Source organism: Agrobacterium sp. 10MFCol1.1 (assembly GCF_000381165.1).
Classification (GTDB): domain Bacteria; phylum Pseudomonadota; class Alphaproteobacteria; order Rhizobiales; family Rhizobiaceae; genus Agrobacterium; species Agrobacterium tumefaciens.
The window spans coordinates 56,682-114,352 of sequence record NZ_KB906082.1 but is presented as its reverse complement, the minus strand read 5'-3'; the positions used below and the strand labels follow the sequence as shown (position 1 = coordinate 114,352).

50 protein-coding genes (2 of these 50 cut by a window edge) are annotated in these 57,671 nt (G+C 58.3%); 19 read left to right on the top strand and 31 right to left on the bottom strand.

The window, feature by feature from the left end; translation table 11 throughout:
• Together F617_RS0122955 and F617_RS0122950 are read right to left on the bottom strand one after the other, a co-directional pair.
• A protein-coding gene (locus F617_RS0122955) for an NAD(P)-dependent alcohol dehydrogenase (protein WP_019566879.1) crosses the window boundary here: on the bottom strand, positions 1-581 show its 5' portion. 457 nt of this gene lie to the left of the window's left edge; only the first 581 of its 1,038 coding nucleotides appear in the window; it begins with the start codon at positions 579-581; its stop codon lies beyond the left edge, outside the window.
• Positions 582-876: 295 nt separating this feature from the next.
• On the bottom strand, positions 877-1,467 hold the full coding sequence (locus F617_RS0122950; protein WP_003518207.1) for a TetR/AcrR family transcriptional regulator: 591 nt from the start codon (positions 1,465-1,467) through the stop codon (positions 877-879).
• 121 nt (positions 1,468-1,588) lie between these two features.
• On the opposite strand from F617_RS0122950, the gene F617_RS0122945 reads away from it, so the two are divergent.
• Positions 1,589-2,815 (top strand): MFS transporter, encoded by a 1,227-nt coding sequence (locus F617_RS0122945; RefSeq protein WP_019566877.1) that lies wholly within the window; start codon positions 1,589-1,591, stop codon positions 2,813-2,815.
• A gap of 82 nt (positions 2,816-2,897) precedes the next feature.
• Here the strand turns inward: F617_RS0122945 and F617_RS0122940 are convergent, their stop codons facing one another.
• Genes F617_RS0122940 through F617_RS0122915 form a run of 6 tightly spaced genes read right to left on the bottom strand, consistent with a single transcriptional unit; the run spans position 2,898 to position 8,953 of the window.
• Positions 2,898-3,740 (bottom strand): amidohydrolase, encoded by an 843-nt coding sequence (locus F617_RS0122940; RefSeq protein WP_026331029.1) that lies wholly within the window; start codon positions 3,738-3,740, stop codon positions 2,898-2,900.
• A 25-nt stretch (positions 3,741-3,765) separates the two neighbouring features.
• Positions 3,766-4,755 (bottom strand): aldo/keto reductase, encoded by a 990-nt coding sequence (locus tag F617_RS0122935; RefSeq protein ID WP_019566875.1) that lies wholly within the window; start codon positions 4,753-4,755, stop codon positions 3,766-3,768.
• Positions 4,752-5,945 carry a mannonate dehydratase gene (gene uxuA / locus F617_RS0122930; protein WP_019566874.1) on the bottom strand — a complete coding sequence of 398 codons (1,194 nt, stop codon included), beginning with the start codon at positions 5,943-5,945 and terminating at the stop codon, positions 4,752-4,754. The genes F617_RS0122935 and uxuA overlap by 4 nt, the downstream gene beginning before the upstream one ends.
• Before the next feature lie 3 nt (positions 5,946-5,948).
• On the bottom strand, positions 5,949-7,421 hold the full coding sequence (locus tag F617_RS0122925; RefSeq protein WP_026331028.1) for a mannitol dehydrogenase family protein: 1,473 nt from the start codon (positions 7,419-7,421) through the stop codon (positions 5,949-5,951).
• Between the two features lie 19 nt (positions 7,422-7,440).
• Positions 7,441-8,181 carry an SDR family NAD(P)-dependent oxidoreductase gene (locus F617_RS0122920; RefSeq protein WP_003518213.1) on the bottom strand — a complete coding sequence of 247 codons (741 nt, stop codon included), beginning with the start codon at positions 8,179-8,181 and terminating at the stop codon, positions 7,441-7,443.
• A gap of 22 nt (positions 8,182-8,203) precedes the next feature.
• Entirely contained in the window at positions 8,204-8,953 is a 750-nt protein-coding gene (locus F617_RS0122915) for a GntR family transcriptional regulator (protein ID WP_019566872.1), read from the bottom strand.
• 151 nt (positions 8,954-9,104) lie between these two features.
• Here F617_RS0122915 and F617_RS0122910 point away from each other — a divergent pair, with 151 nt between their 5' ends.
• From F617_RS0122910 to F617_RS0122895, 4 genes are all read left to right on the top strand, one after another.
• Positions 9,105-10,145, top strand: a complete 1,041-nt coding sequence (locus F617_RS0122910) for a sugar ABC transporter substrate-binding protein (RefSeq protein ID WP_019566871.1) — start codon at positions 9,105-9,107, stop codon at positions 10,143-10,145.
• 139 nt (positions 10,146-10,284) lie between these two features.
• On the top strand, positions 10,285-11,325 hold the full coding sequence (locus tag F617_RS0122905; protein ID WP_019566870.1) for an ABC transporter permease: 1,041 nt from the start codon (positions 10,285-10,287) through the stop codon (positions 11,323-11,325).
• A 10-nt stretch (positions 11,326-11,335) separates the two neighbouring features.
• On the top strand, positions 11,336-12,313 hold the full coding sequence (locus F617_RS0122900; protein WP_019566869.1) for an ABC transporter permease: 978 nt from the start codon (positions 11,336-11,338) through the stop codon (positions 12,311-12,313).
• A 4-nt stretch (positions 12,314-12,317) separates the two neighbouring features.
• A complete protein-coding gene (locus tag F617_RS0122895; RefSeq protein WP_019566868.1) occupies positions 12,318-13,859 on the top strand; it encodes a sugar ABC transporter ATP-binding protein in 1,542 nt (513 codons plus the stop codon).
• Positions 13,860-13,914: 55 nt separating this feature from the next.
• On the opposite strand, the gene F617_RS0122890 is transcribed toward F617_RS0122895, so the two are convergent.
• Complete coding sequence (locus tag F617_RS0122890; RefSeq protein WP_019566867.1) at positions 13,915-14,901, bottom strand: GlxA family transcriptional regulator; 987 nt, start codon at positions 14,899-14,901, stop codon at positions 13,915-13,917.
• 140 nt (positions 14,902-15,041) lie between these two features.
• On the opposite strand from F617_RS0122890, the gene F617_RS0122885 reads away from it, so the two are divergent.
• The 6 genes from F617_RS0122885 to F617_RS0122860 all read left to right on the top strand — a co-directional run bounded on the left by F617_RS0122885 (position 15,042) and on the right by F617_RS0122860 (position 21,866).
• Complete coding sequence (locus tag F617_RS0122885) at positions 15,042-16,292, top strand: sarcosine oxidase subunit beta family protein (RefSeq protein WP_019566866.1); 1,251 nt, start codon at positions 15,042-15,044, stop codon at positions 16,290-16,292.
• 10 nt (positions 16,293-16,302) lie between these two features.
• Entirely contained in the window at positions 16,303-16,593 is a 291-nt protein-coding gene (locus tag F617_RS0122880) for a sarcosine oxidase subunit delta (RefSeq protein WP_003518230.1), read from the top strand.
• The gene (locus F617_RS0122875; RefSeq protein ID WP_019566865.1) at positions 16,590-19,514 is read left to right on the top strand and encodes a sarcosine oxidase subunit alpha family protein; all 2,925 of its coding nucleotides are present in this window, start codon (positions 16,590-16,592) and stop codon (positions 19,512-19,514) included. Before F617_RS0122880 ends, F617_RS0122875 begins: the two co-directional genes overlap by 4 nt.
• The gene (locus tag F617_RS0122870) at positions 19,507-20,082 is read left to right on the top strand and encodes a sarcosine oxidase subunit gamma (protein ID WP_019566864.1); all 576 of its coding nucleotides are present in this window, start codon (positions 19,507-19,509) and stop codon (positions 20,080-20,082) included. Before F617_RS0122875 ends, F617_RS0122870 begins: the two co-directional genes overlap by 8 nt.
• Positions 20,083-20,318: 236 nt before the next feature.
• Positions 20,319-21,143 (top strand): hypothetical protein, encoded by an 825-nt coding sequence (locus F617_RS0122865; RefSeq protein ID WP_034502503.1) that lies wholly within the window; start codon positions 20,319-20,321, stop codon positions 21,141-21,143.
• A gap of 204 nt (positions 21,144-21,347) precedes the next feature.
• Complete coding sequence (locus F617_RS0122860; protein WP_019566862.1) at positions 21,348-21,866, top strand: hypothetical protein; 519 nt, start codon at positions 21,348-21,350, stop codon at positions 21,864-21,866.
• A 166-nt stretch (positions 21,867-22,032) separates the two neighbouring features.
• On the opposite strand, the gene nadE is transcribed toward F617_RS0122860, so the two are convergent.
• The 9 genes from nadE to F617_RS0122815 form a co-directional block, all read right to left on the bottom strand.
• The gene (gene nadE, locus F617_RS0122855) at positions 22,033-23,031 is read right to left on the bottom strand and encodes an NAD(+) synthase (protein ID WP_019566861.1); all 999 of its coding nucleotides are present in this window, start codon (positions 23,029-23,031) and stop codon (positions 22,033-22,035) included.
• Positions 23,028-24,560, bottom strand: a complete 1,533-nt coding sequence (locus tag F617_RS0122850; protein ID WP_019566860.1) for a class I adenylate-forming enzyme family protein — start codon at positions 24,558-24,560, stop codon at positions 23,028-23,030. Before F617_RS0122850 ends, nadE begins: the two co-directional genes overlap by 4 nt.
• Before the next feature lie 18 nt (positions 24,561-24,578).
• Positions 24,579-24,842 (bottom strand): acyl carrier protein, encoded by a 264-nt coding sequence (locus F617_RS0122845; RefSeq protein ID WP_003518245.1) that lies wholly within the window; start codon positions 24,840-24,842, stop codon positions 24,579-24,581.
• The gene (asnB, locus tag F617_RS0122840) at positions 24,839-26,791 is read right to left on the bottom strand and encodes an asparagine synthase (glutamine-hydrolyzing) (RefSeq protein WP_019566859.1); all 1,953 of its coding nucleotides are present in this window, start codon (positions 26,789-26,791) and stop codon (positions 24,839-24,841) included. Before asnB ends, F617_RS0122845 begins: the two co-directional genes overlap by 4 nt.
• Positions 26,791-27,726, bottom strand: coding sequence for a hypothetical protein (locus F617_RS0122835; RefSeq protein WP_233284966.1), 936 nt, complete (start codon positions 27,724-27,726; stop codon positions 26,791-26,793). The genes asnB and F617_RS0122835 overlap by 1 nt, the downstream gene beginning before the upstream one ends.
• A 434-nt stretch (positions 27,727-28,160) precedes the next feature.
• Positions 28,161-30,950: a bifunctional aconitate hydratase 2/2-methylisocitrate dehydratase gene (locus tag F617_RS0122830; protein ID WP_019566858.1), complete on the bottom strand. Its 2,790-nt coding sequence runs from the start codon at positions 30,948-30,950 to the stop codon at positions 28,161-28,163.
• A 333-nt stretch (positions 30,951-31,283) separates the two neighbouring features.
• The gene (locus tag F617_RS0122825; protein WP_003518253.1) at positions 31,284-31,841 is read right to left on the bottom strand and encodes a fasciclin domain-containing protein; all 558 of its coding nucleotides are present in this window, start codon (positions 31,839-31,841) and stop codon (positions 31,284-31,286) included.
• Between the two features lie 262 nt (positions 31,842-32,103).
• Positions 32,104-33,360: a Zn-dependent hydrolase gene (locus F617_RS0122820; RefSeq protein ID WP_026331027.1), complete on the bottom strand. Its 1,257-nt coding sequence runs from the start codon at positions 33,358-33,360 to the stop codon at positions 32,104-32,106.
• 19 nt (positions 33,361-33,379) lie between these two features.
• The gene (locus F617_RS0122815; protein ID WP_019566856.1) at positions 33,380-34,222 is read right to left on the bottom strand and encodes a BtpA/SgcQ family protein; all 843 of its coding nucleotides are present in this window, start codon (positions 34,220-34,222) and stop codon (positions 33,380-33,382) included.
• A 24-nt stretch (positions 34,223-34,246) separates the two neighbouring features.
• On the opposite strand from F617_RS0122815, the gene F617_RS0122810 reads away from it, so the two are divergent.
• Entirely contained in the window at positions 34,247-35,143 is an 897-nt protein-coding gene (locus tag F617_RS0122810; RefSeq protein ID WP_019566855.1) for a ribokinase, read from the top strand.
• A gap of 31 nt (positions 35,144-35,174) precedes the next feature.
• Here F617_RS0122810 and F617_RS0122805 read toward each other — a convergent pair whose 3' ends face one another.
• From F617_RS0122805 to F617_RS0122780, 6 genes are read right to left on the bottom strand one after another with little or no spacing between them, the layout of a single operon-like run.
• The gene (locus tag F617_RS0122805; protein WP_026331026.1) at positions 35,175-35,945 is read right to left on the bottom strand and encodes a glutamine amidotransferase; all 771 of its coding nucleotides are present in this window, start codon (positions 35,943-35,945) and stop codon (positions 35,175-35,177) included.
• Positions 35,946-35,970: 25 nt separating this feature from the next.
• A complete protein-coding gene (locus F617_RS0122800) occupies positions 35,971-37,038 on the bottom strand; it encodes a phosphotriesterase (protein WP_019566853.1) in 1,068 nt (355 codons plus the stop codon).
• 4 nt (positions 37,039-37,042) lie between these two features.
• A complete protein-coding gene (locus F617_RS0122795; RefSeq protein WP_003518264.1) occupies positions 37,043-38,047 on the bottom strand; it encodes an ABC transporter permease in 1,005 nt (334 codons plus the stop codon).
• The gene (locus tag F617_RS0122790; protein WP_013762213.1) at positions 38,044-38,853 is read right to left on the bottom strand and encodes an ATP-binding cassette domain-containing protein; all 810 of its coding nucleotides are present in this window, start codon (positions 38,851-38,853) and stop codon (positions 38,044-38,046) included. Before F617_RS0122790 ends, F617_RS0122795 begins: the two co-directional genes overlap by 4 nt.
• The gene (locus F617_RS0122785) at positions 38,850-39,803 is read right to left on the bottom strand and encodes a substrate-binding domain-containing protein (protein ID WP_019566852.1); all 954 of its coding nucleotides are present in this window, start codon (positions 39,801-39,803) and stop codon (positions 38,850-38,852) included. The genes F617_RS0122790 and F617_RS0122785 overlap by 4 nt, the downstream gene beginning before the upstream one ends.
• A gap of 35 nt (positions 39,804-39,838) precedes the next feature.
• Entirely contained in the window at positions 39,839-40,864 is a 1,026-nt protein-coding gene (locus F617_RS0122780; RefSeq protein WP_013762211.1) for a LacI family DNA-binding transcriptional regulator, read from the bottom strand.
• A gap of 527 nt (positions 40,865-41,391) precedes the next feature.
• Between F617_RS0122780 and F617_RS0122770 the strand changes: the two genes are divergently transcribed.
• Positions 41,392-41,679 (top strand): hypothetical protein, encoded by a 288-nt coding sequence (locus tag F617_RS0122770; protein ID WP_019566850.1) that lies wholly within the window; start codon positions 41,392-41,394, stop codon positions 41,677-41,679.
• 111 nt (positions 41,680-41,790) lie between these two features.
• Here F617_RS0122770 and F617_RS0122765 read toward each other — a convergent pair whose 3' ends face one another.
• From F617_RS0122765 to F617_RS0122745, 5 genes are all read right to left on the bottom strand, one after another.
• A complete protein-coding gene (locus F617_RS0122765) occupies positions 41,791-42,060 on the bottom strand; it encodes a DUF1488 domain-containing protein (protein WP_013762208.1) in 270 nt (89 codons plus the stop codon).
• Complete coding sequence (locus F617_RS28930) at positions 42,057-42,350, bottom strand: hypothetical protein (RefSeq protein ID WP_025595135.1); 294 nt, start codon at positions 42,348-42,350, stop codon at positions 42,057-42,059. Before F617_RS28930 ends, F617_RS0122765 begins: the two co-directional genes overlap by 4 nt.
• Positions 42,351-42,956: 606 nt before the next feature.
• Positions 42,957-44,909 carry a bifunctional diguanylate cyclase/phosphodiesterase gene (locus F617_RS0122755; RefSeq protein ID WP_019566848.1) on the bottom strand — a complete coding sequence of 651 codons (1,953 nt, stop codon included), beginning with the start codon at positions 44,907-44,909 and terminating at the stop codon, positions 42,957-42,959.
• 159 nt (positions 44,910-45,068) lie between these two features.
• Complete coding sequence (locus F617_RS0122750) at positions 45,069-45,749, bottom strand: DUF2161 domain-containing phosphodiesterase (protein WP_019566847.1); 681 nt, start codon at positions 45,747-45,749, stop codon at positions 45,069-45,071.
• A gap of 307 nt (positions 45,750-46,056) precedes the next feature.
• A complete protein-coding gene (locus tag F617_RS0122745; protein ID WP_019566846.1) occupies positions 46,057-48,000 on the bottom strand; it encodes a methyl-accepting chemotaxis protein in 1,944 nt (647 codons plus the stop codon).
• A gap of 516 nt (positions 48,001-48,516) precedes the next feature.
• Here F617_RS0122745 and F617_RS0122740 point away from each other — a divergent pair.
• From F617_RS0122740 to F617_RS0122725, 4 genes are read left to right on the top strand one after another with little or no spacing between them, the layout of a single operon-like run.
• Positions 48,517-50,112 carry a peptide ABC transporter substrate-binding protein gene (locus F617_RS0122740; protein ID WP_019566845.1) on the top strand — a complete coding sequence of 532 codons (1,596 nt, stop codon included), beginning with the start codon at positions 48,517-48,519 and terminating at the stop codon, positions 50,110-50,112.
• 53 nt (positions 50,113-50,165) lie between these two features.
• On the top strand, positions 50,166-51,089 hold the full coding sequence (gene oppB / locus F617_RS0122735) for an oligopeptide ABC transporter permease OppB (RefSeq protein WP_019566844.1): 924 nt from the start codon (positions 50,166-50,168) through the stop codon (positions 51,087-51,089).
• Positions 51,082-52,212: an ABC transporter permease gene (locus tag F617_RS0122730; protein ID WP_003518322.1), complete on the top strand. Its 1,131-nt coding sequence runs from the start codon at positions 51,082-51,084 to the stop codon at positions 52,210-52,212. Before oppB ends, F617_RS0122730 begins: the two co-directional genes overlap by 8 nt.
• Before the next feature lies 1 nt (position 52,213).
• Entirely contained in the window at positions 52,214-53,824 is a 1,611-nt protein-coding gene (locus tag F617_RS0122725) for an ABC transporter ATP-binding protein (protein WP_019566843.1), read from the top strand.
• A 172-nt stretch (positions 53,825-53,996) separates the two neighbouring features.
• Here the strand turns inward: F617_RS0122725 and F617_RS0122720 are convergent, their stop codons facing one another.
• Positions 53,997-54,833, bottom strand: coding sequence for a helix-turn-helix domain-containing protein (locus F617_RS0122720; RefSeq protein WP_019566842.1), 837 nt, complete (start codon positions 54,831-54,833; stop codon positions 53,997-53,999).
• 135 nt (positions 54,834-54,968) lie between these two features.
• Between F617_RS0122720 and F617_RS0122715 the strand changes: the two genes are divergently transcribed.
• The gene (locus tag F617_RS0122715) at positions 54,969-56,012 is read left to right on the top strand and encodes a fatty acid desaturase (protein ID WP_019566841.1); all 1,044 of its coding nucleotides are present in this window, start codon (positions 54,969-54,971) and stop codon (positions 56,010-56,012) included.
• 20 nt (positions 56,013-56,032) lie between these two features.
• Entirely contained in the window at positions 56,033-56,779 is a 747-nt protein-coding gene (locus F617_RS0122710; protein ID WP_019566840.1) for a phosphate/phosphite/phosphonate ABC transporter substrate-binding protein, read from the top strand.
• 23 nt (positions 56,780-56,802) lie between these two features.
• On the opposite strand, the gene hutH is transcribed toward F617_RS0122710, so the two are convergent.
• A protein-coding gene (hutH, locus tag F617_RS0122705) for a histidine ammonia-lyase (protein ID WP_019566839.1) crosses the window boundary here: on the bottom strand, positions 56,803-57,671 show its 3' portion. The gene runs 622 nt beyond the window's last position; only the last 869 of its 1,491 coding nucleotides appear in the window; the start codon falls outside the window, past its right edge; it ends in the stop codon at positions 56,803-56,805.

Below are 57,671 nucleotides of genomic sequence, written 5' to 3'. Positions count from 1 at the left end.
ATCACCTTTGCGCAACCGCCGGCTAGCGCCGCCAGCGCAACCATCATGCCGATCGGACCGGCGCCCGTCACGATGGCAACATCGCCGGGCTGAATACGCGCCCTGAGCGCTGCCTGCATCCCGATGGCGAAGGGTTCCACCATGGCGCCTTCGGCAAAGGAAACGTTGTCGGGCAACTTGTATGTAAAGGCGGCGGGATGAATGACTTCCGGTGTCAGGCAACCGTGAACGGGTGGCGTTGCCCAGAAGCTGACCGCCGGATCAACATTGTAAATGCCAAGTTTGGAGGCGCGCGAGGTTGGATCGGGAATGCCCGGCTCCATGCAGACGCGATCACCCGGCTTCAGATGCGCAACCTCGGCACCGGTCTCGATTACCGTTCCGGAAGCTTCATGGCCCAGCACCATCGGCGCATGCACAACGAAATGGCCGATTTTGCCATGGGTATAATAATGGACGTCCGAGCCGCAAATCCCGACGGTATGGGTACGGATGCGCACATCCTTGGGTCCGAGCTTGCCGGGAATGTCGAACTCCCTGAGCGAGAGCTTTCCTTTTTCTTCCAGCACCAGTGCTTTCATCTCATCCTCCGTAGTTTGCGAAAGGCCTTACAGCGAATTCAAACAGCGTGATGCGATGCAATTTCGACAAAAGTAAACAGAAATCAGCCGGATCGGCTGGTTTTTCTTCAAGGAGGAAAAACTGTATCGATGAGCCCGCAATTTCTTATCATCCCTGGCGCGTTAACGAGTCTACGGGGGAGAGAGACAGCACGATTCGCTCAGCGCGCTTCGGGGAATATCGCCGGCTCAGGGTTACTCACTCAGCCGGAACGAGATTGACCCTGATGTGTACGCAGAACCGGCGACAAGCGGATCAGCGTGTGATCCTCAGCCCTTCCAGAAAGGTGCGGAAACTGTCGACGGCGCGTTTCGAGGTCGTTTCGGGGTCGTCGGAATTCGCGATCCACTGGGCTGCACTGCTGCTCGCCGCATTGATGAAACGCGCACAGGCCTCCGGATCAATGTCGACGATCGTCCCTTCCTGCTTCAGCGCATCGAGACTTCGCGCAACGGCCGAGATACAACCATTGGCATTTGGCCAACGTGAAGGGTCGCCGAGAACGGCTGGCCCATCACGGAACATGATCCGCTGGATTTCCGGCTCCAGAGCCATGAGAATGTAACCGACATTTTCCTCGACAAAACCCTCCCAACGCGTCGCGGCCCTAGACGAGATGTCACAGAGCCTTTTCGTCATCTCGGCGTCGATCTCACCCACAACCGCCAGCAGCAGGCCTTTCTTGTCGCCAAAATGGTGATAGAGCGCGCCGCGGGTCAGCCCTGCTTCGGCAGTGAAGTCGTCCATCGAAGCTTCGGCATAGCCGATGCTGCCAAATGCCTTGCGGCCAGCGACCAGAAGCTTCGCCCGCGTCTCGGCAATCATTTCACTGCGAGGTTTGCGCATTTTTTCTCCGAATTCTACATACGTCGCGTATACTAGTTGACATACGCGACGTATGCAATTATTTCATTTGCATACGCCACGTATGTTTGTGGTGGGTACTCCCTAAACAAGGTGCATCCCGATGTCTAATCCATATAGAGAAATTTTCCGGGCTCCGGGCGCCAAAGGCTTTTCCGCCGCAGGCTTCTTTGCCCGTCTTCCGATTGCGATGGCACCGATCGGCATCGTAGCCATGCTTTCCCAGACCCATGGCGAATATTGGCTTGCCGGTGCGGTCTCGGCAACCTTCGCGCTGACCAATGCCGCCGTTGCGCCGCAGATTTCGCGATTGGTGGACCGCAAGGGCCAGAGCAGCGTCCTTGTCCCGGCCACCATCATATCGGTCATCGCCTTTGCTATCCTGATTATCGCGACCAACCAGAGATGGCCTGCCTGGACGCTCTTTCTTTCGGCCTTCCTCGCCGCGGCCATGCCGAGCATTCCCGCGATGATGCGCGCCCGCTGGACGGAAATCTTCCGTGACCGGCCTGAGCTGAACACTGCTTTTGCATTTGAATCCGCCGCCGACGAACTTGTCTACATCGCCGGCGCCTCGCTCTCCGTCGGTCTCGCGGTCTCACTCTTTCCGGAAGCAGGTATGATGATCAGCACCGCCTCGCTGGCACTCGGTACCTTTGCCTTCCTGTTGCAACGATCGACCGAACCCAAGGTACGCGCGGTTGAAAGTGGCAGCAGGCAACATTCGGCTATCCGGCTGCGTTCGGTCCAGATCATCACGGTCGCCCTGATCTTCGTAGGCTCCACTTTCGCCACAGCCGAGGTAAGTGCCGTTGCCATCACCAAAGAACTCGGTCAACCGGAAGCCGCCAGCCTCGTCATCGGCGTCTATGCCATCGGTTCGTTTGTCGTCGGCCTGCTTCTGGGCGCGATCAACCCCAAAATGCCGCTGCAACGGCAATTGCTGATCGCCGTCAGCGTCCTTGCGCTCACCGCGCTGCCGCTCCTCTTTGCAAGCACGACAGTTTCCCTGCTTGCCTTCGCCGTATTCCTCAGCGGCGTTGCAATCTCTCCCATCTTCATCACCGCATTTGGCCTGATCGAGCGCCGCGTCCCGGAATCGATGCTGACGGAAGGCGTGACCTGGGTGATGACCGGCATCGGTATCGGCATGGCGCTCGGCGCCTTCATTTCCGGCTGGGTGATCGATAATTTCGGCCCGAGCAACGGCTTCTGGGTATCGATTGTCGCCACCCTGTCGACAGTCACCATTATCAGCCTCGGTCAGCGCAGCCTTTCTGGTAAGACCAACCGCTCTGCGACGACAGCCGCAGCGCAGCCAGCCGAGTAAAGCACAGACGTATGAAGCGCGCCGGCGCGCTTCTTGGCATAGCCGGCCGACGCAATGCACAATCGGCATGAAAAGCTGCACGCTATGTCGCCAAATAAAACAGTCTGGCATTGCGGTGGCCGATCGATGCCTGCTCGTCGGGCGAGAGCGTCGAAAGAAGCTCACTCGTCATACCGATCCATTCCGGTAGACCCGAGCCGAGATCGACCACCGGCCAGTCGCCGCCCCAGACCATTCTCTCAGGTCCGAACAGGTTGATCACGGTTTCCACATAGGGTGTCACGCTTTCCAGCGTCGCGCATCCCGGTGCACAATAGGCGGTGATGCCGGAGAGTTTGACGAAGAGATTGGGCAGCGTCGCCAAGTCGGCCATACGCCCACTCCACTCCCGAAAATCGTTTCCGGCAATGTCCGGCGTGCCGCAATGGTCGAGCATGAAGCGCACATCGGGGCAGGCCCCGACAAGTTCGGCGGCAATGGCAAGCTGCCGGGAATGAAAACACAGATCGACCGGCCATCCGGCCTTTCCAATCGTGCGCACGTTTCGTCGGTAATTTTCCTCGCGGCTGAGGTCGTCGGGCATAACGTGGAGAATGCGCCGGAAACCGACCACGTTGAGGTGGCGGCACTCCTCCAGCCAGGCTTCGAAACCATTATCCGTTTCCGGTCGGCAACTGGCGATCTGGCCGAACATCGGCAAGGCACCCTCGCCGATCATGCTGGCGATGAGGCGAGCCTCGGCCTGATAGTCGCCGTCATCCACCCCGCTTTCCATGAAGATCGTGCCGACTACGCCACATCCCTCGACAAGCGCTGTGTAATCAGCCCGGGTGAAGCTTCCCGCAAGGCTGGGCTCCCCTCGTGTCCAGGCATAACCGAGCTTGCCTCGCAAGATCAGATGCTGGTGAGTATCGATCAGATCCATGGCGTCCTCCTCCATGTCGTTGCGGTCAATTTTCGAGGGCGAGCGCGTCGAAACCCGCCCAGGCGGCGTCCGGCACGGCCGTTTCGAAAATAGACAGGTTGCGCAAAAGGCTGTCCGGTTTTGCGGTGCCGATCAGGACACTTGCGACATCGGCATTTTGCAGCGGAAAATGCAGGGCAGCGGCCGCAAGTGCAACCCCGTGCCCGGCAGCGTGGACCTCCATGGCACGCACCCGCTCCATGACATCTGCTGCTGCTTCACTATAGTTGAAAGTCGCACCCGGCCTTGCACCCGTCGCAAGAATGCCAGAGTTGAAGACGCCGCCGATGACGAGCGAGGTGCCGGTTTCCGCACACCGCCCCAGCAGCTTTGCTGCAGCCGACCGGTCGAGCAGCGTATAACGACCCGCCAGAAGAATGCAGTCGATCTCGTCTATCTCCATGAGGTTCAGACAAGCCGGAACCTCATTCACGCCAAGACCGAACGCGCCGATCCGGCCTGTCGCCTTCAACTCGTGCAGGGCCTCGATGCCGCTTTCGGTGAATATCCTGAAATGATGGCGATAGGCCTCTTCCCCAAGCGTGGTATCCTCCAGATCGTGGACATAGAGAATATCCACTGAACCGAGACCAAGCCGGGCGAGGCTTTGCTCATGCGAGCGCATGATGCCATCATAGCTGTAGTCGTATTCCACCACGAAAGGCAGTGCATCGACAAAACCGTAATCCGGTGTCACGCCCGCTTCAGCCGGTTTCAGGATCCGCCCGACCTTGGTGGACAGCACGAATTCGTCGCGTGGTTTCCCCTGAAGAAAATCCCCGAGGCGGCGTTCGGAAAGGCCCTGCCCGTAATAGGGTGCGGTATCGAAATAGCGGATGCCGGCGTCCCAGGCGGCTTGCAGCGTCTCCATCGCATCTTCGCGGCTGACGCTGCGATAGAGATTACCGATACCGGCCGCGCCGAAGGAAAGCTCGCTCAGCGACAGCGCCGTGCGACCAAGTTTGCGGGTTTTCATGCGGTACCCTCCTCGCGGCGAAGCTGGCGCTCAATGGTGCGGATGACGCCGCGGAGTTCGCCGAGCCCCTTCATGCGGCCAATGTAGGAATATCCGGGATTGGTCTTTTTGGTGATGTCATCACCCAGCAGATGGCCGTGGTCAGGCCGCATTGGAATATTGGTGCGGCGGCCAGCCTTGGCGGCGGCCCGCTCCTCGCGCAACAATGCCTCGATGACTCCAATCATGTCCGTTCCGCCATCCAGATGATCGTCCTCAAAGAAGGAACCATCCGCTTCAACGGTCACATTCCGAAGATGGGCGAAATTGATGCGAGACGCGAACTCCCGTGCCATCGCCACAAGATCATTGTCGCTGCGGGCGCCGTATGAGCCGGTACAAAGGGTGATGCCATTGTTCGGGCTTTCAACGGCCGAGAGGATGGCGCGAATATCTGCAGGTGTCGAGACAACGCGCGGCAGGCCGAACAGGGAGAACGGTGGATCATCAGGGTGGATGCCGAGATGCACGCCCACCTCTTCCGCCACCGGCACGACCTCTCTCAGAAAGGCCAGAAGATTGCCCTGCATGGTCGCGCTGTCGATGCCATCGAACGAAGCAATCAGAGCGGCGATGGATTCGCGCGTCTGCACCAGGGCGCCGCCCGGCAGGCCGGCGATGATGTTACGCTCGAGAAGCGACTGGTCATCTTCGCTCATTTGCGCAAAACGCTTTTCGGCTCGCGCCACGAGCGCAGGATCGTAATTTTCAGCAGCACGAACACGCTTCAGGATGAAGACGTCATAGGCGACGAAATCCGCCATTTCGAAGCGCAGCGCCAATCCGGTATTGCGTGCCTGCCAGCGCAGGTTCGTGCGTGTCCAGTCCACCACCGGCATGAAATTGTAGCAGACGACGGGAACGCCCGCGTGACCGAGACGGGAGAGTGTATCTTTCCAGCGCGCAATCGCCTTCGGCGCATCGGCATCGCCGCGCTTGATGGACTGTTCCATCGGAATGGATTCGCAGACACTCCATTCCAGGCCGGCTGCCTCGATCATCGCCTTGCGTTTGGCGATCTCTTCGACCGGCCACGCCGTGCCGTCGGGGATCTGGTGCAGCGCCGTTACAACGCCGCTGGCGCCGGTCTGCCGCACATGCTGCAAGGTGATGGGGTCCGATTCACCGAACCAGCGCCAGGTTTCCTTCATATTCTACTCCTCCGAAAAATGCCGTTCGATGGCGCCGAGCGCGCCGTATTGGACGATGTCGCGATAGGCCGCCCGAAGCGCCGTTACGAATGCCTCATCCGCCTGCCATTCAGGCCCGAAGACGCGACGGAATGTTAAAAACCGGTCGATGACCGCGTCCTGCTCCTCGCCGTTGCCGGTGGGTGCACTCCATTCGGAAAATGCCGGATCGGCCATGACAATTGCCTCTCCCCGCTCGTTCAGCGCTGCGCAGGACCGTATCCACATCGCAACCGCAAAAAGAGCGGCCTTATTCGGCGCGCCTGCGGCACGTAGCTCCGCAAGCGGCGCGAGAATGCGTTGCGGCACTTTCTGTGAAGCGTCAGAGGCGATCTGGGCGGCGCGATGACGAAGGGCGGGGTTGGCGAAACGCTGGCGCAGACCGGCAACATAGTCTGGTCCGCTGACGGCCGGGCTCAATGTCGAACCAACCTCCCGCCAGTAACGGTCGACGTAACCGCGTACACGCGCATCGGCATAGATATCGGCGATCGTCTCAAGCCCGCTGCATTGGCCGATTGCGGCCATGGCGGTGTGAGCGCCGTTCAGCATCCTGAGCTTCATATGCTCATACGGCTCGACCTCATCAACGATTTCGGCACCTGACAGCTCGATGCCGGGGCGACCGTGCGGAAAGCGATCCTCGATTACCCAGCGGAAGTAGGGTTCCGCAATTACCGGCCAGGCATCCTCGCAGCCGAGACGCGCCGTCACACGCTCGCGGTCAGTTGCGGTGGTGGCGGGCACGATGCGGTCCACCATGACGCAGGGGCAGGAGAGATTTTCCGCGATGAAGGCAGCGAGATCATTATCGGTGAGACCAGCCATCTCCACCAGAAGACGGTGCAGGATGCGACCGTTGGACGGAAGATTGTCGCAGGAGAGCAAAGTCAGCGGCACAGCCCCGGCGGCCCGCCGGCGTCTTGTCGCTTCCAGCAGAAAACCGAGCGCGGAGCGCGGCTTTTGCGGATGCGCCAGATCATGAACGACATCGGGATGGTCACGAAGAAGCGTGCCCGCCGACAAATCGGCGAGGTAACCCTTTTCCGTGACCGTCAACGTGACGATTCTGACCCGCGGATCGGTCATGGCTTGCAGCAGCCGCTCCGGATCCTCAGGAGCGACGATGGTCTCGAGGATTGAACCGACAATCCGCAGCGTTTCGTTTTCACCGTCACGCAGGCAGAATGTATAGAGATTGTCCTGCGGCGCGATGGCATCGCGAGTATCGGGGCTGCGCAGCGAGGCAGCGACAATGCCCCAGCCGGTTTCGCCACGCGCCAGGCAATCGTCGATGAAGACCGCCTGATGGGCGCGGTGAAAAGCGCCAACGCCGAGATGCACGATACCCGGTGTCACCGCTTTGCGGTCATAGGCGGGCAAAAGGACGTCGTTTGGCAGATGCGGCAACGCAAGGGACGAGAGGCGTTCTGTCATGGTCATTTATCTCCGTATCTCAGCCGAATTGCAGGCCGCCATTCATGTCAACGACAGTGCCGGTCATGAAGCCGGACAGCGGCGAGGCGAGGAAACCTACGGTATGGGCCACCTCCTCCGGCTGGCAGAACCGCCCGACCGGAATGGCTGCAAGCTGGCGCTGGCGGTCTTCCTCTGACAGTTGCTCCATGATCATCGGCGAAACCACATAGGCCGGCGCGACTGCATTGGCGGTGACGCCGAAAGGGGCAAGTTCGCGAGCGGACGAGTAAGTGAGGCCCACCAGCGCCGATTTCGAGACCGAATAGGCCGTGCCCGCCGTCAGGCCACCGGACTTCCAGGCATAGGACGAGATGTTGATCAGCCGCCCCCAGCGGTTTTCCTTCATGGCGGGAACGACGGCCTGCGTCAGCAGCAGGGCGGCATCGAGATTGACGGCCATCAGCCTGTGCCAGTCATCAAGCGTGGTCGCTCCCAGCTTGTGCGGCGACAGCACACCGGCATTGTTGACGAGAATGTCTATGACCTCGAAACGGTTGGCGACATCTTTCATGACGGCCTGCAGCGCAGTCGCATCGCCGAGATCGACGGCGACGGGATCACAAGCACCGCCAAACCCCTCCGCAAGCGCCGCAACAGCTTCGATGTCGCGATCGAAGGCGATTACCCTCGCCCCTTGCGCGACCAGCGCCGCAACCACGGCACGGCCGATGCCGCCACAAGCGCCTGTCACGAGCGCCGTCTTGTGTTTCAGTTCCATTCTGTCTCCTCCACGTCCACTATCAAATGGACAAATGCTTCCGCTCTTCTTCAGGCAACTGTTCGTAGATCACGAAAACCATATCCAGATGCGTCACCAGCGCCTTTTCCGCACCTTCGGCATCGCCACGATCGAGAGCATCCACGACTGCCAGATGCTCTTCGATGACGGCGGGCAATCGTTCCGGCTTTGCCCAATAACGATGGAACCGCGACAGGGTCACCTTGGCGGCAAGGATCGCCTGCCAGACACCTTCGCGACCGGAAAACGTGCCGAGCAGGCGATGAAACGCCTCGTCGGCATGGAAGAAGCCGGATGCGTCGTTGGCGGCAATCACTCTTTCCTGCTCGGCGATGACGTCGCGCATCGTACGGCTCATTTCTTTCGTCCACTTCGGCGCGACTTCGCGCAGCAAAGCCACTTCGAGTGAACGGCGGATAAAATGGCTGTCCTGAATTTCGCCAAGCCTGATCGGCGCAACAAAGCTGCCGAGTTGCGGATAGACGTCCACAAGACCCTCTTCCGACAGGCGCTGGATCGCGGCACGCACCGGGGTGCGCGACACCGAAAACTGACGGCAGATCGAGTTTTCACTGATCGGCGCACCGGGCGCTAGGCGGACCTCGACGATCGCCTGACGCAACGCCGCATGAACCTGATCGGCAACCGAGCCATAACGATTGACCACAAGCTCCACGCTTTCGATTCCGGAGCCGGGGGCCTCTTGATGAGAGCCGCGCCCAGTGAAACCGGCAGTGGTGTTTTTCGTCATGAACGCTCCCCTTCAAAAGGCGGTCGTGAAAATCTCATTGCTACTTGGATACAAGTATACTAGTGTCCATGGTGCTTACGCAAGTCGGCTGTTGGGAGAAAGAGCGATTAAGGGAGGTTCCAGTCGCTTTTTTTAAGGAGCAGGCCGTTTCATGGAGGAGAAAAACATGACGTATTTCATGCGCAGCCTCGTCGCTGCCGCAATCATCGGCGCGGGAGCGTGCGGTGTCGCGCAGGCGGCGGACGCCAGCAAGATCGCCCTCGTTCCGGGCGGTCCGCACCCTTATTTCGCCGCCTGGGAACAGGCCGGCAAGGACGCGGCCAAGGACTTCGGCCTGGCTGGCGCCGACTATAAGGTGCCGCAAAAGTGGGAACTGGCACAGCAGAACCAGCTTCTCGAAAGCCTTCTGAGCCAGGGTTATAACGGCTTCCTGATTTTCCCAGGCGATCCCGTCGGCGCGGTCTCGACAGCAGAGGAACTGACCGGCAACGGCGCGAATGTGATTGCTGGCGCCGGATGCTTCAAGGACCCCTCGCCCGCCGCCTTCTGCCTTGGTACCGACACCGGTAATTCCGCTTATCTCGGCACCAAGGAGCTGATCAAGGCGATGGGAGCGGGCAAAAAACGCATCGCTCATTTCACCGGCTTCCTTGTTGACCCCAACACCCAGCTTCGTATCGATGCCGTAAAAAAGGCAGCTGACGAAGCCGGCGCCGAGGTCGTTCAGGTCATCGCCGATATCGACGCGCCGGAACCGGCGGAAGAAAAGATCAGCGCCTACCTGGCCGCCCACGCTTCCGAAGTGGACGGTATCGTGACCACAGCCTGGGTTCCTGCTGTCGTTGCCTCCAACGCACTGCGCAAGATCGGCGACAAGCGTATCCACATGGTCGGCATCGACCACGACGAAGTCGTGCTGAAAGCGATCAAGGACGGTTTCGTCGACGGCACGATGCTTCAGAACCCCTATGGCCAGGGTTATATCGGCGCGTTTGCACTGAGCAAACTTCAGGCCGGCTGCAAGGTGAAAGAAGATGCGCCGTTCAAATCCAATGCGCTGACGACCAAGTTCATCGATTCCGGCACCGCCTATGTCGATGCCGCCAAGGTGGACAACTACATCGATGCCATGCGCGCCGAGACTAAAAAGCTGCTCACCAACTTCGATACGACCTATCTGAGCTGCAACTAATCATGCCTTGAGCAATTGCCGGGCGGCAAACGACCGCGCCCGGCAATCTGCCCCGCCAGAAAATATTCTTTCAGGCGGCAGCGCAATGACCAGGCGACCCGCGCAGGCGCTTCGGGCGAACCAATACCGGGACAGTTTCATGACCGTGAACGATACTTTGCTCACAAAGGGCTCGCAGGAGGGCGACAGACGAATGGGGTCCAGCCTTTCGCAAGGCCGCTTTTTTCTGACCAATGAATTTGGCCTCATTCTGCTGATCGTCGTCTTCGCCGTCATTTTTGGCGTCGCGGCCAGCGGCTTCCTTTCGCCTTTCAATCTGTTCACGCTTGGTCGCAGTGCCGCGATCAACATCATGATCGGCCTGTCGATGATGGCGGTGATCGTGACTGGCGGCCTCAATCTTGCCGTTGGAGCGATCGGCGTCTCGGCGGCCATGGCCTGTGGTTATCTGATCGAGGTGCTTGGCGTGCCGTGGCCGCTCGCCCTCATTGGCGGTCTCGCCACCGGCGCGGCGCTCGGTTTCGTCAATGGCTGGACCGTCATCCGCACGGGGCTGCACAGCTTCATCATCACGCTTGCCACCATGAGCATCTTTTTCGGCGTGATGATCTTCCTGACGCGCGCCGAGGCCTACCGTGGCCTACCGCCGATCTTCGCCGCCTTCGGAAAAATGAAGCTCGCGACCTATTTCTCGCCGCTGCTTCTCGTCACGCTCGCAACGGCGCTTGCCCTGTCCTTTCTCTACCGACGCACCGTTCTTGGCCGCGAAATGCTGGCGGCAGGCGCACGCCCGGAAGCGGCGGAACTTTCCGGCATTCGGGTCGACCGTATCTTCATTGCCTGTCACATGCTGTCGGGCCTGCTTGCAGCACTCGCCGCCCTGATGCTGGTGACGCGCACGGGCGCCGCCATTCCTTCCATGGCAGGCCAGCTTGGGCAGGACTGGCTTCTGCCAGCATTTCTCGGCCCGGTTCTCGGTGGCACGCTTTTGCAGGGCGGCAAGGTTTCGGTGCTCGGCACCTGTCTTGGCGCACTTTTGGTCACCATGCTCACCAGCGGCCTGCTGCTGCTTCAGCTCGGTGAATTCTGGGTCCAGACATTTCTCGGCCTGCTGCTGTTGCTAGCGGTTTTGATGGACAAGGCGCGGCGAAGCTATCTCGCCCGACGTAACCTGGCTTGAGGACTGGACGATGAAGACCGACAACACCCTTCTACGCCTTGCCAGAACCGACTGGTTCGGCCCTCTATTGGTCACGGTGCTGGCAATCGCGCTTATCCGCAGCTTCAGCCCCAACTTCCTCTCTTCCTTCAACATCCAGATTTTGCTTCTTGCAATCGCGGTCAATGCGCTCATCGCCTTTTCCCAGATGATCATCATTGCCATTGGCCAGATGAACCTGTCCGTGGGCGCAATCGGCGGACTGGCGGCAATATCCTTTGCGGGACTGATGCAGGTCTGGGGGCTTCCGGCACCGGTGGCCGCCATTGCTGCGGTACTGATCGGTGTTGTCTGCGGCATGCTCAACGGTCTGCTGATCGCCATCACAGGCATTTCCGCCTTCGTCATCACACTGGCGACCCTGTCGATCTACAAGGGTATCAACCTCGGCATCACCCGGGCGGAGCCGTTCTACGGCGTGCCGGAATCGGTGAAAGCCTTCGGCTCGGCACTGCTCGTTGGCCCGGTTCCGTGGCTCGCCGCACCCACCATCATCATTGCATTCGCGCTGTGGTTCATGCTGCGCCGCCAGCCGATAGGCCGCTTCATCCTTGCCATTGGCGGCAACAGCCATGCGGCAGAGCTTTCCGGCATTTCGATCCGCACGACAATGATTGTGGCGCACGGCATTTCCGGCCTCCTGGCGTCGGTCGCCGGCATTCTGCTCGTATCCCGCCTGCAGATCGGCCAGCCGTCCATTGGCGATGACTGGCTCATCCTGTCCTTTGCCGCACCCGTTATCGGCGGTGCCGTACTGGCTGGCGGGCATGTCAGCGTGGGGGCGACCCTGCTCGGCGTCGTCATCGTTGCCATCATCACGCAGGCACTCGTGCTGTTCTCCATCGATCCGTTCCTCGTGCAGGTGGTGCTTGGCGCAATGATCCTCGCCGCCGTCGGCATCAACCGCCTGCGCGAAACGCATCTCGGCAAAAAGACAGGAAAGGCCTGACATCATGGACAAGCAACCTGTTTTTCAGGCGCGCAACATCGAAAAAGTGTTTCCCGGCGTTCGGGCGCTCAAGGGCGTCAATCTTTCGCTGGAGCCGGGATCGATCCACGCGTTGCTAGGTGAGAACGGCGCCGGCAAATCGACGTTGATCAAGGTCATTACCGGCGTCCACCATCAGAGCAGTGGCCAAATCCTTGTCGATGGGCAGGAAGTACGCTTCGGCAACCCGCGCGAGGCCATTGCCCGCGGCATCGGTGTCGTCCATCAGGAACGCAACCTCATCCCGCGCTTCTCGATTGCCGAGAATATCCACATGGAAAAGCTTGGGGCGCACTATCTCAAACCCATCGACTACGCCGCGCTGAACCGCGACGCACGCCGCTGGCTGCAGGCTCTCAATCTGGAAGTCGATCCGGCGATGCCGGTATCCGAGCTTTCCGTTGCGCAAATGCAGCTCGTGGAAATTGCGAAGGCGCTTTCCCTGCAAAGCCGGGTTCTTTTGCTCGACGAACCCACGACATCGCTGACCCCGAGCGAAACGGACAACCTCTTCCGCATTCTGCGCCGCCTGCGCGATGATGGCGCAAGCCTGGTCTTCGTCAGCCACAAGTTGGAGGAGGTTCTCGACATTTGCGACCGGGTGACGGTGCTGAGGGATGGCGAAAACGCCTGCGAAAGCCGGTCGATGGAAGGTCTCGGACGCCAGGACCTGGTGCGCCTGATGATTGGCCGTGCCGAAGGCGGCGGTGGCTGGCGCAAACGCGCGGTCGAGCACAATCCGCTGGTGCTTGAACTCAAAGGTGTTTCTACCGCAATCGGCCATCGCGATGTCAGTCTTTCCGTGCGCAAGGGTGAAATCGTCGGCCTTTACGGGCTGGTGGGCGCTGGGCGCACCGAATTGGCAAAATCGATCATGGGTAAATTCGCCGTCACGGAGGGCGAAGTCCGGATCGAAGATCGCCCGGCCCGCATCCGCTCCGTTGCCGAAGCCATCCACGAATACGGCGTCGGTTACGTCAGCGAGGACCGCAAGGGTGACGGCCTCATTCTCCAGCATTCCGTTCTCGCCAATGCGGGCGTTCCCATCTGGCGCAAGCTCTCAAACGCATTCGGCGTGCTTTCCGACAGCCGCATCCGTGCGGCGGTCACCCCTTTCCTGCAGAAACTTGAGGTGAAGACGCCGAGCCTGAGCCAGACCGTGGGTAATCTTTCCGGCGGCAACCAGCAGAAGATCAGCGTCGCCAAGTGGCTTGCCGCCGACGTGAAGCTGCTGATTGTAGACGAACCTTCTGTTGGCATCGACATCAAGACCAAGGCCTATCTGCACGATCTGCTGCGCGAGCTTGCAGACGGCGGCACCGCCATTCTCGTCATCACCAGTGACATGCCGGAGATGGTGGCACTGGCCGACCGCATTGTTGTCATGGACCGCTATCGGGTTAAAGGCGTGGTCGAAAACAATGGCGTCTATGCCGATATGAGCGAGGGTATCATGGGCTTGATCCATGATGCGGAGCGCGAAACGGCCCTTTCACGTCAGGCATGACGCACGGCCTTGCCGAAGTGTCATCGCAAAAACCGCACGCTGTTCCGGTAGGGCGTCAGGTACCATCGGACGGCTGCTCGAAATCTCTCCCGGCACGACGCCTTCTGCTGGGCGGGACGCCGTATTTCTGGGTGTAGCAACGGGTGAAATGGGCAGCGGTCGAGAACCCCGTCAGCAAGGCCACGTCAACGATCGAAAGCGAGGTCTGCTGCAGCAGCTCATCCGCCTTTGCCAGCCGAAGACCACGGTAAAAAGACATCATGGACTGGTCGAAATGGCTGGAAAACAGACGGTGGAGCTGGCGAATACTGCTGCCGCACAATTGGCCCAGCTGCTCCGGCGACAGGGGATCCGCAACATGGGTCGTCATGAGTTCAATTGCAGCTTCGAGTACCGGGTGGTGGACGTTGAAACGTTGGCCGGCGCGGCCCAACTGAGGCTCATCGGCCGTTCTCAAACGCGGATGTATGAACCATTCGCTGACATCGCGCGCGAAGGCAGAACCATGGTCTTTCGCAATAAAAGCCCCCATCATGTCAATGGCGGCAACGCCGCCCGCGCAAGTGTAGCGATCGCGATCGATGACGTAGAGCGCACGCTCGATCAGGAGATCGCTGGCATATTCACTAAGCGGATCGATGTGGGTCCAGTGAACGGTAAAACGTCTGCCCGTCATCAGACCGGATTTAGCAAGGATCGCCGCGCCGCCGGAAATGCCTCCGAGCTTGACACCCCGCTGGTTGAGCGCGCGCAGGTTGCGCACAAGTGCCGGATCTTCATAGAGCATGGGATTTCCGCCCGCGACGATGAAGACCAGATCCAGCTTCTCAGACAAAGCCCGCGAAACGGGCGCGGTATCGAAACCTCCGCCTGACGTGGATGCGCCAAACCCGCCATTCGCCGAGTAAAATCGGCAATGGTAGAGCGTTTTGCCGGCAAGGTGATTGGCCGCGCGCAGCGGCTCAACCGCCGCAGCCAACGACATCAGCGCATAACCCTCAATGAGTATGAACCCGATCGACATCGACCCTTCGGCGTGCATGACCTGCTCCAAGACAATCCCCAGGGCAAGCTTAGCCGACTTGGCCAAAATGGACAATAATGCGTCCGTCACGGATAAAAAAATCGTCCGGTATCGCGCTATAAACTTGGACAACCGCCCTGTTTTCGAGGAACACAGATTTGCGCTATTCGGCTCTCCAGGTTTTCAAACAGGCCCTGACCGGCCACAAGGGCTGGCGCCCACTGTGGCGGAACCCCGATCCGCAACCTCATTACGATTTCATCATTGTTGGCGGTGGCGGTCATGGACTTGCAACGGCCTATTATCTAGCCAAGACCTTCTCCAAGTCGCGGATCGCCGTTCTGGAAAAAGGCTGGCTGGGATCAGGAAACATCGGGCGCAACACCACGATCATCCGCTCAAACTATCTGCTGCCCGGAAACGAGCCATTCTATGAGTTTTCGATGAAACTCTGGGAAGGGCTTGAACAGGAATTCAATTTCAATGCGATGGTAAGCCAGCGCGGCATTGTGAACCTGTTCCACACCGACGCGCAGCGCGATGCCTACCGCCGTCGCGGCAACGCCATGCTGCTGGCCGGTGCGGACGCGCAACTGCTGGCGCAAGACGATCTCCGCGCTATGATCCCGTTTCTCAATTTCGAAAATGCACGCTTTCCGATCAAGGGCGGCCTTTACCAGCGCCGCGCTGGAACTGCCCGCCACGATGGCGTTGCCTGGGGTTACGCGCGTGGCGCCGATCTGGCAGGGGTCGATCTTATCCAGAACTGCGAAGTCCAGGGATTTCGCATCGAGGATGGAACGATCAAGGGCGTGGAAACCAGCCGTGGCTACATCGGTGCCGGAAAGGTCGGCGTCGCCGTGGCGGGATCGACCGGCCGCGTCATGGCCATGGCGGGCATGCGTCTGCCTATTGAAAGCCATGTGCTGCAAGCCTTCGTTTCGGAAGGGCTGAAGCCGACCATACCGGGCGTCATAACCTTCGGAGCAGGCCATTTCTACGTCAGCCAGTCCGACAAGGGTGGCCTGGTCTTCGGTGGCGATATCGACGGCTATAATTCCTATGCCCAGCGCGGCAATCTGCCCGTCATCGAAGATGTCGCCGAGGGCGGCATGGCGCTGATGCCGATGATCGGCCGGGCGCGCCTGCTGCGCATATGGGGTGGCATCATGGACATGTCGATGGACGGTTCACCGATCATCGACCACACGCCTGTGAAGGGCCTCTATCTCAATGCCGGCTGGTGTTACGGCGGCTTCAAGGCGACGCCGGCCAGCGGCTATGCATTCGCGCACCTGCTGGCCACGGATACCCCGCATGATACGGCCAAGGCCTACCGGCTCGACCGGTTCGAAAAGGGCTATGTCATCGACGAAAAGGGCGCCGGTGCCCAACCGAACCTTCACTGAGGCTTGAACAATGCTGATCCCTCACCCACTGCTCGGGCCGCGCGACGCTCAGGAATTCACCTATCTCGGCGATGCCGCCCTGTTGCGTCGACCGGACGGAATGGCCGAGAGCGCTGCGAAAGACTTCAACGATTATGTCTATCTGCGTGACAATCCCGCCGGCCTGCATCGGGAACTGTGGTTTCACGAACAGGGTGATCGCAGCTGGCTCGTGGTCACGCGAAACACCGTCACCCATGAAATCCTCGGAGCGGAACTCGCAAACGAGGTGGCGCTCCGTCAGAAGGCAGATGAAGCATGAGACTGAAGGACGGCTTAATCGACCGCAGCAAGGTGCTGCATTTCACCTTCGATGGAAAGAATTATCAGGGGCATCCCGGCGACACGCTCGCCTCGGCACTTCTGGCAAACGATGTCCGCCTGATGGGGCGCAGCTTCAAATATCATCGCCCCAGAGGCGTGATCTCTGCCGGCTCAGAAGAGCCGAATGCGCTGGTCGAATTGCGCACGGGATCGCGGCTGGAGCCGAATACCCGCGCCACGACGGTCGAACTGTTCGACGGGTTGGAGGCGAAAAGCCAGAACCGCTGGCCGTCCCTGTCTTTCGATGCCCTTGCGATCAATGATCTGTTTGCCGATTTCCTGACCGCAGGCTTTTACTACAAAACGTTCATGTGGCCGAAGGCGTTCTGGGAAAAGCTCTATGAGCCCGCCATTCGCAAGGCTGCGGGACTTGGAAGCCTGTCGATGAAACCGGACCCCGACAGTTACGACAAGGGGTTCCTTCACTGCGATCTGCTGGTCATCGGCGCCGGAGCGGCCGGTCTGGCTGCTGCCCTGACCGCGGCGCGTGCCGGTGCCAAGGTTATTCTGGCGGACGAGGACAATCGCCTCGGAGGTCGCCTGCTTGCAGAGAGCCACCTGCTCGACGGCGCCCCTGCAACCGACTGGATCGGAACGCTAGAGGCGGAGTTTTCAACCCTGCCGAACCTGCGCGTCATGCGCCGCACCACGGTTTTCGGCTCATTCGACCATGGCATATTCGGTGCGGTCGAGCGGGTTTCCGACCATCTTGCCGCACCTAAGGGCGTACGCCAGTCCCTCTGGCGCATCACTGCAAAGCGCACGGTGCTTGCCGCCGGGGCGACAGAGAGGCATATCCCGTTTAAAAATAACGACCGGCCGGGGATCATGCTTGCCGGTTCGCTGCGTGCCTATGCCAATCGCTGGGCAGTCAGTCCGGCAGGCAGGGTCGCAATCTTCACCAATAACGATGACGGCCATCGGACCGCTGTCGACCTGGCTGCGAAAGGTGTCGAGATCGCCGCAGTCATCGATCCGCGCCCGGATGCGCGGGCGCTTGCGGAATACCGCCTGATTGCGGGGGCGACAGTTACCGGCAGCAAAGGCAGGCTGGGGTTGGTTTCCATCGATGTCCGCAAGGATGGCTATGACGAAACCATCGATTGCGGTGCGCTTGGTATCTCCGGGGGCTGGAACCCCAATGTTCATCTTACATCGCACCAGCGCGGTCGCCCGTTATGGGATGACGGGCTACAGGCATTCCTGCCCGGTGACGTACCCTCGCATATGCTCGTTTCAGGGGCCGCGGCCGGCAAAGGCAGCACGGGGGCGGCGCTGATCTCCGGTGCATCCGCTGCCATAACGGCTCTGGAGCAAATGGGGATCGCCGCATCCAGGCCAGCCCTGCCGGAGGCCGAGGATACGCAAATCGGCATCAAGCCCCTGTGGCATGTGCCGGGGAAAGGGCGCGCCTGGGTCGATTTTCAGAACGACGTCACGGTCAAGGACATCAAGCTCGCCCATCAGGAAAACATGCGGCCCATCGAGCATCTCAAGCGCTGGACAACGCTTGGTATGGCAACTGACCAGGGCAAGACATCGAATGCCACCGCATTGGCAATCATGTCCGAACTGACGGGCAAATCGATACCGGATACGGGTACGACGATTTTTCGCCCTCCCTATACGCCGGTTTCGATGGCGGTACTCGGTGGCGGCGACACCGGCGCACATTTCCGTCCGCGCCGCCTGACACCCAGCCATGCCTGGGCTGAAGCGCATGGCGCCGTTTTCGTCGAAGTCGGTCAATGGATGCGTGCCCAATATTTCCCTCAAGCCGGGGAGACCCATTGGCGGCAATCCGTCGACCGCGAGGTTCTGGCCACCCGAAAGGGCGTCGGCATCTGCGATGTGACGACGCTTGGCAAGGTGGATGTTCAGGGCGCCGATGCGGCTGAATTTCTCGACCGTCTCTACTGCAATGCAATGAAGAGCCTCAAGGTCGGCATGGTCCGTTACGGCCTGATGCTGCGGGAAGACGGCCACGCCTATGATGACGGCACCTGTGCCCGTCTGCGTGAGGATCATTATATCGTCACCACGACCACGGCCCAGGCCGGCCCGGTCTATCGTCACATGGAATTCGCCCGCCAATGCCTGTGGCCGGAATTGGATGTGCAATTGATCTCGGCAACGGATGCCTGGGCACAGCTCGCAGTCGCCGGTCCGAACGCCCGCCGCCTTATCGAACGCATTGTCGATGGTTTCGACCTTTCCAACGCAGCCTTTCCCTTCATGGCCTGCGCCGAACTGACGGTTTGCGCGGGATTGCGAGCACGGCTGTTCCGGATCTCGTTTTCAGGGGAACTTGCTTACGAGATTGCAGTCCCCGCCCGTTACGGTAATGCCCTGATGTCCCGGCTGATGGAGATCGGTGCGGATCTTGGAGCCACCGCCTACGGGACGGAAGCGCTTGGTGTCATGCGTATCGAAAAAGGCCATGCTGCCGGAAACGAGTTGAACGGCCAGACGACGGCGCAGATGCTGGGCATGGGCAGGATGGTTTCGGCCAAGAAAGACGCGATTGGTACCGTCATGACTCGCCGCGAAGGGCTTGTCGGCGAAAGCCGGGTGCTCGTCGGCCTGCAGCCGCTTGCGGCAACGGACCCTGTGGTGTCAGGTTCACATCTGTTTACCCGCGGCGCCAGCCAGAATACCGAGACCGATCAAGGCTGGATCACATCCGCCTGCTATTCGCCCAACCTCGGTTTCAGCATCGGTCTTGGTTTCCTTGCCGATGGTGCAAACCGTATCGGAGAGATCGTCGTCGCGGCCAACCCCTTGCAGGGACAGTCGGTCGAATTGCGTGTGGTCTCGCCCCATTTCATCGACCCTGAGGGAGAGAGACTCCGTGCCTGATTTGAAGCCGACAACCGCACTCGGCGCGCAAACTTCGCGGCGCGCCCACCATGGCACGCTGCGACTTGAGGAAAATTCGGGGCTTGCCCTCGCATCGCTCAGCCTGCGCCGCAACGTCAAAGAACCGGTGCCTTTTGACCTCACCTTGCCGGGTCCCGGAAAATGGGTCCAGCAAGGCACGGTTTCAGCTTTTTGGACGGGGCCGGGCCAATGGCTGATTGAGGCCGCAGACCGGGCCGAAACGGATTTCGCCGCAGAACTCGCGAGCCTTTGCCCTTCCTGTTCCGTGACTGAACAGACCGATGGCTTCGTCGCCTTCGAAATCGAGAGCGACGCAGGCGAGGCGCCGATTGTCGCGCTCATGCAGAAGCTGGTGAACCTCGATCCCTCGGTATTCGGGCAAGGGGCCGCCACGCGCACAGGCATGGAACATATGAGCGTTTTCGTGATCCGGCGCGCGCCGGACCGCCTTGCCATCCTCGGCATGCGCTCCGCTGCGGAAACACTGTGGCATGTGATCGAGACTGCGATCCGTCGTCAGGCGGAACTTCTTGGCGCTGCCGCATAAAGCCGGACTGCAAAGCCACCAGACCGTTTTTTGCCAATCGTTGACCTGCACGGGCGAACTGTGTCGTGTTGACATGGGCGCTTCGGGATCATCTCGAACGGTTACCGTTCTGAGCCATCAGTGAATAATCGCTCTGACGACGGCGCAAATCATATTGTCGCAAAAATCGACTAGATGGGCTATCGCCGCCTGTGAAAACGGCCGGACTAGTGCAGCGGAAATATGAGGTTATCGTAGTGACAAGCGACAATGTTCAATATTTTTCGGCAACACTCTATTTTGACGATTTGCCCATCCTGTCGGCTGAGGCGCTGATCGAAGCCTGGGGCCTTGAAGGGTATGAATGTGAGCAACTGGAGAGCGAAGGCGTCTTTGACGGCTTTCGCGGCGGAACCCGCGTCTTCGTTGGCATTCCCGAGGCGGTGGGAACGCTGGCAATTCCTGCTCACTATCCTGCGGTAGCGCGGGCCGAAGTCGACTGGACGAACACGTTCTGCATCAATGCAAAAGCTGCGCATGATGACCTGTGCCGTGCGACCCATCAGGCGAAATTCAAACTGATGATCGTGGCGGATGACGACGACCCCACAGTGGCACATAACGAGGTCGCCATGACCCTGCTCGGCATCCACCAGCTTGCACCGATGCGCGCCGTTGTGTTGCATTATCTAGACCTCATCGTCGGCCGCACCGATCTCGACGACTGTCTGAGCTACGCCAACAGTCACCTGGATCAGCCGCAACAGACAGCAACAATGCTTGCCTATGGCGCCTTCGTGATCCGGGAGAACGGCGCGACCAGAGCCTGGACTACGGGTCTCGAGCATTTCGGCCAAACGAATTTGCTCTTCGACACGTCGTCGGATAACCAAACGGAGGCTCTTCTTGCCGTATTTGGGCTTGGACATCTCGCCGTCCACGGAAAGTGCTTCAAGGCGGGCGAAGCCGTAACCTCATTCGACCTTCTTGCCCGGTTTGAATCCGCCGAAGCGGGCGGGCAGCCCATGCTGCGGATTGTCAAACACGAAGCCGGCCAAACTGTATTGAATCGGCCGGGCTAGCAACAACAGAGCATTTTCATCCCCACTATGGAAATGCCGTCTTTCGCCACGCTTTCCTTGCGGTCGGATGACGAGTTTTGTTCTGGCGAGCTGGGGAAAACGCTTCGCGTATATCGACAGGGCGTGAATTATGGTGCTCCAAGGAATGGCAAAGCCTGACGCAATCTCTTCAAACGGACGACAGGCAAATTCCAAGGGACGCCAATGTTTGCATTCACACCTTTCCTTCGCGGCACCGTCGTAATGTCCGTAGCCATTACGGCGCTTCATGCCGGTAGCGCTTCGGCTGCCGAAATCGATCCCGCATTCTATGATGCGGCCCTGTGCAATCCGCCCTATTCGATGACATCGGCGACCGAAATTTATGATGCCGCCGAAAAACTTGCAAAGGCCGACACATCGTCTTTGGGCGCGGCTATCTATAAGCTTCCGAACCAGATCGGCCGCGATGGGTTTGAGAGTGACGAAGTCTTCTTCGCCAATGGCGCAGTCGGTGTTTTGATCAAGGGCCAGCGTGCCGATGCTCTGGCAGCGAAATATGATTTGAAACCGGAAACCTCAGACCTGATGGGTACATCGAGCAAGGGTTATGCCCGGCAGCTTCCGCAGGACCAGCAGCCGCCTGAAGGTCTGGCTGGACCGGGAAAAGTCTCCATTGTGGCGCGCGAAGGTGCGGCACTTGGCGACAAGACCCTGTTGGCGTGCGAATTCGCAGCGGACTGAATGGTGGCGAAGCACTGCCAATCCTAACGCCTTGACTAACAAATGTAATTGCCGCCCGCATACCGCTTTCACAGCTCTTCTGCTGGCGGGCGCGGCTACATATTCATATCGAGGTTTGTTTCATACGCCGGCCTGATCGCCCAGGCCGGCGCCGCTTGGAACAATCTCAGGATGTCGCCTGAGCGCCCTCATGGAAATGGATAGGGGCGTGGTGCAGATAGTGCGCAACCTTTCGCTTGGCGGCGATATCGGTCCAGACGAACCGGACATTGTCCTCGCTCAACCCGGTCGCCGTGGCGATCTCGGTTGCAGGCATGCTGTGTTCCAGACCGTAGAGGCAGATATCCATCTTGTCGTAAGGAAGCGCGAAATAGAACTCTTCCTGCGTCTGCGGCATGGAATAGGTATCCGTTGTCGGCGGGCGGGAGCGGATTTCCTGCGGGACGCCGAGATGGGCCGCGAGTTGATAGACCTGTGATTTGTAAAGATGGGCGATCGGCTTGATGTCGGCAGCGCCGTCGCCGTTCTTGACGAAGAAGCCCTGGTCGTACTCCAGCCGGTTCGGGGTTCCGAGCACCGCGAAGTTCAGGCGGTCGGCGTGATAATATTCGAACTGCTTGCGCGTGCGCTGCTTCATATTCGTCGCCGCAACGATGCCGAGATAGGCTTTTGCGGAGAGACGAACCTTGCGCGTTTCGCCCGATGGCGAACGGACGACCAGCGAGGAAATATTATAGGCGCCGGTGCTCATAGCGTTGTCGAAGACGATCTTGGAGGCCCAGCCCGGCCCGTATTCAGGCACAACCTCGCGGATGAAGCCATCGCGCCTTTCATAACAACCCATGGCGGCAAGCGAAGGGCCGATATCTTCCAGCACGCAGTCCATACCCAGCTTCGTCGCCAAAGCCTGCCCCAAGCGCAGGCTTTCCGGGTCGGAATCGTTTTCCGGCATGAACAGGCCAATAACATTTGCTGCCCCGAGCGCGTGAACGGCAAGTGCGGCGCAGACGCTGGAATCGATACCGCCGGAAATGCCGAGCACCAGCCCACGCTTGCGCAGGTTGAAACGAAGCGACTGGCGGATTTTTTCGGCGATACGCTCTACCTCCGCCGCCGCATCAAGTTCAAGCGGCGAGAAAGGCAGGCTCTTTGCATTGTTCGTCATCGATTGTTCTCCGTATCTTGAGCAGCGAGGCGGCGACTGACCTTGCCGGTATCCGTCGTCGGCAGGAAATCGCGAAATTCAACCAGTGTTGGCACCATGTGGGTTTCGAGGTGCAGAGCGCAGTAGCGCATGACGTCTTTTGCGGTGATCGCCTCGTCGGATGCGATCACGATCGCCTTCACCGCCTGACCGAAAACCTCATGCGCAACGCCGACGACCAATGCGTCCGAGACGCCCGGCATGGCTTGCAGAACGGATTCGACAGCCTGCGGCGCAACCTTTTCGCCACGCGACTTGATGATATCGTCCTTGCGGGCAACGAAGGTGAGATAACCCTCGGCATCGCAGGTAAACAGGTCGCCGGTGTGAAGACGCGTCCGGCCCGTTGCGGCATCAACGCGCAGCGCGCGCGCTGTGGCAGCCTCGTTGCGCCAATAACCACGCATGACGTGCGGCCCGCTGACAACGAGTTCGCCGACCTCTGCGGGCAACACGCTGTCTCCGTCCTCGTTCACCACCGCGATGGCAGTGCCCGGAATGGCGATGCCGACAGAACCGCGTTTCCTGTCGAGGTCTTCCGGCGGCAGAAAGCTGATACGGGTACACTCCGTCTGTCCATACATGCAAAACAGGTGCACATGCGGCAGAAAGGTCCGCAGCCAGTCGCTATGGGTGGGCGAAAGGGGTGCAGCGGCGGCGGTGACGTAGCGCAGGCTTTCAAACAGTGCCGGCGACAGATCGCGCGTCTGCATCATGATGGACAGCATGGTCGGCACCAGCGCGAAGCCCGTGATCCGCTCGTCGCGGATACGCTCGAAAATCAGATGCGGATAGGCGAAGGATTTCTCGATCACCAGCGTACCGCCGACGAAAACGCTGGAAAGCAGCTGGTTCAGGCCATATCCGAACGAAAGCGGCAATACGCCGAGCAGAATATCTTCCGGCCTATTGCCGAGATACGAGGTAATCGAACGGACGGCCGCATCCATGTTATCATGTGCCAGCATCACGCCCTTTGGCTCGCCGGTGGAGCCAGATGTATAGATGATTACTGCCAGATCGGTATCGAGCAGGTTTTGCGGCAGCGCGCCTATCGGTTCCTCGAGCATCGCGTCAAAATCGACACCATCGGCCGTTGGGTTCGGCGCGCCGGAAACGATGCGCAACAACGGAGAAGAACCGGCCGCATCCGAAACGACCTTTTCCAGCCGGGCCTCGGCAACCACCGCAAAGGGCGTACAACTGTTCAGAATTTGCGAAAGGCGCGCGGCCTTGGACGATGGGTTGATGGGGCAGGCAACAGCGCCCGCCATCCAGCAACCGAAAACCGCAACCGCCATGCGCCAGCCATTGTCCAGCACAAGGACGACACGGTCTCCCGGGCTTGCGCCTCGCGCTATCAGAGCAGTGGCGAAAGCCTCGCTCATCGTCTTGAGTTCGCCGTAACTCAGGCGCGTCTCACCGGCCACCAGCGCCGTCTTGCCGGCATGGCGCTCCGCACTTCGATGCAGGTAGTGGTCGATACGCAATTGGCGCTTCCCGAAATTTCAGGCGGTCTGCTTGCGACCGATGAAGGCGGCGATGTTGTCGATCGTATCGAGATTGGCCGGTACGATATCGCCGTCGGCAACGCGGACGCCGTAGCGTTCCTCGATGAAGCTCACCAATTCGAGAATTCCCGTGGAATCGACCATGTCATTGTCGATCAACGAAAGATCATCGCCAAACGGCCGGCTTTCGTCACCGAACAGAAAGTTTTCGATGATGAAACCGCGAATTTCGGCTTTCATGCCGGTGCTTTCATTGGTCATTTGGAGCTTCCTTCGATTTTTTGCGATGACATTGTGGAATTCTGGGTCGTGGCAGCGCGCAGAAGCTGGGTCGAGAGTATCCCGACGAAGGCGGCGTTGTCGCGAAAGCCGGTCGCCTGTTTTTGCCGCACCTTGGTTGTCAGCTTTTCCACCGCCTGGGCATTGAACAGGCCGGTGGTCCTGACTTGACCGGTAGAAAGTACGGTGTCGAGATAGCCGGCATCCGCGAAGGCTTCTGCGTCGGGCGCGCGATAGGGCTGCTTGGGTCGGTTTAAGATTGCATCGGGCACCAACTCGGCTGCAGCCTGTTTAAGGATATATTTTTCCTTCAGACCGCGCAGTTTCGCCTCGGGATGGAGCGCTGCGGCAAAGTCTACCACACGGGGATCGAGGAACGGAAACCGGCCTTCCACTCCATTTGCCATCATGACCCGGTCTCCCTGACTGGACAGAATATAGCCGGGCAAGAGAAATGCTGTCTCGAGGTACTGCGCCTGATGAAGCGGATGCCAGCGCCCGAAATCCTCCGGCAACTGCGCGGCAAGATCGGCCGCAGCGTCGTAGTCGCCAAGCTGCGCTTTCAATTCCGCTGAAAAGAAGATTTTCGCCGCCGCCGTAGAGCGCAAGCGCGGCCGATGGGAAAACAGCGGTTCGTCAGTGGCTTCTGCGCCGAAGGAGAAGAAGCGTGCCAGATAATCCGGCGTCTGCTGTTTCAGCCCCGGAAGGTAGGGATAAAGCCGCTGGAACAGTTTCGGCCGGCGAGCCGATTGCGGCTGGCGGCTGCAAAAGCGCCGTACCCGCGCTTCGCGGAAAATATCGTAGCCAGCGAACAGCTCATCAGCACCTTCACCGGTCAGTACCACCTTCATGCCCCGTTCGCGCACATGCCGGGAAAGCAGGTAAAGCGGCACCGGTGCTGTGCGAAGAATGGGCGTCTGCACGTGCTCCATGACCTCAGGCATGTATTGCGCTATGTTCGCAGTTGAGCACTCCGTGGTTTCGGATGCGACGCCAAGATGCTGGCTCATTGTTTTCTGCCAGATACTTTCGTCGTGCTCCGCACTTTCGAAGGCCAGCGAAAATGTGCGCAGGCCTCGGCTAACGCTTTGCGCAGCCAGGGCAGAAACGAGGGAGGAATCGAGCCCGCCGGACAGATAGGAGCCGACAGGCACATCGGCGCGAAGCCTGATCCGCGTTGCGTCGGCCAGAAGCGCCGTCAGCTCTTCCACCTGCGCGCCAAGGCTTGCCGGCGGCGCCATGTCCTTGCCGTCAGGATAGGAAAGCTGCCACCAGCGCCGTACCGTGGACGCGCCATCGCGCAGGATCATCAGATGACCGGGCGGCAATTCGTGAATGCCGCGAAAGGCGGTGCGCGGCGGCAACGGGAACCAGAAGGTAAATATCTGATCCAGCGCTACCGGATCGATCTCGGCCGTCATTCCCGGCAACGCCAGAAGCGCCCCGATCTCGGATGCGAAATAAAACGTACCTTCATGCCACGTATAATAAAGCGGCCGGACACCCATCCGGTCACGCGCAAGCACCAGCGTTTCGTTGCGGGCGTCGTGCAGGGCGAAGGCAAAATCGCCGTTGAATTCGTTGAGGCAATCCAGCCCCTTGTCGCGATAGTCATGCAGGATGACTTCGGTGTCGGAGTGGGTGCGGAAATGGTGGCCGCGCGCGGACAGCGTTTCGCGCAGTTCGACGTGATTGAAGATTTCACCGTTGAAGGAAATGGCAAGATCGTCTTCGACGGTGCGCATCGGCTGCGCGCCATCTGCAATTCCCACAATCGCCAGCCGTGCGTGGGCAAGGCCGACATCGCCGCGCAGCAGGGCTCCATGCGCATCTGGACCACGATGCTTAAGACGCGACGCCATCAGCGCAAGGCGCTCGTTTGCGCGCTCGGCCGGCATGTCGTGTCGATAAAATCCGGCAATTCCGCACATTACTCGACCGCCTGACCAAAGCTGTCACCGATGAGGCGCGTCCAGCTTTCACCGCAAAAGCCGTTAAAAAATGCCGTTCCATCCGTCGCTGCCTTGAGGAGGTCCGCATTGCGCGAATGCACGATGGTGGATGACGCATGCAGAAACGTGCATTTCTTACCGAGCATCGCCCGCAGCAGTGCCGGCTGGGTGCGACCTCTGATGGCCGCGAGACCACGATCATAGGCATTGCGGATCAGCCGGTCGATCACGATCTGCTCCTGCCCGGGCACGGCCATGATCTGCAGCGTCCGGCCGATGCCCGTTGGATTGCCGTGGTAAAGAAAAAGCCCCACCGCCCTGCCGCCGCGGGCCCTCACAATCCGCTGGACTGGTTCGCCGTGCAGACGTTTGCGTTTGGCGTGTTGGAGCATGTGCAACAGGCTTTCCTCGGTCCAAACGGGATGGAGCGGAAAGTGGCCGACGAGTTCGCGTGCCAGACGCGCGAATTCGGTATCGCTCGCGTCGTCGTCGGTAAAGCTGTCCACCTTGTCCGGATGTGATGCGTAATAGGATAATGCTCGCCCATGGCCACGCGCCGAAATGGTGCGGTCGATGATCTTGCTGAACGGCGTCAGCGCGCGGAAAGTGCTGGAGAAACGATCAGCGGCTATTTCCAGCCCGAATGAAGCCGGGCGTAAAATCCGCAGCCAATCGAGACTGTAGGAGGCGAGCAGCTGGCCGCGCATCGTCTTCCACATATCGGCGGAAACGTCGTTGATCGTCTCCCCGAATGTCAGCTCCTGAGGTCCACCCAAAACTTCGCGCAGCAAACGCGCTCCGGCAAAGGGATCGGTCTCACGGTCTTCAGCGACAAAGGAAGAGCAGACAGCGGCCTGTATGTTCCGGCCATTAAGTTCCATTGCCACGGGCAAAACGCCCAGAAATCCAGACACGCGGCCATCGTCGCGCACATAGACCTTGGAGTGAATATCCGGATTTATATTTGAATTTTCGAGAAAGACGGCGCGCAAATATGAGGTCAGATCATCTGTCGCGGCCCCATCTTTCTTCCGCAAAAAACGGTGAAACATGTCAGCCACGGACACGAGATCGTCCGCAATAAATGAGCGTATTTCAGACATACTCGCCGCTTCTTGCCGGATAGATATTTAATCGAAAGTAATTATCATTCCTATTCTGCCGCAGGCGTATTAATCAGAAGTTATGTGCCGGCGTTTTTTCGCGTGATTGTGGCGTTTTGCAAAGAATTTGACGGGTAATTTCAACCCTAGAGCGCGTCCGGTTTCAACTGAATTCGGTGGACGCGCTCTATATCTTTGGTTTCAAACGTTTTTCCGGACGTAAAAGTCCTACGTCCGGAAATACTTTAGTATTGGACAGACAGGGAATCGATTGGCGCAGCTTTCGGCGGTGCGAACTTGGTCAGATCGATACCTACCACGGCGGCCTTGTATTCCTCAGCGCTCGGTGTGCGGCCAAGGATTGCCGACAGTACCACGACAGGGGTCGAGGCCAGCAGCGATTCACCCTTCTTCTCGGCAGTGTCCTCAACAACGCGGCCCTGGAAGAGACGGGTCGAGGTTGCCAGAACAGTATCACCCTTCTCCGCCTTCTCCTGGTTGCCCATGCAAAGGTTGCAGCCCGGGCGCTCCAGATAGAGGATGTTCTCGTATTCCGTCCGGTTGGCAGTCTTCGGCTTGAGATCATCGAACTCGAAGCCGGAATACTTCTGCAGGATTTCCCAATCCCCTTCCGCCTTCAGCTCGTCGATGATGTTATAGGTCGGTGCCGCGACCACGAGCGGCGCCTTGAACTCGACCTTGCCTTCGGCCTTCTCGATGTTCTTCAGCATCTGGGCGACGATCTTTATGTCGCCCTTATGCACCATGCACGAACCGACGAAGCCCAGATCGACCTTCTTGGTGCCGCCGTAATAGGACACCGGACGGATCGTGTCATGGGTGTAGCGCCGGGAGACATCGGTGTTGTTGACGTCGGGGTCGGCGATCATCGGTTCGTCGATCACGTCCAGATCCACGACGACTTCAGCGAAATATTTCGCATTGTCGTCAGGGGCCAGAGCGGGCTTTTCGCCCGAGCGGATTTCGGCAATACGCTGATCTGCCTTGGCGATCAGGCCCTTCAGTGTCTGGGCGGCATTATCCATGCCCTTGTCGATCATGATCTGGATACGCGACTTGGCGATTTCCAGCGACTCGATCAGCGTCTCGTCTTCAGAGATACAGATCGACGCCTTGGCCTTCATCTCGGCCGTCCAGTCGGTAAAGGTGAAGGCCTGGTCAGCGAGCAGCGTGCCGATATGGACTTCGATGATGCGGCCCTGGAAAACGTTGTCGCCATGCTGCTTCAGCATCTGCGCCTGCGTCGCATGGACAACATCGCGGAAGTCCATATGCGGCTGCATCTTGCCCTTAAAGGTGACCTTGACGGATTGCGGGATCGGCATGGTCGCCTCGCCCGTCGCCAGTGCCAGCGCCACAGTGCCAGAGTCGGCACCGAAGGCCACGCCCTTGGACATGCGGGTGTGGCTGTCGCCGCCGATGATGATCGCCCAGTCGTCCACGGTGATGTCGTTCAGCACCTTGTGGATCACGTCCGTCATCGAATGATAGACGCCCTTGGGGTCGCGGGCAGTGATGACGCCGAAGTTGTTCATGAAGGACATGAGCTTCGGAATGTTCGCCTGCGCCTTCTTGTCCCAGACGGAGGCCGTGTGGCAACCCGACTGGTACGCACCATCCACCAGCGGCGAAATGACGGTCGCCGCCATCGCCTCAAGTTCCTGCGCCGTCATCAGACCGGTCGTGTCCTGCGAGCCGACGATGTTGACCTTCACGCGCACGTCGGAGCCGGCATGCAGCACCTTGCCGGGCGTGACGCCAACGGCATTGCGGTTGAAGATTTTCTCGACGGCCGTGAGGCCCTGGCCTTCGATTGAAATTTCCTTGTTGGGCGCAAAGACCGGGGTGGCCTCGACGCCAAGCGTTTCAGCCGCAAACGTCTGGAGCTTCTTGCCGAAGACGATGGCATAGGAGCTGCCTGCCTTCATGAATTCCATCTTCTGCGGTGTGAAGGAGGATGAGAGATCGACCAGTTCCGTGCCGTTCTCGTCACGAAGCTTGTAGTTCTTGGCGTCGATCTTCAAAACGGTGCCGGTCTCAACCGAATATTTCTGCTCCAGAACCGGATTGCCGTCATTGTTGAGGATAGGCTTGCCGTCTTCGCCGAGTTTCTTCACCCAGTTCTTCAGGTTGATGCCGATGCCGCCCGTCACATCGACAGTGGTGGCGAAGATCGGCGAAATGCCGTTGGTGCCAGCAACGATCGGGGCGAAGTTGACGAAGGGCACATAGGGGCTGGCCTGCTTGCCGGTCCACAGCGCCACGTTGTTGACGCCCGACATGCGCGACGAGCCGACGCCCATCGTGCCCTTTTCGGCGATCATCATCACCCGCTTGTCGGGATGCTGCTTCTGCAGCGCGACGATTTCCGCCTGCGCTTCCGGCGTGATCATACACTGGCCGTGCAGCTGCCGGTCGGAGCGCGAATGCGCCTGGTTGCCAGGGGACAGAAGATCGGTCGAAATATCGCCTTCGGCGGCGATGAAGGTCACGACCTTGATCTCATCCTCGACATCGGGAAGCTTGGTGAAGAACTCAGCCTTGGCATAGCTCTCAAGAACGCCCTTCGCGACGGTATTGCCCGCCTTGAAGGCATCACGTAGCCGGAACATGTCAGCGTCATAGAGGAAGACCTGCGTCTTCAGCACTTCGCCTGCCTGCTGGGCAAGCCCGGCATCATCACCAAGGGCGATGTCGAGCAGCGCTTCGATGGAGGGGCCACCCTTCATATGCGACAGCAGTTCGAGGGCGAAAGTGGGCGTGATCTCCGGAACGACAGTTTCGCCCAGAATGATCTGCTTCAGAAAGGCGGCCTTGACGCCGGCAGCGCTCGTGGTGCCTGGCAAGGTGTTGTAAATGAAGAATTTGAGGGCATCCGCGCGATATTCGCTACCGGTATCCCTGATCAAGGCAATGATTTCGCCGGTTAATCCGCCATCGTCGATCGGCTTGGGAGCGAGCCCTTGAGTTTTTCTGCTTTCGATCTCAGCCAGGTAATCCAAGTAAAGGTTCATCGCAATCCCAACGTCATGAGGTGTATGGCGCCGAAACGCAGCGCCACGAAACACTATTGTTAATCGGCCCAGGGTCCTATCGATTTCGAGTACGTCAACCAGGGCCGGAAGGCAAGATAGCGCACTCTGTTTCTGTTTTCGATAACGGGACAGGAGAACATGCGGGCAGGCATGCCGTCTGCCGTCGTGCCCTCAGGGATGCGCCCGGCATTCCTCCCCGCGGCCTGCCGTACGCGATGCCGGCAAACCATTGCGTCACCGATAGAAGCAACGTCGAGCACAAAAAAATCCGGCCACCGAGGAGGTGGCCGGATCAGGCATGCAGAAGAGCAATCACATCTTCGGAAGCAGAACCTTGTCGATGACATGAATGACGCCGTTCGACTGCTTGACGTCGGCGATCGTCACATGCGCAACACCACCCGCTTCGTCGGTCAGGGTAATCTTGCCCATGCTTTCCTTCGCCTTGAGGATGCAGCCGCCGACCGTCTTCACATCATGGGTGCCGTTGTCATCCTTGATCATCTTCTCGATGGCGCTGGACATGGCATCGGCCGCCACGACATGACAGGTCAGGATCTTGGTCAGCTGCGCCTTGTTTTCCGGCTTCAGCAGAGTTTCGACTGTACCCTTCGGCAATTTGGCAAAGGCCTCATTGGTCGGAGCAAAGACCGTGAACGGTCCCTTGCCCTGAAGGGTTTCTACGAGACCGGCAGCCTTGACGGCCGCGACCAGCGTGGTGTGATCCTTCGAGTTGACGGCATTCTCGATGATGTTCTTGTTTTCGTACATTGCTGCACCGCCGACCTTTGGATTTTCAGCAAAGGCACCCGAAGCAAGAGTCGAGATTGCCGTCGCAAGGGCGAGCGTACGGATTGCGGACTTGAACATTGAATATTCCTCTTCCCTAATCGCCTCGGCGCGGAAGCGCGCCTCTGAAGGCCTATCGTTCCCGTCTCGGGGAACAGCACAAGTGACGAGAGCGACAGGAGGAAAGTTTCAAGCAAAAGGCAGTTTCATACGATCGCTTGCTACAGCGCTGATTCATTTCGGCTTTTTCTCAACCGAATTACACTCGCGATCGGCCAGCGCGCAGTGATCTGCAAACGGAGCAACCCTAACAAGGGGCGAAAGCTCCCCGCAAACATTCGATTTACAACGCTGCCGTCGGCGCGAGCAGCTGGAGAAGCGAAGCCAAGAGCATGTTGCCACCCGCAATACTATGCTCCTGCTCCACATATTCAGCCTCATTGTGACTGAGACCATCCCGGCAGGGTACGAAAATCATGGCCGATGGCGCGACGCGGTTCATAAAAAGCGCATCGTGGAATGCGCCGGAGAGCATTCTCTTTGTTGCAAAGCCCCGCTCTTGTGCGGCCTGATCCAATACGGCAAGTAATTCATCCGGAAAACTTGCCGGCGGCATGTCGAAAATCTGGGAAATAGTCGCCGAGCAGCCTGTGTCCGCCGCTGCCTGCTGGATCGCCATGCGGATTGTCTGCTCCATGACGCCGATTGTTGTCAGCGAAGGGTGTCTAAAATCGATCGTGAAGCGCACCGTTGCCGGGATCGCGTTCACCGCGCCGGGTTCAAGGGCCATTCGGCCAATCGTGAAACGCGCGGCCGGATCGGCCAGCATGATGTCGCGATAGAGTTCAGCAAGCGCGTTGGCCGTGGCTTGCATGGGGTCATGCCGATATTGCAGCGCCGTTGTTCCAGCGTGGGCGGTCTGCCCTTCGATAATCACCTCCAGCCAGCGCGTTCCCTGTATGCCGGTGACGATGCCGATCGGTAAGCCCTCTTTTTCCAATGAAGGGCCTTGCTCGATATGGACCTCGAGATAAGCGAAAACCGGCGTGCCCAGAGGCCGCATCGCGGCAACCGGGAGACTTTCCAGCGTGGCGGAGAGTTCATCTGCGAAAAGCGCACCGTCAGTCGCGCGCATGGTCTCCCAGGCGCTTGGAATTGAACCGGCGGCAAAAGCCATGGAGCCCATGCAGCCCGGCGCGAAGCGGCAGCCCTCTTCATTCGTGAACGACACGACCTCCACCGGCCGCTCGGTTTCCACCCCGCAATCTTCGAGTGTTTCCAGAACCTCAAAAGCTGCGAGCGTGCCGAGCGCACCGTCAAAACGACCGCCTGCAGGCTGACTGTCGAGATGACTTCCGATAAGCAGCGGCGACAGATCCGGGTTGCGCCCCTCGCGGCGAATGAACAGATTGGCAATCGGGTCCTGAAAGACCTTGAAGCCGCGCTGCAGCGCTAGCTCCGTCAGCAATTGCCGCGCCTGCCGGTCGAGGTCGGTCAAGGCCTGGCGGTTTACGCCACCCTTTGCCGTCGCGCCTATTTGCGCAAACCGGTCGAGTCGATCGATAAGTCGCTGCCCGTTGATCGAAAGAGTTTGCGTCATCATCATTTCCCGTTTGCCCTCAACCCGAAAGCCCTGGCTGCGCCGCCTCAACAAACGATCGCACACGGGCAGGCTCGACAGGGTTCCACCAGACACCGCCCTGTTTTAGCGACGAAGCGACGATGACACCGCTGGTGCGCTTCAGGATTTCAACGATATTGGCTTCCCCAACACCAGAACCGACCAGAAGCGGAAGATGTGTGGCCTGCCCGATCTCTTCGATTTCCGCCATCGTTGCGCTGTTACCGGTTCGCTGGCCAGTAGCGATCACCGCATCCGCATCAAAGAAAGCAAGGTCGCGGGTCAGCTCATCGATGCTACGATCACCCGTGATCGCATGCGCGCCATGCTTAACGTGGCTGTCGGCGAAAACCTTTATGTGCTCGGCCCTGAGCAGGGATCGATAACGCATCGCTTCCGCCGCACGCCCTTCCATGAAACCCTCGTTGGCGACATAGGCATTGGCCCACTGGTTGACGCGGATGAATGTCGCCCCGCCTGCCATGGCAATGGCGAAAGCCGGGATCGGCGCATTGGCAAGCACGTTGATACCGAGCGGAACGCCAGTCGCCCGCGCGACCCGGTCAGTCACCACACTCATGAAGGCAGGTGTCTCATGACCGATATCCTCCGGCTTGGAAAAGGGAATATCGCCATGGTTTTCAATGAGAAGACCATGCATACCGCCTTCGATCAAAGCCTCGGCATCGCGCATGCAGACGTCGTAGATGGCATCGATGGCCGCGCCACGATACCTTGGTGCTCCGGGAAACGGCGGGCAATGCACCATGCCGATCAAGGCCTTGTCACGACCAAAGATTTCCTGGATGGCGTTCGCCCTATTGTCGGATATGATCTGCATGCCTTGTCCTCTCGAAAGTTTTTCATGCGTGCCTTCGTCATCGGCAATATCGCGCTCGACGAAACCTATTCCGTTTCCGCCCTGCCGGAAGCCGGGGCTTCGATTTTCGGCCGGCAGGCCTTCCGCGATCTTGGCGGAAAAGGCTGCAATCAAGCCATTGTCATGGCCCGATGCGGGCTCGATACCACATTGACTGCTGCTGTAGGTACAGATGACAGGTCTGCGACCATCCGCGCCCGCCTTGCGACCGAACCTCTGACCGCCGACCTCATTGGCATGGATGGGCAGACCAGCGATCTCTCCATCATCTTCAATACGCCCGATGGTGAAAACAGCATCGTCACGACCACGGCCTGCGCAGAATCCCTGACCCCGGAAGACGTGGCCGGAACCCTTGGTACAGCCAGCCCCGGCGACCTTCTCGTCGTGCAAGGCAATCTGGGTGAAACAACCACCCGTCTCGCACTGTCGCAGGCAAAGGCAACGGGAATGATCACCGCATTCAATCCGTCACCTCTCCAACCCTGGTTTGAAAGTCTCTGGCCGCTCACGGACATCGCTTTCCTCAACCGCGGCGAAGCGGCCGCCCTGACCGGGGATACCGGCTCGACAGCGATAAAATTGCTCATTTCAGCCGGTGTCCGCCAGGTCATCCTCACCCTTGGCGGCGAGGGTTCGATGCTTGGCACGACAAACCAATGCCTGACCGTGCCCGCCGAAAAAACTGGCGTTGTCGACACGACGGGTGCTGGCGATTGCTTCATGGCCGTCACGCTGGCCTCCGCCGCGTTGAGAAACGTCAGTGTGGATGAACGGGCGTTGAGGCATGGCGCAAAGGCATCTGCGCTGACCGTCAGTCGTCGGGGCACGCTTTCAGCCTTTCCCGATATCCTTGAGCTCGCGGATATTTTGTCCAACTGACGATCCTCTCCACCGATACATGCCGCCGCGCTCAGCGAGCTTCTGTCAGCCAGCCCAGAATGTTTTTCCACAAACGGCCGTAGCCCTGCCATTCGCAGAAGGCGGGAGAGAGCCAGTGCGGACCAATGTCGGATGTCCACGCCGCTGTCCGACCCTTTCCAAAAACGCCGGTGACCAGAAGCGGATGACCGCCCTGCTCCGCAGGCAGGCGGGCGACCACGTCCACATCCGCGCGCTCGCGCACCTCTACCTCATTGACACCGAGGAGAAGCGGCCATTCGCCGGAAAGACCTGCAACGGTGGGATGATCCGGCATCAGAATGTCGGCCGTCGATCCTTCCGGAATTTCAACGCGGTCATCCCATGGCAGGCAGGTCACGGGAAGCGTATCTTCCACGGGGGTGCGACGCCACCGGGCCTTGCCATCGATACCCTGGAACGAGAAATATCCGCCAACCATCAGCAGGCCGCCACCCTTTTCGACCCATGCCTTGAGAAGCTTCAGACGGTTTGGAACGGTTTTCGAGTGCAGCCAAACCGCAGGCGGCAAAAGCAGCGAATTGGCACCGATGTCAGAGAGGATGATCGCGTCATACGCATCCAGCCCCGCCATATCGAAGGGAAGTTTCTCGACAGCATCATGAGCCGTCAGGTAGGTCAGCTCGTATTCACTACCTTCGAGCGCCTTTACCAGAGGTTCCGCGCCCAAGTGAAAGGTGACGCTGCCGAACTGGTCGAAGCCCTTGTAGTGAGTGGCGGAGCTGACCCAGCTTTCGCCCACGAGAAGTATTTTCTTTGTCATGTTTCGTTCCATTTCTATAGGTTCGTCACGTCTTCGCCTGGAAGACCGAGCGCGGGTTATCCCGCATGAGGATTTGCAAGGTGAGGTCATCCAGACCATGCCGCTTCAATCGCGGCAGGAAATGCTTGAGGATATAGGCGTAACCATTGCCGCCATACCGCGTCAGCATCATCTTCAGGAAAACATCGTGAGAAAGCAGGATGCGGTCCAGATATCCCCGCTCCACCAGCTGGACGATGGCTTTGGCCGCTTCGTCGTCACTCGGGCATTGGACCTGCTGATCGGCATAGAAGAAATCCATTCCGATCATGTCGTATTCGATGAAGGCACCGCGGCCGGCAAGTTCTCCCTGATAGCCAAGGTCATCATGCGACGGGTTCATGTGACACAGAACGGTGTGACTGACATCCGCGCCTTCCTGCTCGACTACATCGAGAACCCTATGACCCAGCCTTAACCAGCCCGGAAGATGCACCATGAGGGGCAGACCTGTACGGGCCTGCGCCCTCGCCGCACCCCGCAGCGATTTTTGCTCATCGGGGGTGAAGTCCGAGGACACACCGATCTCTCCGATCAGACCGATTTTCACGCCGGTTCCATCGACGCCCTGAAGCGCCTCGTGAACGATTTCATTGGCGATGTCGTCGATGCTGATCGCTGCCACTTTCTCAGGATGGGAGGAGGCCAGATAATAACCCGCCCCCATCACGATGTTGAGCCCGGTCGCCTCGGATATCCGCCTGAGGGCAAGCGGATTTCTGCCGATACCCTGGCAGGTCGGCTCCACCACTGTATGGCCGCCCTGGGCGGCGAATTCATGCAGTTCTTTAATCGCAAGCGGCTCATCATCCAGCGTGATGTTGTGTTTGTTGACGAAGGGATCCTGGCGAAGTTCGCCGAGGATTTCCTGGCAGACCAAGCCCTCCGCCAGATATTGCCGCTCCGGCGTTTTCGGTGCGTGCCACCAGCAGCGGCAATCGTTGAGAATATGCTCGTGCATCAGCGTCACGCCGAGCTTTTCCACCGGGACGGGACCGGCAACCGTCATGAAATTGCCGGAGCGAATATGGCCTTTCGAGAGTTCATCCACCATGGCCTCAACCCTTTTTTCTGGAACCCAAGCGGAAGTTGGTGGTGAAGATGCGTGTGTTGAGCCAGATAGCGGCAAGAATGATCGCGCCCGTGACAATCTGTGTGAAAAAGGGCGAAATATGCATCAGGATCAGCCCGTTGCCGATCACGGCAATGGTCATGGTGCCAAGCACGGAGCCGAGAATGGTTCCGCGTCCGCCCATCAACGATGTACCGCCAAGCACAACCGCTGCCACGACTTGCAGCTCAAAGCCGACAGCAGCATTGGAGGAACCCGAGCCGAGGCGTGACGCGATCAGCAGCCCAGCGATTGCGGATGCCACGCCTGCCACCAGATAGACCGATGCAAGGATCCATTTTGCCGGCATACCCACACGACGCGCAGCCTCCAGATTGGAGCCTACCGCCACGACCCGGCGTCCGTAGCGGGTGGACGAAATGACCACATAGGCCACGACAGTGATGAGGATACCGATCAGCGCCGGCACCGGGAAACCGAACAGGTCTCCGCGACCGAGAAAAAAGAAGCCGGGCGCATCCGGAATAGGCACCGAATACCCTTGGGTGATATAGAGTGCGACCCCTCGAAGGATGGACAAGCCTGCGAGCGTAACGATGAAGGCCGGAATGCCCTGATAGGCAATGAACCAGCCCTGCAAGAGACCAAGCACGGCTCCGAGCATAAGCATGGCGACCAGCACCAGAGGCCAGGGATAGCCCGCCGCCATGAGGATGGCACCGACGGCGTTGATCAGCGCAACCATGGAGCCGACCGACAGGTCGATGCCGCCGGTGATGATGACAAGCGTCATGGCGACGGAAACGATGAGGATGGGAGCGGCCTGACGCACGACGTTCAGCAGGTTGCCTGCCGTTAGGAACGTATCCGTGCTTACGGCAAAGAACAGCATGCAGGCGATGAAAAAGGCCGTTATGGACAAGACCTGCGCGTTTTCGGCGATGAAATCGGCGACGGGTGAGCCCTTGGCGCGTTCAGTGTAGACGGTCAATGGCGACCTCCCACGATCAGTTTGACGAGGTCTTCGAGGCTGGTTTCGTTGATCTGCCGTTCGGCGACCTTCGTTCCCTCGTACATGACGGCGATGCGATCACACACGCGGAACAGATCCTGAAGACGATGAGTGATGAGGATGACGGACACGCCCTTGGCCTTGACCCGGTTGATCAACGCCAGAACGGCCTCCACCTCTGCCACGGCAAGCGCCGAAGTGGGTTCGTCCATGATCAGGACCTTGGGATTGAAGGACGCGGCACGGGCGATTGCGATTGCCTGCCGCTGTCCGCCGGAGAGTTTTTCCACCTTGGCCGTCAACCTTGGAATACGGATTTCCAGCGCGTCGAGCATCTTGCGGGCCTCGGCCAACATCGTCTGCCGGTCGAGGAACGGACCCTTGGTGATCTCGCGCCCAAGAAACAGGTTGCCGATCACGTCTATATGGTCACAGAGGCTCAAATCCTGAAAGACCATCTCGATATTGCGATTGCGCGCATCGGCGGGACCTGAGAAACGGACCTCTTCCCCTTCGAGCGTAATGGATCCTTCATCTGGAATGTAGGTTCCGGAAATAACCTTCGTCAGCGTCGATTTTCCAGCCGCGTTGTCACCGACAAGGCCCAGGCATTCACCGGGATAGATGTCGAGATCGACGCCGCGCAGCGCCTGATGTGAACCGAAGGTTTTTACGATACCGCGAAGCGAGACGCGCGGTTCTTGCGCCGCACCGGAGAGATGCTGGGGGAGAATATCTCCCCCAGCGCCGGTGACAGCGGTTGGGTGCTGTCCGCCGGCGATCATTTGAAGACCGCCCGGTAGGGCTCGACATTGGCCTTGGTAACGATGGTCACGGGCACGGCAATCGTCTTTTCGACACTGCCACCATCAGAAACAGTCTTCAGCGCCTTGACGGCCGCAGCACCCATGGCCGCCGGGTCCTGCTGGATGACACCCGCGACATAACCGGCGTCGATGCCAGCGATCGCCTGCTTGGTCAGATCCCAGCCGAAGACCTTGATGTCCTTCTGCTTGCTCTGGCTTTCGACGGCAGCGACGGCGCCGAGAAGGGCCGGTTCACCCGTTGCGTAGATTGCGGTCATATCCGGATTGCCAGTTATGAGGTTTTCCGCCGCGGAAAGAGCCGTATCCTGCACGTTCTGTCCGTCAACGACGCCAGCCGCCGTGATGCCGGGCTGATCCTTGAGCGTGTCCTCAAAGCCCTTCTGACGGATATTCTGGATGAAAGAGTTGAGGGCCCCGACGACGCCGATCTTGGCCTTGCCGCCCATGTCTGACTTCACATAGTCGACGAAGAACTTGCCCATGTCGGCACCAGCCTTGGCATTGTCGACGCCAATCTGTGCCTTCTGAGGCCCTTCGGGCAATATTGCGTCGATAGCGACCACTGGGATGTTCGCTTCGGCGGCCTGCTTTACCGCAGGCATGATGCCGTTGACATCAATGGCGACGACCGCGATCCCATCGACCTTCTGCTGGATATAGGTCTCGATGGCGCTGTTTTGCGCTGCCGGATCGTTATTGGCATTGAAGATGACGAGCTTGACGCCCGCTTCTTTCGCCGCCTTTTCCGCACCCTTGTTCATGTCGTTGAAAAAGATGGCCTGCTGGTTGATCTGCACGAGGGCTATCGTCTTTTCCGCGGCACCGGCAATGCCGGCGGAAAGCGTCGCCCCGGCCAGAACGGTGGCGGCAAGGGCTGCGGAGAAATATCTGCGTTTGATTATTGTCATTTGCGTTCTTCCTCTGTTGGTTTTGTCCGTCGCAATTATTGTTTCGACGGCGGCGCAACGGAGCTCCGCACGACGATTTCTACGGGAAGCAGCTCTTCCGGATGGGCCGGAGTTTCCTGTTCCCAATTGGTTTCGGCGAGCAACGACAGGGCGCGCTGGCCAATGGCCCTGACCGGCTGGCGAATGGCGGTAAGCGGCGGATCGAACAGATGCAGCGGGCCGACATCGTCGAAGCCGATCATCGATACGTCCTGCGGAATGCGCACACCCTGCGCCCGCAAGACTTCAATCATCCCGATGGCGATTTCGTCAGAGCTGGCGAAAATTGCCGTGGCGGGACGGCCTTCGGAAAGAAAACGCAAGGCCGCCTCGCGACCGAACTCCGCAGTATAGTCGCCGCAATAACGCATGATCGACGGCTCGGAGCCGCAATGTGTCCGCAACGCTGCCTCCAACCCAAGGAAACGCCGCTGCGTGCTGAGCATCTCTGCCGGGCCGCCGACATAAAGCACGCGTTCGTGGCCATATCCAGCAAGGTGTTCGCCGGCCAAGCGGCCGCCCTGTTCATTGTCACAGAACAGCTTCGGCACGGATGCCCCACTGACGTCTTCATCGACCACAACGACTTTGCCGGTGGCGCTGATAAGCTCGGCAAGCTCGTCCGTATCGGGGTGGTTGGTAACGAAGACCAGCCCGTCGACATGGTTGCGGGCAAGAAGCCGCAGATAGGACAGTTCGCGTCCCGGCCGGTTCAACGTTGCGAAAAGCGATACGGCAAGACCGCGTCTGTCTGCCTCCTCTTCCACTGCTGCAACCAGCATGCCGAAGAACGGGTTGCCGATATCGGGAACGACGAGACCGATCGTATCGGAGCGCCCACGGCTCAGACGCCGGGCATGCGGGTTAGGAACATAGTTGAGCTGGCGAATTGCGTCTTCGATGCGGGCCTTCGTGTCCGCAGGCAATTCCAGCGAGCCGTTGAGCAGCCGCGACACCGTGGCGACGGAAACACCCGCCGTGCGGGCAACATCCTTCAGACTGGTCGCACGATTTGGCGCCATCATTCTTCCCGTTCCTGTTCCCGTGGGCCTTTGGCCTCTTGATAGGCTTGTAAAGCGATTTACTAAACCGGTTTACAAGGAAATCCAAAACTTGCCCCCTGTCAAGATCATTTGGTGAGGCATTCGAATTTTGGCATATCGGAGACTTTTGCGGCCTTCCGACGGACAAAGGCCATCGCAGGAAGAGTGACGGCGCTCCTCGCCTTCACATAGAGGTGTCTTCGATCAGCACCTCTGATTATCAGGATTGTTTCATTGCTAAACGAGTGAAACGGGTCCACTGTGTTTGTTCCAGCAGCTGTAGTACGGGCGCTGCTGTTTAAGGGTTGAATACCCTGGCCCCGACAAAGGAGGACGCCATGTCTTCCATATTCCACCAACCGACAAAACAGAATCTCGCAACGCTAGCTGGCTACGTCTTGTCTGCGGCAAGTGTGGCGCTGATCGTTTACATCCTGATCGGCGCATAGTTGCGATAACCGGCTGTAACTGTGCAGGTTTTAACGCAACGGAAAGCGGTGTTGGACATGATCGAAAGAACCACAGAGACCGAAATCACATTCACGCATCCGTTCCGTCTGGAGGCCCTTTCGGAACCCTTGGGAGCGGGCACTTATCGCCTGGTCATAGACGAGGAATTGATAGAGGGCCTCAGCTTCACGGCGTATCGCCGCGTGGGAACCCATCTAGAGATTCCCGCGATCGCTGTCGCCATGAACCGCCGCCAGTTCCTTCAGGTGTCACCAACTGAAATCGATGATGCATTGGCTCGCGACGTCGCAACCGCAGACGTCGGCCCGCGCGCCATTCCATGATCCCGCAATGGTCGCGCATTTCCTAAAGTGCGTAACAGTTTTACGCCCGGAAAATGCGTAAAAACAAATAGCGAGAGCACGTCAGACAATTTTGTTTAAACAGGATGTGCTCTAGCCGAAGTCGGAAGTCGTCAGGACGTTCAAATTGCGCCGGTACTTGGCATACACCTTCTTGGCAGCCTCGTAGATCGGCGTGCGCATTGCGTCAAAAGACGAAAGGCATTGGGCTTCCGACATGCCTGTTGCATGCACGCCGCCCTTGGCGAGTGCAGCAGCTTCGACAAAAAACCGGATTTCGAACATGCCGTCATGGCCGAAAAACCGCACAGCTTTACGCACGTCGTCAAAACTGCGGGCCGAGTTGGGGAAAGCCAGTGTCATGCTTCACACCTGCTGCGTTCTTCCCTTCGCAAAACGTTGCGACGATTGAGTGAAAGCATGCCATCGGTTGCTTCCGATATGCTGAGTTCGGTCAGCCTGCGGCCACCCACCCGTACCGGCACACCGGTGAATACATGATATATGGTCCAGGTTTGGTCCCTCTCGATCCTTCTTCCATATTGGGAGTCAACCGTATCGGCAACGGAAGTCCCGCCTTCGTTCTCCCAAACTTCGATCCTGAGCGCCTGGCGTCTTTGGTCGTTATAACTATTCATGGTCTTGCCTTTTATCCGAGGCTTCAGCGCGGCTTTGATCCGCGTGGAGCCGGTTTTATTCTACATTGCAACTGCTGCGTTCCTGTCTCTCGGTCGAAAGTCCCTATCGATCGGAGTGGTGCTTGAGCCAGACATCCCTAAGAACCAGATGCGGTGTCGTGTCCGGGCGGTACCAAGAAAATCCAGGAGCGAAACGACCAGACGCCATGAAATGGCACTGGAGAAATGCAGATGGTTTGCGTTGTGCAACTGATGGCAGCGTAGTCCCCCGTCAACCTGCATGCTCGTGACGCAACAGGTGACATCTCGGTGATTACCGCAAAGAAATACGGCACCGTCAGCGCAAACATTCACTAAAGGACAACGAAGAAGAGGCGGTGCCTCTCTGACACCGGGGAGCCGTGCTGCCAGCACAACGAAGCCTATACTGCGCCTGGATTGCGCGGAAAACAAGGCGGACGCTAAAACCTGCCGGGCAGACAAAGCAAACACGTCTATTCAAAGCACGCATTTCTACGCCATGATAGAGGTAGCCGAGCCCTGTTTTCCTGTCCTTCCCGGATCAACATCAGCAGGCAGGCATCGCAGCCGGCAAATCGGGCCCGAAAAACCCAGGCTACTTTAGGCTGACAGGATCATGCGCTTTTTTTCCTGTCCGGAAAGAAACTCACGGACATCCTGTTCTCGTAGCGGTGCCGCATAGATATAACCCTGCACCAACGTAGCACCGAGACCTTCAAGCGCCGCGAGTTCCTCCCGTGTTTCGACCCCTTCCACCACGCATTCCAACCCCATGTCGCGGCTGAGCGTGAGCAGCGATTTCACGATTTTGTAGCTGGCTGGCTTTTCGTGCAGATCCGTAACGAAGCTGCGGTCAATCTTGATCTTGGTGAGGGGAAGAGCGTGCAGCCGTGTCAGGCTGGAATAACCGGTGCCGAAATCGTCAAGCGAAATGCCGCAACCGAGCCGCCGCAGCATTTCGACCGACTGCCTGACCTGTTCGAAATCATGCGCAAAGGCCGTTTCGGTAATCTCTAGGTCAATACGTGTTGCGTCGAAGCCGCTGTTTTCGATGATGCCGATCAATGACAGCACGCCTTCGCAGGAATTGAGGTCATGGGCGGAGAGGTTGAAGGACAGTCTAAGGGATGGCTCCCATGCCGATGCGGAAACGAGAGCGGCTCGAAGAAGAGGCCGTGTCAGCGAGCTGACGATACCGGCCCGCTCGGCAATGGCGAAGAACTGGGCAGGCGGGACATGCCCAAGGACCGGGCTGTGCCAGCGCGCCAGTGCTTCAAAGCCCGCAGCTCTTCCATCGCGTATGTCGACGATCGGTTGGAACACGACTGAAAGCTCGTTTTCTATCTCTTTCTGCTTGAGCAGATGTTCGATACGGGCTTCGATATTGATCTGCTTTTCATGCTCCGCATCGAAGAGGACGGCATCGCCGCGCCGGGTTTTCTTGGCGTGATACAACGCATAGTCCGCGCGGTCGAAAAGTTGCTCAAGCGTCAAAGCGAGGCACGGAAATACGGCTATCCCCATGGAAGCAGCGACATGTACCGTTCCCTCGGGCAGATGATAGGGCGCCCTCAACCGTTCCGAGATCAAGTTCGCATTTACGACGAGTTGCGCATCATCGGGTATGATTGGTGCAACGATCGCAAACTCATCTCCCCCAAGGCGGAATGCCTTGCTGGTCGTCAGAGTTTCGGTGAGACGTTTGCTAACGTTGACGAGCAGCCTGTCGCCCACGGAATGGCCGTAAAGGTCGTTGACGGGCTTGAACCCATCAAGATCGATAACGCCAAGCGCCAGTCGCGTTCCCGCCACCCTTGCTTTTTCGATTTCGGCTTCGAGATGGGCGAAAAAGGCGCGGCGGTTGGGCAGTTCCGTCAGGCTGTCGATATTGGCAAGCAGCAGGTTCTCATTGTTCAGCGCTTCCGTGCGCTGCTGCGAAACAATCATGCGCTCGAAATTGCGGTAGTTGGTCAACAGGATGGACATCATGCCAGCGCAGACCAGAAGGACATTGATGGCAATGGCGATGAATGTCGGTTGCCTTGAGGCCAAAAAGAAGATGATGAAGGCGCCGTTGACGATGGCCGTGACCATGAAGGCGGCCGAACGCACATACATCAGACAGAAGATGCAGGAGATAACGGTAATCGCCATGTAGAAGGCGACATGAGACTGCGTATAGGCGTCCCCATAGGGCACCAGCAAAAAAGACCAGAGCGTGAATATAATGGCGATACCGGCTGCCAGGCGATTTGTGCGCTGAAGCGCTGCATGGGCCACCTTCGGCGGGGGATCGATACCGCGGGTTCTCCACCAGAATGCAACCCTGACGGTGCAGCCGAGTGTGAAAAAAGCGGGAATTCCAATGGTGAGCCAAAACGGCGCCAGTTGCAGATGTGTAGTAGCCAGCGCCCATGTACTTGAAATCAGTATGAAATACATCATCGGCATCTGCCGCGTGAAAGCGCGATATTGCGCTTTCAGCAGGTCCGGATTGTCGGACCGGACAGACATAAAATACAGCAATTTCTGTTTGGCGCCAAGTATGTTCATTTGCACGACTCATCGAGTACAGAGTCGGTTATTTATCAAGTCCGTGTTACATCATCGGAAATACACAAGGTAAATCAAGAGGAAATGAAATCAACTCCAAGGTGTGCAGTCATGTTTTTACATAATCTGCGGCAAATAAGCTCTATTGCTGAATAGAAATCAGCTGAGTACGACGATCGTTGCCGGCGTTTCTTGTTGCGGCCATCGCTGCAGCGCCTCCTGTCCGGCAGGGGTCAAGCCATAGACGCCTCTATCCAGACGTTCAAACCAGCCATAGACGTTTGCAAGCAAAATCTTCCCGGCATCCGGTATGCTGGATCTGACCTGACGCACGCGCAGCGGCCCTGATGCCAACGCCAAAGCGCAGCCGAGTGCCTGTTGGCGGTACGCGGTCATGATTGGTGCGCGAGTGCTTCCACCCACCGCCGGATCTCCGCGTCGCCTCTTGTGTTCACGTATCAATCGCGAACGCCGTTTCGGATTGGTTCGCGGCATCGGTGATATGGAACTGACGATAACGCTGACGTCGCCAACATCGGAAATGCCGAGCATGCCGATCCCGAGCCTGCGGCAGAGGTCGCGGTAACGTTTGTCAGCCTCGCGGCCCTTGCCCTTGGCTGAGACCCGTGCCGCAATCCAGACCTCGTCTGCCATAGCCGCGCGATCAACCGCCTGCAAAATAAGCTCCAGATTGAAGCTCAGTTTCAGCTCGCAGATGACGACAACAGGCGGATCGTTATCGCTCAAGCCCACGAGGTCGCAACTGCCAACCTCGCCTTTGACAGTGTAGCCCGCTTCCTCGAGGAAACTTTTGACGGGCAGATAAAGCGAAGTTTCCATGTACCCGCAGATTAAATTGACGAACCAGGCCCTAGATATATCGATCCGCCTGCGCAGAACAACCGCTATAACCACCAATGCGGTTGCAAGTTGTCGGTGATGCGGGCAATCGCCAATAGTACCGGAATGATCAACTGGCACTTCTCCCCAGAGCGGACGCTTTTTGGGGGAGATACGATCAAAAATCGTCACGGATTCGATGTGCGATCGCAAGACACCGGCGATCAGAGTCCAATCGCCGGTGCAAGTGTTTACAACAATGCTTTCAGTCTCTCATCAGACGTCAGGCGTGAAAGACGCGCATTTATCAAAACTCTTCCCAGTTGTCCGGCGATGTGCTCAGGGCAGCATTGCCGGAGAACGCAGCTTTAATCTTTCCGCCGAGTGCACGCGCAGGAGAAACTGCAGGCCTGTCGGCGGACGAGGCTGCGCGAACCGGTGCGGAGATGTCGCTGTAACCACCTTCTGACAATTTGAACCGAGCGAGCAGTTGGTTGAGCGACGAAGCCTCGCGTGCAAGCCCGTGGCTTGCCGCCGTGCTTTCTTCCACCATGGCAGCGTTCTTCTGAGTGTCCTGGTCCATCTGGTTCACAGCCGTATTGATCTGCTGGAGACCAGAAGATTGCTCCTGTGCCGATTCCGCGATCGCCATCACGTGACGGTTGATTTCCTGTACTTCCGTAACGATGAGTTCGAGTGCCTTGCCCGTTTCGCCAACCAGTTGCACACCCTGCTGAACCTGACTGTTCGATGTCGTAATGAGATTCTTGATCTCCTTGGCGGCACCTGCGGAACGCTGTGCCAGTTCGCGAACCTCTTGGGCAACAACCGCAAATCCCTTGCCCGCCTCACCGGCACGGGCAGCTTCCACGCCTGCATTCAGCGCCAGAAGGTTGGTCTGGAAAGCAATCTCGTCGATCACGCCGATAATGTTGGAAATCTCATCAGCGGATGCAGCAATTTGCTCCATTGCCGTGACTGCTTTCTGCACCACTTCTCCCGACTGTTCCGCACCAACTTTTGCACGACTGACAAAGTGGCCCGCTTCTTGCGCCCGTTTGGTCGAGTCTTTCACCGTCGTGGTGATCTCTTCCAGTGCAGCAGCAGTCTCCTCGACGGCCGCTGCCTGCTGTTCCGTACGCTTGGCCAGATCGTCGGCTGCGGCCCTGATCTCTTTCGCACCGGAGTCGATGCCGCGCGCGTTCTGCGCCACCTGGTTCAGAGTCGATTGCAGCTGTTCCGCTGCCCTGTTGAAGTCGCCGCGAATACCGTCAAGGCTGGACACGAACGGCTGAGCGATCCGGTAAGTAACGTCGCCCTGAGCGATCTTCGAAAGGGCAGCAGCAAGGTTGTCGACGGCGAATTGCACGTCGGCAGCTTCTTTCGCCTTCTGTTTCTCGCGCTCTATCCGGTCCTGCTCTGAAGATGACCGATGGTTTTCCGTTTCATTCTCAAGCCGGAGGCGCTCGATGGCGTTCTCGCGAAATGCCTGAACAGCAGCGGCCATCTGGCCGACTTCATCCTTGCGGTCCATACCTTCGATTTCGCTGGCTGTATCGCCTGCCGCCAACGACCCCATCCGCTCGCGAAGCCGCGCAATCGGGGTGGTAATGCCACGCGAGGAAATAAGCAGGCCGAGCGCGATCAATGCCAGGGAAACAAGTGCTATGCTGACCAGAGCTGTCCAGATTGTCGTGTTGGTGCTGGCCGTGAGGCGATCTCTCCCATCGTTCATCACCTGGATCAGTTGCTCGTTCCCCGCGCTGATTTTCGGTGAGACTTCAGTTATTTTTCGAAGGACGTTAAGCGCCATCTGCTGAGCTTCAGCATTTTTTCCCGCCTGCATGAGAGCGATGACCTGATTGCCGATTTCCTCAACCTCGGCAACGCCCTTGAGGATATCACGAGCGGCATCCGTCCGGGCCGGCACCAGCTGCATGATTTTATTCTGCCGTTCTTCCAGTTGCTTCCGGTCGGCCTTGAATGTTTTGACAGCGGCCTCGAAATCACTGCTGGTCGAGTCATTGAGGCTGGCGCGAAGCATCTGCATGCCGAGTGCATTGAGATTGCCGCTGGTTCGGGCGTTCAGCACCGCAGCAAGCGCCTCATTGGCGATGAAATCGCTGTAAACATTGTCGGTATTTTTATACTGCAAGCTGACGTAGCTGATTCCGGAAAGCGACATCAAACTCATCACTGATATGACGAATAAGACCTTTGTTTTTATTTTGGTATTCTTCAGGAAAGACATGAATAGCCTCAGGGCAAGCGCTCCTCCAGCTGTCCGCGCAGGAAGCCAGGGAAACAAACAATGGAACATCGCGGGTAGCTGTGCCCCTCCTCATAGGGCGACAAGCGGATATCCGCTCCGGGCCGCCAAAGGCTAGGCGCGTTGGATCCACTCGTTCTACCAGCCCCGCCGATGAAACTTTGGAACCTGCGTATTTTAGATTTCACAAAATTACTAAATGAAGTGTTACCCGGCATATGCAAACGATGACATGTGTGATGCCGTAAACTTACTCGGGCTTTTGGCGGCATCGTTATTTTCACGAGGATATCGATGGGGCCGACGGCTTCCCGCATCGATTTAACCGTCCGGAGGTCGCGTCACGCGAGGCAATGTCCAGCGTGCGGGCCATGGCTTTGCCCTTATTCTGTTCGATCAGCAGTCACGGTGTATGCATAAACTCACAATTTATTGTGGTTGCCCTTCGGAGCAATTTGGCCTTGTTTGTAGACTCACACTCTTCACGGGAGGGAAATTATGTCGATAAAAACAACAACTCGCGCCACGCTGCTGGTAGGATCGCTTCTGATTGGCGCAAGTTCCGCACTTGCAGAAACAGTTCTTCACCGCGGCAATTCCGGGGAGCCTCAGACGCTCGATCAGGCACAGACCTCGATCAATATCGAAGCCTTTATCCTCAAAGACCTATATGAAGGTCTCACCATTTACGATGCTGCCGGCAAGATCGTTCCCGGTACGGCGGAAAGCTGGACGCTGTCTGAGGATGGAACCGTCTACACGTTCAAACTGCGTGCAGATGCGAAGTGGTCGGATGGCACTCCGGTAACGGCTGGAGATTTTGTTTTCTCCTATCAGCGCGTCGAAGACCCGAAGACCGCAGCAAAATATGCGAATATTCTTTATCCGATCAAGAACGCCGAGAAGATAAACAAGGGCGAAACTTCGGTTGACCAGCTTGGCGTCAAGGCCGTGGATGACAAGACCCTTGAGATCACACTCGAGCGCTCAACACCGTTCTTCCTTGAACTCCTTGCCCACCAGACAGCTCTGCCGATCTCGAAGGCAAGCTTTGACAAGAACGGAACCGACTTCGTAAAGCCGGGCGTCATGGTCTCGAACGGTGCTTACAAGCTTGAAGCGCATGTTCCCAATGACAGCTTGACGGTGGTCAAGAACACCAACTTCTGGGACGCATCGAACACCAAGATCGACAAGGTCATCTTCTACCCGATCGACGACCAGGCCGCATCCGTTCGTCGTTTCGAAGCCAAGGAAATGGACCTCGCCTACAACTTTTCCGCGGACCAGATCGACCGTCTGCGCAAGGCCTATGGCGAACAGGTTCACGTTTCGCCGACGCTTGCGACCTATTACTATACCTTCGACACGCGTGAAGCGCCGTATAACGATGTCCGCGTCCGTCAAGCCCTGTCCATGGCAGTCGACCGCGATTTTCTCGCCAAGGAAATCTACAGCGGTTCGCAGGTTCCAGCCTACTCCATGGTTCCTCCGGGCATGGACTCCTACGGTGAGCCTGCGAAAGCAGAGTTTGCGACGCTGTCGCAACTCGATCGTGAAGACGAAGCCGTTAAACTCATGAAGGAAGCCGGTTACGGCGAGGGCGGCAAGCCGCTTTCCGTCGAAATTCGCTACAACACCAACCCGAACCATGAGCGCGTTGCCACCGCTATTGCGGACATGTGGAAAAATACCTTTGGCGCGAAAGTGTCACTGGTGAACCTCGACGTCGCCTCGCATTACGGCTACCTGCAGGAAGGCGGCAAGTACAACGTTGCGCGTGCAGGCTGGGTTGCCGACTATGCGGATGCGGAAAACTTCCTCGCCCTTTCGGTATCCTCCAACAAGACCTTCAACTACTCGAAGTTCAATAATGCCGAATATGATGCGCTGATGCAGAAGTCCTATGACGAAAAGGATCCTGCTGCGCGCTCCAAACTGTTGCACGAGGCAGAAACCATCCTCATGAAGGAACAGCCGGTTGCTCCGCTTCTCACACAGGCGGACCTGTGGCTGGTTTCCAACCGAGTGAAGGGTTGGGAAGACAATGCTGCTAACGAACACCTCAGCCGCTTCCTGAGCGTTTCCGAATAAGCAGTGCTGGCACGGTGGCCGAAACCACCGTGCCATGCCGGAGCCTGAAAATCATGATTTCATTTATCCTGCGCCGTTTGGCGAGCGCCGTGCCGACGTTGTTTATCGTCGTCACGATTTCGTTTTTCCTGATGCGTTTCGCACCGGGCGGTCCGTTCAACCTCGAGCGGCCCCTGCCCCCGCAAACCATGGAAAACCTGATGAGAACCTATCATCTGGATGAGCCATTGTGGCGCCAGTATCTCATCTATCTCGGCAACGCCGCCACCGGCGATTTCGGTCCGAGCTACATCTACAAGGACAACACCGTCGCCCAGTTGATCGGCAAAGGCCTGCCCTATTCGCTGCAGCTCGGTTGCTATGCTCTTTTGCTGGCGTTGGTCGGCGGCATTCTTGCCGGCACCTTTGCCGCACTCAGGCAGAATAGCACCTTCGATTTCTCCATCATGTCCATCTCGACCATCGGCATCACCGTGCCGAACTTCGTCGTCGCACCTGTCCTCACGCTTATCTTCGCCGTCTTGCTGGGGCTTCTGCCCGCAGGTAGCTGGGGTGATGGGTCGCTACGCTATCTCATTCTTCCGATGATCGCGCTCGCCTTGCCGCAGCTCGCGGTCATCGCGCGTCTGACGCGCGGTGCAATGATCGAGGCTCTGCGCATGGACCATATCCGCACCGCCAGGGCCTATGGCCTCCCGTCTCGCAGCGTCGTGGTGATTCACGCCATGCGCGCGGCGATGCTGCCGGTCGTTTCATATCTTGCGCCTTGCGCCGCAGCGCTGCTGACGGGCTCGGCGGTCATCGAGACGATCTTCACCATTCCCGGTGTCGGCCGCTACTTCGTTCTTGGCGCCATCAATCGTGACTACACGCTGGTCATGGGAACGGTCGTTCTCATCGCCATTTTCGTCATCCTGTTCAATCTCGTGGTCGATATTCTCTACGGCCTGCTCGATCCGAGGGTCAGACATGACTGATATCTCCGGCAATATCGCCCCTCAGCCATCGGTGAAAAGCCGAAGCCTGTTCCAGCTTGCAGCCCTGCGTTTCAGACGAAACAAGGCCGCCATGGCTGGCTCCATCATGCTTGTGCTGATCACACTTTTCTCGTTTATCGGCCCGCATTTCCTTTCACACACCTATGATCAGGTGTTTTCGTCCTACGTCTCCGTCGCGCCAAGCCTCGAGCCGCGCCCGGACGTGAACAACCTCCAGAGCGTCATGGAAGGTGTGGCAGGCCGTGCGCGCGTCGAACTGAAGGAGTTTGCCGTCGAAGGGCAGACCTTCACGGCAACGGTTACCTCCAGCAGCCCGATTGACCCGCGCACGACACGTTATTTCGACCGCGCCAACGAATTCGAAAACACGAAAGTCGTTGCTACGGAAGATGATGGTCGAACGCTGAAGTTGGAAGGCGATGTCAATCGCGAATACTTCTTCTTCGGTACAGATTCAAACGGTCGCGACATGCTGGCTCGCGTAATGCTGGGCGGCCAGATCTCCATTGCCGTCGGCGTTCTTGCCAGCCTCGTTTCGCTCGGCATCGGCGTGCTTTACGGCGCTACGGCGGGTTACATCGGCGGGCGCGTCGACAATGTAATGATGCGTTTCGTCGAGATCCTCTATTCGCTGCCCTTCGTCTTCCTGGTCGTGGTTCTCGTGGTTTTCTTCGGGCGTAGCTTCATCCTGATCTTCCTTGTCATTGGCGCAGTGGAGTGGCTGGATATGGCGCGTATCGTGCGTGGCCAGACGCTTGCCTTGAAACGGCGGGAATTTGTGGCGGCAGCTCAGGCCTTGGGTTTGAGCGACTGGCAGATCATCCGCCGTCACATCATCCCCAACACCATCGGTCCCGTGGTCGTGTTCGTGACGGTCGTCGTCCCGAAGGTCATACTTCTTGAAAGCTTTCTCTCCTTCCTGGGGCTTGGTGTTCAGGCACCACTCACGAGCTGGGGTGCGCTCATTTCCGAAGGCGCCAACAATATTCAGTCGGCTCCGTGGCTGCTGATATTCCCGGCAATCTTCTTCGTGCTAACGCTTTTTTCGCTGAACTTCGTAGGCGACGGATTGCGTGATGCACTCGATCCCAAGGATCGTTGACATGAATACGACATCTGAAAACATTCTCACCGTCCGCAATCTCAAGGTCGATTTCACTACGCCAGACGGCACCGTCAACGCCGTCAAAGGTGTCGATCTCCACGTAAAGCAGGGTGAAACGCTCGCTGTCGTCGGGGAATCCGGCTCCGGCAAAAGCCAGACCATGATGGGCATCATGGGCCTCTTGTCTTCCAACGGCGTCATTCAAGGCTCGGCGCAATATCGTGGACGCGAGTTGGTAGGCTTGCCGGTCAACGAGCTGAACAAAATCCGTGGCGCGAAAATCACCATGATTTTCCAGGAGCCGATGACCTCGCTCGATCCGCTTTACAGGATCGGCGCGCAGATCGCCGAGCCAATCGTCCATCACCGGGGCGGCAGCAAGAAGGAAGCGAGGGCACGCGTTCTCGAACTTCTGAAACTTGTCGGTATTCCGGACCCGGAGCGGCGCATCGACAGCTACCCGCATGAGCTTTCAGGCGGCCAGCGCCAACGCGTCATGATCGCCATGGCGCTGGCAAACGAGCCGGATATTCTGATCGCGGATGAGCCAACCACCGCGCTCGACGTGACAATCCAGGCGCAGATCCTCGATCTTCTGAAGTCGTTGCAGCAGCGCTTCGGCATGGCCGTGGTGCTGATAACGCACGATCTCGGTGTCGTCAGGCATTTTGCCGATCGTGTTGCGGTTATGCGCCGAGGCGAGATCGTTGAAACCGGTCCGACGGAAGAGATCTTCGAGCGCCCGAAGGCGGACTATACGAGGATGCTTCTCGATGCCGAACCCAGCGGCCACAAGCCGCCGGTCGGCAAAGAAGCGCCGGTCGTTCTTTCTGGCCAGAACGTCACGATCGATTATGTTATCCCGGGCGGCTTCCTGTCGAAGTCACGGGCTTTCAGGGCCGTGGACAGCGTTAATGTCAGCCTTCATCAAGGGCAGACCATCGGCATCGTCGGTGAATCCGGATCAGGCAAGTCCACACTCGGTCGCGCGCTTCTGCGCCTTGTCACTGCAGAGGGCCGCATTTTCTTTGGCAAGACGGAAATCACCGGACTTGGCCGAACGGCAATGAGGCCATTGCGGCGGCAGCTGCAGCTTGTGTTCCAGGATCCGTATGGATCTCTTTCTCCAAGGCAGACTGTTGGAGAGATCATCACTGAGGGTCTCTTTGTGCACGACCCACAGCTCAGCCGCGCGCAGCGCGACGAGCGAGCGATAGAAGCGCTGAAAGAAGTCGGCCTCGATCCCGCCGCCCGCAACCGCTACCCGCACGAGTTTTCAGGCGGGCAACGTCAGCGTATCGCAATTGCCCGCGCGATCATCCTCAAACCAGATGTCGTCATTCTCGATGAACCTACATCGGCGCTGGACCGATCCATTCAGGGCCAAGTTATCGATCTCTTGCGTAATTTGCAGAAAACGCACAACCTTTCCTACATCTTCATCAGCCACGACCTCTCAGTCATAAAGGCCATTTCGGATTATGTCATCGTGATGAGAAACGGGAAGATTGTCGAAGAGGGAGAAACGGACGCGATATTCGAGCGGCCGGCGGCTGAATATACCAGAACACTGATCAAATCCGCGTTTTCGGCCGAAGTAACATCATAGATTACAGCCCGGCACTGCCGGGCCTTTTCTGGCCCCGTTACAAAAGATCCGGTTTGTGGAGGAGGTCGTTATTTCGCGGCCATGGCGGCCTTACTCTCCTCTTCAATCCCGACCATATCGTCACGTAGCAAACCGGTTCGATGATGTGCGAAAGCTGGTACCCGTCACAGGACTAAGCGACTTCCAAATTCATCACAAAATCCGCGGTTTCATGGGCATGAATGCGGGTAAAACGTATCAGCTCGTCGAAGTGACGTTGCATCTTACGGATGGCTTCAGCGTTGTTGAGCACAAGATACATGGCGCCGACGAAAAGTGCTGCCCGTTGCGAACCGAAGATCGTATAGGGCACGGAAAAGCGTTCTTTTTCATTGAACAGAAACAGCCGGAATGATGGGTATAGCTCGCTGATAAGTCCCGACATATGTTTGAGTTGTTCGGCACGTGTCTCGCGGTCCAAACCGCTCCACATACCGCGCCCCTGCGCAAAAGCTTCCAGCGTTTCGAGCGGCATGCAAACTTCCATGTCGGTGCCAGGCTGGCGATTATAATCGAGTCGAAACGCCGTTTCACTGGCCTGCGCCATCACACTCTGATGCGCGCCCATGGCCTCGAAAGCGATGATCTCTGGTGTGCGAAGCAGATCGGGAATGCGTGCCGGAACATAACGGATTTTGGTGCCTGCCGCTTCCGCATGCCACTTCATCAACAGCGTATCCGTATAATCAGCACCGCCCTCCTCGATCTCGAAACTTGGCCGCAATTCCCCCATCAACCCCTGATCATGGGAAAGACCGAGTAGCCAGTCGAGCGAGACGGAATGTCGCTCGGCGATATTCAGCAGCGTCTCCACACGCGGAAGCCGCGCCGAATCACCGGAAAGCAATTGCGAAAGTGCTGATCGATCAATGCCAATGGCGGCGGCAAAAGACGCCTGGCTGTCTTCTGACCTATTCACCAGCTGGATCAGGCGGGCACGAAACAATTCTGCGAGCGCGCGTTTGTCCATAATTCACCCGTTTGTTTATAATTATCACCATAATGCTTAAACTGTTATCAAAATCAACAGTTGGTCACCATAAACCCGTTGTGGCTGGCTGAGACTGATGCGACCCTACGGTGACAGGGGCATCAAGAGTATGAAATGACAGACATATTGGCAAAGAAGACGGCGCGGCTGACTGGCGTGCGCCGCAGAAGAACGCGTGACCGAATTGAATGGCCAACAGTCTCGCTGTTGGCGGTCTGTTACGGTCTCTGGATTTTGGCAGGATATTTTCTGTATCCGATGTTTCCAATCGTTTCTCTGGTGCTCATGGGCATTGCAGTTGCCCTGCACTCCTCGCTCCAGCACGAGGTTCTGCATGGGCACCCCACGCGCAATGCACGACTGAACGAAGCTTTGGTCTTTCTGCCGCTCGGGATTTTCTACCCCTATCGCAGTTACAAGCGCACGCATCTGCAACACCATGCAGACGAGCGTCTGACCGACCCATTCGACGATCCGGAAAGCTATTACCGGGCTATGGGCGACTGGCAAAAGATGCCGTCGTTCCTCAAGGTGCTGCTGGGATGGAACAATACGTTCATCGGGCGTCTGGTCATCGGCCCTCCGCTGATGGTTATTGGTTTCACGATATCCGAATGGCGCAAGATCGCGCAGGGTGATCGGCGAGTGATCTATGCCTGGACCCTACATCTGGCCGGACTTGTTCCGACACTGCTGGTCATATCCCTGATTTTCGGCGTTCCAATCTGGCTCTATGTCAGTGTGGCGGCCTATCTGGGCATATCCATCATTGCCATTCGCTCCTATTGCGAACATCAATGGTCCGAACAGCCGGATGGGAGAACGATCATTGTTGAAAACTCCATCCTGGCTCCACTGTTTCTCTATAACAATCTGCATTTCGTGCATCACAAAATGCCGACAGCCGCCTGGTATAAATTGCCCTCCCTCTACAGCGAGAGGCGGGCGGAGTGGCAGAAGATGAATGACGGATATGTGTTCAGCAATTATTTCGAGGTGTTCCGCGCTTTCGCCTTCAAGGCCAAGGAACCGGTAGCGCATCCTGTCTTGAGACGGGACGAGCAAGTTTTAATCGCGTCACCCGTCGTGCCTGCCGCTCTGATTTTTTCTGACCATGCGATGCAGGAACAAGACGTGAGACTGGAAATTCCATCGTGACATGGATCGCGGCACTGCCAATGTATGACTGGCCCGAACTGCGCAATGAGACGGACAAGCTGTGGGCCGATATGCGCACCCGTTTTTTAGCAGAGGGTATCGACGCTCCCAAACGCCTCACCAGACGCAACGGCGATATGCCGGCGGTTCCGGGAGGTATTCGTGGAAAGGACGGCGCCATCATTGCCGCAGACCCTGCCACGCTCGATCCCGATGCATTGGATCTTGCGGTGCTCTGGCGGCATCCGGCTCTGCTGATATCCGGCACCTGCTGGGGGCCAATGGAGTTTGGCCTGCAGGATCATGTGCAGGTGATTGGACAGAGCGATTATAATGGCATCAAGGGTGGTGCAGGCGAGTTCTATTCCAGCGCCATCATTGCCCGCATAGCCGACGGTGGAGAGGGTGCAGAACCTTCGAAAACCGGTGAGGCCGCTTTGCCGAAAGGATTTCTTAGCGGGAAAATACTGGCATTCAACGAGCACAAGTCATTATCCGGCTATCTCAGCTTGAAACGCGATCTGGAAGCAGAAGGTGCGGGCCTCGATCTGTTTGAAAATTGTCTAGAAACCGGTGCGCACCGCGCTTCCGTCATCGCAGTGGCCGAGGGCCGGGCGGACATTGCCGCGATCGACTGCAAATCCTGGATGCTTGCGCAACGGCATGAACCGGCCGCCCGGAGCCTTCACGTTATCGGCTGGACTGCACGGCGCAAAGGCCTGCCCTTCATCCGCGCCAAGGGTATCGATCTGCCTTTCACCATGTAAGGCACGAGCCTCACGGCCTTCAATCACATATCCGGTGGCGAGAGATCACGCAGGAGCAGCCTTGCCTTTTCCATGTCCGCAGACAGAGGCCGGTCATCCGAATAGGGCTGGAGGTGCTCGCGAAGCAGATTGTAGACTGCATTTGTTCCGGCTGCCCGCCCGGCAACACTTTCCAGGAAATCATGGGCCTGCACCCCGGCCATCCATTCAATGGCCAGAATATATTCGGCATTGTCGAGAACCGCGAGCAGCTTGTTGGCGGCAGCCGTGGGATGAGAGAGGAAATCCTCCTGTAGTCCCGATGTCAGCCCTCCATCTGTGGAGGCAGGCGCGGAAAGACGTCTGCTATCGCCGACAAGAGCTGCGGCCGTATATTGCGCGATCATGAAACCTGAATGGCTTCCGGCATCGGTCGCCAGAAATGGCGGCAGACCACTCACCAGAGGATTGACCAGCCTGTCGATACGGCGCTCGCTCATGGAGGCAATCTGTGCAATGGCAATGGCGAGACTGTCTGCCGCCTGCCCCAATGCCGGGGCAACGGCATGGGCCTCCGACGAGACGATGGGCTGCTCGGGCGTGCCAAGGATCGCGGGATTGTCGGTGACGGAGGCGAGCTCTCGGTCAACGATGGAGGCGCAGGCATCGAAGATGTCGCGTGCAGCACCATGCGCATGCGGCACGGCACGCAGGCTTAGCGCGTCCTGTGTCCGCCGGCCATGAGCGGCGGCAACCAGCCCACTGCCTTCAAGCCGGGATCGCAGAGCGGCCCCGACGGCCGCGATTCCCTTCGAGGGACGCAGCGCGAGAACCGTCTTGTCAAAAGCGTCGATCTGGCAGCCTGCTGCTTCAAGCGTCAGCGCCGCTATGGCATCGGCCCAATCTAGCAGGT

Bases quoted from the DNA above. Each gene is read 5' to 3' on its own strand.
- F617_RS0122950 (WP_003518207.1), bottom strand. From the start codon at position 1,467: ATGCGCAAACCTCGCAGTGAAATGATTGCCGAGACGCGGGCGAAGCTT.
- F617_RS0122945 (WP_019566877.1), top strand. From the start codon at position 1,589: ATGTCTAATCCATATAGAGAAATTTTCCGGGCTCCGGGCGCCAAAGGC.
- F617_RS0122940 (WP_026331029.1), bottom strand. From the start codon at position 3,740: ATGGATCTGATCGATACTCACCAGCATCTGATCTTGCGAGGCAAGCTC.
- F617_RS0122935 (WP_019566875.1), bottom strand. From the start codon at position 4,755: ATGAAAACCCGCAAACTTGGTCGCACGGCGCTGTCGCTGAGCGAGCTT.
- uxuA (WP_019566874.1), bottom strand. From the start codon at position 5,945: ATGAAGGAAACCTGGCGCTGGTTCGGTGAATCGGACCCCATCACCTTG.
- F617_RS0122925 (WP_026331028.1), bottom strand. From the start codon at position 7,421: ATGACAGAACGCCTCTCGTCCCTTGCGTTGCCGCATCTGCCAAACGAC.
- F617_RS0122920 (WP_003518213.1), bottom strand. From the start codon at position 8,181: ATGGAACTGAAACACAAGACGGCGCTCGTGACAGGCGCTTGTGGCGGC.
- F617_RS0122915 (WP_019566872.1), bottom strand. From the start codon at position 8,953: ATGACGAAAAACACCACTGCCGGTTTCACTGGGCGCGGCTCTCATCAA.
- F617_RS0122910 (WP_019566871.1), top strand. From the start codon at position 9,105: ATGGAGGAGAAAAACATGACGTATTTCATGCGCAGCCTCGTCGCTGCC.
- F617_RS0122905 (WP_019566870.1), top strand. From the start codon at position 10,285: ATGACCGTGAACGATACTTTGCTCACAAAGGGCTCGCAGGAGGGCGAC.
- F617_RS0122900 (WP_019566869.1), top strand. From the start codon at position 11,336: ATGAAGACCGACAACACCCTTCTACGCCTTGCCAGAACCGACTGGTTC.
- F617_RS0122895 (WP_019566868.1), top strand. From the start codon at position 12,318: ATGGACAAGCAACCTGTTTTTCAGGCGCGCAACATCGAAAAAGTGTTT.
- F617_RS0122890 (WP_019566867.1), bottom strand. From the start codon at position 14,901: ATGCACGCCGAAGGGTCGATGTCGATCGGGTTCATACTCATTGAGGGT.
- F617_RS0122880 (WP_003518230.1), top strand. From the start codon at position 16,303: ATGCTGATCCCTCACCCACTGCTCGGGCCGCGCGACGCTCAGGAATTC.
- F617_RS0122875 (WP_019566865.1), top strand. From the start codon at position 16,590: ATGAGACTGAAGGACGGCTTAATCGACCGCAGCAAGGTGCTGCATTTC.
- F617_RS0122860 (WP_019566862.1), top strand. From the start codon at position 21,348: ATGTTTGCATTCACACCTTTCCTTCGCGGCACCGTCGTAATGTCCGTA.
- nadE (WP_019566861.1), bottom strand. From the start codon at position 23,031: ATGACGAACAATGCAAAGAGCCTGCCTTTCTCGCCGCTTGAACTTGAT.
- F617_RS0122845 (WP_003518245.1), bottom strand. From the start codon at position 24,842: ATGACCAATGAAAGCACCGGCATGAAAGCCGAAATTCGCGGTTTCATC.
- asnB (WP_019566859.1), bottom strand. From the start codon at position 26,791: ATGTGCGGAATTGCCGGATTTTATCGACACGACATGCCGGCCGAGCGC.
- F617_RS0122830 (WP_019566858.1), bottom strand. From the start codon at position 30,950: ATGAACCTTTACTTGGATTACCTGGCTGAGATCGAAAGCAGAAAAACT.
- F617_RS0122825 (WP_003518253.1), bottom strand. From the start codon at position 31,841: ATGTTCAAGTCCGCAATCCGTACGCTCGCCCTTGCGACGGCAATCTCG.
- F617_RS0122820 (WP_026331027.1), bottom strand. From the start codon at position 33,360: ATGACGCAAACTCTTTCGATCAACGGGCAGCGACTTATCGATCGACTC.
- F617_RS0122815 (WP_019566856.1), bottom strand. From the start codon at position 34,222: ATGCAGATCATATCCGACAATAGGGCGAACGCCATCCAGGAAATCTTT.
- F617_RS0122810 (WP_019566855.1), top strand. From the start codon at position 34,247: ATGCGTGCCTTCGTCATCGGCAATATCGCGCTCGACGAAACCTATTCC.
- F617_RS0122805 (WP_026331026.1), bottom strand. From the start codon at position 35,945: ATGACAAAGAAAATACTTCTCGTGGGCGAAAGCTGGGTCAGCTCCGCC.
- F617_RS0122800 (WP_019566853.1), bottom strand. From the start codon at position 37,038: ATGGTGGATGAACTCTCGAAAGGCCATATTCGCTCCGGCAATTTCATG.
- F617_RS0122790 (WP_013762213.1), bottom strand. From the start codon at position 38,853: ATGATCGCCGGCGGACAGCACCCAACCGCTGTCACCGGCGCTGGGGGA.
- F617_RS0122785 (WP_019566852.1), bottom strand. From the start codon at position 39,803: ATGACAATAATCAAACGCAGATATTTCTCCGCAGCCCTTGCCGCCACC.
- F617_RS0122780 (WP_013762211.1), bottom strand. From the start codon at position 40,864: ATGGCGCCAAATCGTGCGACCAGTCTGAAGGATGTTGCCCGCACGGCG.
- F617_RS0122770 (WP_019566850.1), top strand. From the start codon at position 41,392: ATGATCGAAAGAACCACAGAGACCGAAATCACATTCACGCATCCGTTC.
- F617_RS0122765 (WP_013762208.1), bottom strand. From the start codon at position 42,060: ATGACACTGGCTTTCCCCAACTCGGCCCGCAGTTTTGACGACGTGCGT.
- F617_RS0122755 (WP_019566848.1), bottom strand. From the start codon at position 44,909: ATGAACATACTTGGCGCCAAACAGAAATTGCTGTATTTTATGTCTGTC.
- F617_RS0122750 (WP_019566847.1), bottom strand. From the start codon at position 45,749: ATGGAAACTTCGCTTTATCTGCCCGTCAAAAGTTTCCTCGAGGAAGCG.
- F617_RS0122745 (WP_019566846.1), bottom strand. From the start codon at position 48,000: ATGTCTTTCCTGAAGAATACCAAAATAAAAACAAAGGTCTTATTCGTC.
- F617_RS0122740 (WP_019566845.1), top strand. From the start codon at position 48,517: ATGTCGATAAAAACAACAACTCGCGCCACGCTGCTGGTAGGATCGCTT.
- oppB (WP_019566844.1), top strand. From the start codon at position 50,166: ATGATTTCATTTATCCTGCGCCGTTTGGCGAGCGCCGTGCCGACGTTG.
- F617_RS0122730 (WP_003518322.1), top strand. From the start codon at position 51,082: ATGACTGATATCTCCGGCAATATCGCCCCTCAGCCATCGGTGAAAAGC.
- F617_RS0122725 (WP_019566843.1), top strand. From the start codon at position 52,214: ATGAATACGACATCTGAAAACATTCTCACCGTCCGCAATCTCAAGGTC.
- F617_RS0122720 (WP_019566842.1), bottom strand. From the start codon at position 54,833: ATGGACAAACGCGCGCTCGCAGAATTGTTTCGTGCCCGCCTGATCCAG.
- F617_RS0122715 (WP_019566841.1), top strand. From the start codon at position 54,969: ATGACAGACATATTGGCAAAGAAGACGGCGCGGCTGACTGGCGTGCGC.
- F617_RS0122710 (WP_019566840.1), top strand. From the start codon at position 56,033: ATGTATGACTGGCCCGAACTGCGCAATGAGACGGACAAGCTGTGGGCC.